The following is a 55,837-nucleotide window of genomic DNA, read 5'->3' as shown; positions in this document are numbered from 1 at the left end:
AGCCCGGTTTGTTCACTGTCCGCGGCAAAATAACCGATGCCGTTTACCGCGCCCAGCAGCGCTTGCAGCGTCGTCATGCCGATGACCAGCAAGACGCCGTGACGGCCAAAGCGTCCGGCGCTCCAGGCAACAAAGAAGAACATGATGAAGCCGTTGGCAAAATTGCCGAAAGTATCAATGAACCAGTCAAGAAAGATGATCTGGCCTGCCATAAAAGACAGGCCGAAACAGGCCAGGGTTTCAAACATGCGCCGGCGTTCAAACCAGTTGAGCGGCGGTTGTCGCCATATCAGTATCAAAGGCGTTACCAGAATAATACCCAACGTGTATCCCATCCACCAATGCAGCAAACTGTCCGGAAACATTTTTACGGTGATTAAACCAGCCTGCCAGAGTGCCGCGACACCGGCCAGCGCTGCTGCAACGGCAGCAATCGCTCCGGCCAGCACCAGTTGGCAATAGTCACGCAGATGTATCAGTGCCGGATTGAATCGATGCGGAGCCCATTTTTTCCAGGCTGATTCTTGCCCAAGTATCCAGGCGGCAAGCAGAGGTTCGATGGTATTGCTCAACGCAATCAGAAATGATGGCAGCACGGCATTTCCGAGCGCGAGTTGAGCGAGCAAGGAGCCCGTCAATAAGGCAGGCCAATATCGCCTGCCACTGATCAACAATGCGCCTAATCCTAGGCCGCCGGGGAGCCAGATAACGGAAATGGTTGCCGCGTCGATAGTCAAGCTGGTCAGGGCAATGGAGATCAACAATGCGTAGGCCAGCATCAGACTGGTTAATTGAGCAAAATCAGACCGGTGATAACCCCGTAATTGATTCAGGATGTTTTTACCTGGAAGTGTTTGGGCAAGGAAAGATTTCACGGATTGCTACTGAAGGTTGAAGAACTGCTATAAAAGTATTCTATACAGTTTGTTTTCCAGATAAATAAACAGGCACTACAGGCAATATATTGCTCTGCTTGCCTCACGCTTTTCTCAAAATCTTAATGTCGGGTCTGAATGCTCTCATGCGTGTTTTGGCTGTCAAAAGTGTGAAAGTATTCGATACTAAGAAATTTAATTACGAAGGACACGAAGAGCACGAAGCTTTAAAGTATTGATAATCTTGATTTTATTCTTCGTATTCTTCGTGGTGAATAAGCCTTTTCATGACGTTTTTGATTTGAATGCAGTGCATGAAGCGAAGCATGATATTCAGAGCGATTTCTTTTTTATCGACGGTAGACGGAACAGGCTCTTGTCCGTCACCATCTGTTTTTTATAGTTTTTCACTAACTACGACCCTATTGATAGCGATCAATGAAAACGCAACAACAAACAGATGTATTGCATTATGGCCAAAATGCAGTTTTTCTTGGTTTGTAAGTCTTTGCGGACAGGAAGTGTATCAAAAATTCTCGGTACTTCCTAAACATAAGTTCATGGTCTAAGTTCATGGTCAGAAATATCTATCGGTATATCATCTCTGGTTTTAGCCAATGTTTGAAAGGTTGGAAAGTTAGGCTCAGACGGGTAATATACGCGGGCCATGCTATTCAAAATAGAGCTGGCTTCTTGTATTAGCCTTTTGTTATTTTCTTTAAAATTGTAGTGTCCACTTTTTACTAAGAGTGTCTAAAAATAAAGGCCTGCCAACAACGACACTATATATAAGGTCATATTTTTAATTATAGGTTATATAAATGCGTAAATATCTTTTAAACCTCAGTTTCTTTGCGCTGGCTGCGTCTGCCTTTGCTGCCGGTCCTTCAGTGGCGATTGCGGCTGAGGAAGCGCTTCCCGAACAAATAATGGTTCAGATTCAAAAAAAACATCCGAATGCTGCGGATATCAAAGCTGAACAAAAAACACATTTTGGTCAGGCCGTGTACGAAGTCCATTTCAACGATGGCGAAAACGAGCAAATTGAACTGTATAGAAAAGACGGGCATTTTTATGTCAATGGCGAAAAAATCGATGCCTCAAATCTGATGCCTGATACTGTTAAGGACAATCTGAAATCGACTTTTTCAAAATATGAAATTAAAGAGGCTATATTAATCGTCAATCCTAATGGTCCGGGCGAGGAGTATGATTTATCCATAGTCTCGGACAATAGGACCTGGAACGTTACGGTTGATAACAAGGGCAATATTATCAAGAAAGAACGCGAAGAATAATAAAGGCACTGGCTGTCCTATCGGCCTTTTCATTACATGCGCTTGCTTATTATTGAAGACAATCAGGATCTATGCAGCGAATTGGCCGATTTTCTTGAGCTGCAGGGCGATACGATCGATACTGCCGCTGACGGAATTACCGGCTTGCATCTGGCGGTGGTCAATGAGTATGACGCCATTATTCTGGACTTGACGCTGCCCGGCATGGACGGGCTTGAACTGTGCCGGCGTCTGCGGCAGGATGCCGGCAACTGGGTGCCGATATTGATGCTGACGGCGCGCGATACCTTGGATGACAGGTTAAGAGGCTTTGAGCGGGGAGCGGATGATTATCTGGTTAAACCTTTTTCCTTGAAAGAATTAAGGTACAGGCTGAAAGCATTGACGCGCCGCACTGCCGGCCTGCATCAACAGACGACATTGACTGTGGGCGATTTGGTGCTGATACCCGAAACGCGCGAGGTGAGGCGGGGCGCTAAGCTGATCGAGCTGACCGCGATTGAATTCCAGATTCTGGAAGTACTGATGAGGCAATCGCCGCGGGTCGTGTCCAGGCAACATCTTGAATACAGCATATGGGGGGATGCGCCTCCCGATGGCGAGGCGCTGCGCGTACACATCCATCATTTGCGCCATGCCATCGATAAATCATTTAGTACACCGTTGCTGCATACCATTCGCGGCGTGGGTTACCAGTTAAAGCCAAGCGATGCCATACCATCATAAAATCAGATTCCGGATATTTCTGTCCTATCCCTTGTTGGGCTTTCTGTTGAGCCTGTTTATGATCACATTCCTGATACTGGCCTTTGACTCTCTGGAAAAACAGGTGATGGGGGCTTACCTGGCTGAGGAGCTCGATCATTTCATACAGGTGACGGACCGCAGCCCGGCTTTATCGATGCAGCAGTCCAAAAACTGGACCGTCTATAAAGTGGAAGATGGCAAAGTGCCGAATGAAATCAGCTTCCTGTCGACCTATTCCGAGGGTATTCATGATGTTGAGCATAATCAGCACAGTTATGACGTTGTCATTAAGAGGCATGGCAAAAACCACTATTATATAGTCTACGATGATACCGGTTTTGAAATCCTTGAATACAATCTCACAACCTATCTGATCGCTGCTGTCATTATTATTCTCTGGCTGGCTACCTGGTACGGGCTCTGGCTTTCCAAGAAAGTGATCGAACCGATAGCGACGCTGGCCAGGCGCATCAAAACGCTAAACCCGGAAAACTCCACCGAGTACCTGTCGAAGGACTATACCAATGATGAGGTCGGCATGCTGGCTCTGGAATTCGATGCCTATAAAGAGCGCCTGCAGGCATTGATCCAGCGCGAAAGAGAATTTACCGCCAATGCCAGTCATGAGTTAAGAACTCCTTTGGCCATCATTATGGCCGCCAGCGAGGGACTGCTGCTGCGGAACGACCTGCCTGACGAAATCAGGCCGCGTATAGAGCGTATTCAACGTTCGGCCATTGAAATGAAGGAACGCCTGGCCACTTTGTTAGGTTTGGCCCGCAGTCCGGTATCGACGAACGAGACAACCGATAAAATCGAACTGACAACGATAATTGATCAGCTGATAGAGGACCATAGGGGCTTGTTGAATAAACAGGTGAAGATCATCAAGCAAGTTAACGGGCCATCCGACATCAATGCCTCGCCGCCTATTATTTCAATGTTGATGGGCAATTTGATAAGGAATGCGTTTATTTATACCAGCCAAGGCTCAGTAACGATATTTCTTGATGAGCATGCGTTTGCAGTGACTGATACCGGGCAGGGTATCGATAAGGATGAGATTGACCGGATATTTGAACGGGGTTATCGGGGAACGTCCAGTCAGGGTAGTGGACTGGGTTTGGCCATTTCCAAACGGATCTGTGAGTATTACGGTTGGCAGTTGAAGGTTGACAGTGTTAAAGGCAAAGGCACGCAAGTGCAATGGCTGTTTGATTCGTCCTCAATTTCCTGAAAAAATTCGGTTCCCAGATAGGTCGTCTGGGAACCGGTGTGAAAAGCTCTGTCGTTTTATCGGTAATTGTTCACAGGCTTACCGAAAAAAGCGAACCTCCTCTAATTATTATTGTACGTCTTGGTTCATTTTTTTGCTTACGTCATGACCTATGGCGTAAGCTGAGTTATGGGCATCTTCAGCGATTAATTTTTTTGCTGTTTCGTATTTTCCGTGCTCACCACCTTTAATCATAAAGACCACAGCGCCAAAAGCAATCACGCCAGCACCTACATACAGCCAGAAATTATCTTTTTCTTGTTGCTCAATCATCTCATTTACCTTAAGAATATATGAATATTTAAAAATATATGAATATTTAAAAATGCTGTGAAGTACAACAGCGCGGTAACTATAACACAATAACCATAAAAAAAAAGTGGTTTATCAAAAAATCCCATAATTTTTTTAATGAAATGAACTTAATGAAAAATTAACGTTATATTAACCATGAGTTAACCAGGATTTTTTTACACTGTTCTCTTTATTAATGAAGGGAATAAGCTTTGAACGATTCGATCAGGCTGGATTTTGATAAGTTTTTCGTGGTCCACTTTATCATTCCGTTTCTATTGTTCGCAGTTGTGTTTGCAGCTCTGGAATTCTTCCGTGTGGACTTATGGATTACCGGACATTTTTATAACGCCAGCCTCCACCAGTGGCCGTACAAGGAAAACTGGCTCACTGAAGACGTTCTGCATATCGGCGGCCGCAATTTAACTTATCTATTGGCAACGGCCATAATGCTGTGCTGGCTCATTTCATTCAGGCCAGATTCAATCCTTTATCCTCATCGCCGGCATCTGCTTTTTTTATTGGCTTCGGGCATCAGCGGACCTTTGATTATCATACTGCTGAAAAGCTATACGCACGTCGATTGTCCCTGGAGTCTCGCGCTGTTTGGCGGCGATAAACCCTATATACGTTTATTCGATTACGCAGGCGGCCAACTGAAAGCAGGGCATTGTTTTCCTGCCGCACATGCCGGTTCAGGGTTCACTTTCCTCAGCCTTTATTTTTATCTGCTTATGGTGAAGCCGGACTATAAGTTTTACGGACTGTATTTCGGTTTGACTTTGGGCACTCTTTACGGCGCTGCTCAGCAAGTGCGCGGCGCGCATTTTTTAAGCCATGACGTATTTGCGCTGGCTGTGTGCTGGTTTTCTTCATTGGTATTATTCATGCTGTTTTTCAGGAGGCAGTTGCAATGGACGTAGCAACAAAATTGTTTGAGAAATCACGATTCACCACTATCCTGCTGTTTTTATTGATTAGCCTGGCCAGTTTTGCAGGGGTCAGAGCTGCATTGCTGATCAAGCAATTGGCTGACCTGGATGTTTCGTTTTATTCAATAGCCCTGGCTTTTCTATTGGGTTTTGTCAATGATCTGGCCTTTTTCAGTTATCTGCTAATTCCGTTTTCACTGTATCTGCTGGTTCTGCCGAACGCAGCCTATCAAAGCAAAATCAACAGGATCATTGTCTTTGCCGGTTTTTTTATCAGTTTATACGCACTGTTTTTTGTCGAGGCTTCCGAATGGACGTTCTGGGACGAATTCGGGGTCAGATTCAATTTTATTGCCGTCGACTATCTGATATACACTCATGAGGTGGTGCACAACATTATTGAATCATATCCGCTGGGCTGGATTCTGTCGGGGCTTTTACTCGCGACGATTGCCTGTTTTCTGGTAACGGGAAAATTGCTGTCGAAGAGCTTTAACGCCAGCGAGCCTTTTGCTTTGCGGCTAAAAATCACGGCTTCCTTACTGAGTCTGCCGCTTGTCAGCTATGTAGCCGTCGGACAGTCAGCGCATCAGTTTTCCTCCAATACTTACCTGAATGAACTGGCCGCCAATGGCCCTTACCAGTTTTTCGCAGCGTTTCGCAACAATGAACTCGACTATCGTCATTTCTATAAATTGGGTGATGACAAACGTTTATCCGGTACGATCAGGACAGCACTGGCCGCAGAGCCTTTGCCGGATGTTAGCGAGAGGCTGTATGACATCAAGCGAATGATCAGGCAATCCGGCGAAGAAAAACAGCTGAATGTGATCTTGATTACTGTCGAGAGCCTGAGCGCCGAGTTTTTAACCGCTTTCGGCAATACCGAGCACATTACACCGTTCATGGATGAATGGTTTAAACAAGGGCTCTTGTTTACCAACTTTTATGCAACCGGCACGCGCACGATCCGCGGGCTTGAAGCATTAACCCTGTCGATTCCGCCAACACCGGGGCAATCGATCGTCAAGCGGCCGGATAATGGCAACTTGTTCAATCTGGGACATGTTTTTCAGTTGCGCGGTTACGATACGGCATTCTTATATGGCGGCCGAGGATACTTCGACAACATGAACGCATTTTACGCCGGCAACGGTTACCGCGTCGTCGACCAGACCGATTTCACTGCCGAGGAAGTGACATTTTCCAATGCCTGGGGGGTATCGGATGACATTATTTTCAAGCGCACGATCAAGGAAGCCGATCTGGATCATCAAAACCGCAGGCCGTTTTTCTTCCAGATCATGACCACGAGCAACCACCGGCCTTATACCTATCCTCAAGGCAAGATCGATATCCCGTCGGGCACAGGACGCACCGGCGGAGTCAAGTATACCGATTATGCACTGCAGGAATTTATCGCTCTGGCCAGGACCAAACCCTGGTTTGACGATACCCTTTTCGTCGTGGTTGCGGATCACTGTGCCGGCAGCGCGCGCAAGGTGGATCTGCCCGTGGACAGGTACCATATTCCGTTGTTTATCTATGCGCCCAAGCATGTACCGGTCCAGCGCAATGATATTTTGTCCAGTCAGATCGATGTCGCCCCGACCATTTTGGGGCTTTTAAACTTCAGCTATGAAAGCCAGTTTTACGGACGCGATCTTATGCGTACACGTAAGGACGAGGGCAGGGCGCTGATCAGCAATTACCAGAAACTGGGCCTGTTTAAAGACAATAAGTTGGTATATCTGTCGCCACAGCAGAAGATTGATGTGATAGCCGATCCTTTGGGCGCGCATCAGCCCATCGACATCAATTCAGAGATTCCATTGGTTGAGGAAGAAATGGCGTATTATCAATCGGCTGACTATATCTGGTCTCACCGTTTAAATCGGTATCAGTAAAGCGAGACTGTGAAGACAGGGTACATATTAGGGCGTAGAAGTGGCCAGGGTTATTTATGGGGAGCTTTCACAGTCTCTTTATCTGGTCTAGTGAGCATATCTTAACGAGCGAAACTGGGCGTGAATCTGGCTGTGATCGGAAGGCAGCAAGCGATCAAACTCCTGTTTGACCACCTTGTAACATTCGCAGACCCGCTCTTCCAGTCCCGGTCTGTCCAGTATCGTGATATGGCCACGGCTATACTGGATCAGGCCGGCATGCTGTAGTTTGCCGGCCGCTTCCGTAACGCCTTCGCGCCGCACGCCGAGCATATTGGCGATCAATTCCTGGGTCATGGTCAGTTCATTCGAAGGCAATCGATCCAGGCTCAGCAACAACCAGCGGCATAATTGCTGGTCCACCGAGTGATGCCGATTGCAGACGGCCGTCTGCGATGTCTGCGTCATCAGCGCCTGCGTGTAATGCAGCAGCAGTTGATGCAACATGCCATAGCGGCGTCCGCCGGAACGATTGAATTCCTGTCTGAGGATGGTGCCTTTCAAGCGATAGGCGTGTCCCGCGCTTTGCACGACCGCCCGATTCGGCATGGTTCCGCCGCCCATGAACAAGGCGACCCCTACCATGCCTTCATTGCCGACTACGGCAATTTCAGCCGATGCGCCATTTTCCAGCACATAAAGCAAGGATACGATGCAAGTCGTAGGGAAATAGACATGACACAATGGATCGCCCGACTCATAAAGCGCTTCGCCGAGGGGCATCGGGACCAGTTCCAGATGCGGCGCCAAACGCTCGAAAATGAGTGGAGGCAGCGCACTTATAAGGTAATTTTGTCGAGGGTTATGTATAGACATAATTAAACTTTGGCTGGTTTAAATTGCGACGAATTGTCCTTTGGCTAAAAGCCGAGGACAATAAGCATGAATACTTAATGTTATGTTTATTAAGGATTTTTTAATGTAAATACAAGAGGTCAAAGAGTAATTCAATACGCTCGCTCTAAAGTAAAAACGCACTCAAGCGTGTAGAACATGACAAAAGGCCAAGGTTCAATAAGCAGTTATCTGTTCGATACCGAACAGATCTTCTATCGAATTTCAGTCATTTTTTAGAGTTGGAGACTAAATAACGATCCGTGAATGTCATGATAATAATCGCCCACGGCCGAGAAAGTTTTTATGGCAGTTTATATATCGTCCTGATCATTAGTTTGATGTGGTACGGCTGCGCCAAGGAAGAGGCGGAGGGACAAGACAAAAAAAGTCAGCCAGCGTCCCAATCGACTTACAAGGAGGTCGGCGAGGCTTCCTGGTACGGCCCCGGATTTCATGGTCGTAAGACTGCCAGCGGCAAGGTTTTTGATCAAAAAGACATGACGGCCGCCCATCCCCGTCTGCCGTTGGGGACAGAAGTTGAAGTAACGAATCTCGAAAACAAGAAAAAGGTCGAGGTCGAGATCACTGACCGGGGACCCTATGTCAAAGATCGCGTCATTGATTTGTCCAAAGAAGCCGCCAAGAAACTTGATATGAGAGAGGAAGGCGTAAGTAAGGTTAAGATTGAGGCTACAGAGCCAGTCAAAAAGAACTCATCCAATAAGGCCGAGACGAAACAGACGGGCGAAGCGCAGACAAAATCTACCAAGAAACAAAAAAAATCTACAAAGAAAAAGTCCGCCTCCAGCTCGTCTGCTAAAGCAAAATAAATCATGCAATGCGCTTTTATGTTAGACAGCGAACCGACAGCTGCAGATTTCAAATCTAAAATTATTTTGGGTCATGCATTAAGGCCAGCCTTTGACAGAGCCGGTTTTCTGCTGAATAACTGAATCTTTAACAGACTGGCTCAATTGACGCATCGCCTTTATCTGATGAAGCGTTGTTGCTTCACTCCAAGGGCTTGTGCCATCTAATATCCGGGTATAAATCATGATCGACCGTCATCATTTAATTATTCATCTGGAGAGTTAGTTATGAAACCAATCAAATATAGCCCAGCATTTGTTCTAGCTCTGATATTGGCATCGATAACCGGTTGCGCAACCACTGATACAACCTCGGATACAATGGCCGGGAAAAGCAAAACCACCGGTCAGTATGTTGATGACAGCACGATCACCACCAAGGTAAAAGCAGCCATATTTAATGAGCCCGGCCTGGAATCCGCTGATATCAACGTTGAAACCAATCAAGGCAATGTGCAGTTAAGCGGTTTTGTGGAATCTCGGGACGATATCACCCGAGCGGTTGAGGTTGCTCAACGAGTCAATGGCGTCAGATCGGTAAAAAATGATATGCGGCTTAAAGAGGCAGGCTATAGATAGGCTTGACGCGCTGCAAGCCTCTACCAGCGTAGAGGCTTGTGTATTTTTTGGGTAGACACACGGTCCAGCACCGGTTGGAGGAGTCGCCATGACTGAAAAACACTATTTGACTGATGTCCAGACCTTGCGCAAGCAGGCACGACAACATATCGATGACGGTGCCGTGACGGCAGGTTATACGGCTGATGCGCAGATGGTCATCAAGCTCCTTAATGATGCGTTGGCCACGGAATTGGTATGCGTGCTGCGTTACCGCCGCCACTATTTTATGGCTCAGGGCATTCAGTCCAAGAGCATCGCCGACGAGTTTCTCGTACATGCTAACGAGGAACAGGGCCATGCCGATCAGATTGCGCGGCGCATCGTACAGTTGGGCGGCGAGCCCGATTTCTCGCCGGACAGCCTATCCGGGCGCAGTCATGCGGAATATGTGGAAGGCGATTCGCTGGTCGATATGATCAAGGAAGATCTGGTGGCTGAACGCATCGCCATCGACAGTTATCGGGAGATGGTCCAGTACCTGGGCGATAGCGATCCGACCACGCGTACTATGCTGGAAGGCATCCTGGCTGTAGAAGAGGAACATGCCGACGAACTGGCCGATCTGCTGCAAGGAAGAATGGCGGAAGCGAGTTCATGAAACCATGTGCTTCAACCCTTAATTCAGGGGGGCTGGCCGATATCGTCGTGCCGGGGCGGGCGCACTGCCGGTTTTGACGATAAATTTGGATGCGATCTACCGAATCAGCTGCGGCAATTTTTAGACTTCTTTCTGCGACATAAGGTCGCAGCGTACAGCCAGCCCGGCAGCAAGGATGCAGCACGGATTTTTATGTGCGTTATCGAACCGACTATACGGCATCTTTACTACTACCATGTCAACTAAGATACATCACAGTGAGCTGCATGAAATAGCAGAAAATGTATTGATAACAGCATCTCGTAATTACCATTTCAGCCGACCATTTTGTCAGCGGGTACGATAACGGTGCAGTGTCGGCAAGCCTGAAACGGTTCAGAGGAGACATAATTATGGGTAAGTATGTGCTTGCATGGTTATTGGGTGTGCCAGTGTTTGTACTGGTCATCATTTATCTGATCTTTAACTAACTTTTACTCCAAGGGTTTTGGCCGCTGAGCTTCAGCGTTCAGAATCGGAGCAAACAGCATGTGTCATATAGGGGCACTTTTTTCGAGATCTTTATGATCTTAATCTTTCTTCGATAGAGGAGACCACTATGGAAACGACAAGACAAAGTACAGGCGAAGCTGTTGAGCGCGCTGGCGAAACGGTTGAACGTGTTAAAGCCGGGGCGCATGAAGCCGTAGATAGAGCCGCAGAAGTCAGTCATAGAGCTGCGGAAGTCATCGGTGAGAAAAGCGATCAAGTGATGGATGCGCAAGAACGGCTGATGGAACATGCGCGCGAGTATGTGCGCGAGAATCCGGTGACATCGTTAGGCATAGCATTGGGCAGCGGGTTTATATTAAGCCGCCTGATGGGCCATCGCTAAATCGAGTGTGGGTGTTTTAAACAGCCACTTTAAGAAAGGAAGGGGAGGCAAAGAAACCCTAGCGATTAAAAAATGTACATGATTCTTACGCGTTGCCGCAAGGCAGACTAATTTGTCCGGTTCCTTTTGAGAAAGACATGTATTTGAAGCCCCATCGACAACGCGTCAGGTTATGTCACAGCGATGGCGTTGCGCGGAAGCGCAGCGCCATCACACCCACGGATCAAGACAAGTTTGCAGGTATCGCCAACGTTTTTTTCTTCATGCTGTAGCCCGACCTTGCTTTCAGGAGTGGCGGAAACTGGGCATCTTAAGTTGATAGGCTCACGACAATTGTTGCTTGATCTTAAATTATTGATGGGAAATTGTTTTGTCGCTGAAAAGGCTGGCTGGGAGAGCGAATGGGCCTTGAAACTAATGAGGTTTTTATTTTAAGGAGAATAGTTATGTCAAAACGATTATCACTACTGACCGTGACATTGGCTGCCGGCTTAACGTTGGTGACAGGTCTGGCCGAAGCCGGAACTACCGGCAGTCCTGTTGAAAATACCGAACGCAATGTGCGTGATAAGGGCGATAAGACATTAACGCCTGAGGATCAGCTTGAGAATGAGGCTGATGTCAAGATCACGGCAGATATCCGCAAAGCCATTACCGACGATGAGTCGTTGTCGACCAATGCCCATAATGTGAAGATTATCACGCGCAACGGTATGGTAACTTTGCGCGGGCCCGTCAACAGCGCAGAGGAAAGAACCAAGCTGCAAGCCATCGCTCAGAAAACGCCTGGGGTTAGTATGGTTCATAATGAGCTTGAAATAAAAGCGCCATAATTTGGTTGAAGGAGAATCTCATGAACAAAGCAGTTTTTTGCATCGCTCAAACTAACGACCAGGTGGAACATATCATCAGCCAACTGAAAGCGGCCGGTTTTGACAACAACGATATTTCCGTGCTGTTGCCGGACAAATGCAGTGAGCATGAATTCGGCCATGAAAAACACACCAAATCACCTGAGGGCACAGCTATCGGCGGTACTCTAGGTCTTGGCACAGGCGCTATATTGGGCTGGCTGGCCGGCATCGGTTCGCTGGCTATTCCGGGCATAGGTCCATTTATTGCTGCGGGCCCTATTATGGGCGCCTTAAGCGGCGCGGCTATTGGCGCCACTACCGGCGGTCTGGCTGGTGCACTGATCGGGGCAGGCATTCCGGAATATGAAGCTAAACGATATGAAGGCCGGCTTCAGGGCGGCAATGCGCTGATTTCAGTCCATACCGAAACTTCGGAAGCACGCTCCAAAGTGAAAGAGATTTTCGAGGAAGCTAATGCCGAAGATATTTCAACAACGGGTGAAGTTGAGCCGCCGCATCATTAAATCATCTTTTTTCATCTAAACCAGATCAGGAGATTCATATGGCAAGCATTGATAAAGTTGAGAAATTGCTGAAGAACGAATTGGCTGCCGCAGAGACCTATCATAAGGCATTGGAAAAATTCGAAGAAGAGAATCAACGCAGGGAAATCGTCTATCTAGAGCCTATCTATGAAGAACATACCGAAGCCGTTTCCGAGCTGCAAGAAAAAATTCAGCAAATGGGAGGCACGCCTACTAGCGACTCCGGCCTATGGGGCTCCTGGTCCGAGGCTGTCATGAGCGGCGCAGAGCTGTTAGGCAAGGATGCCATGCTGAATGCCTTGCTGGCTGGAGAAAAAAGCGGTCTGGATGATTATGAACAAGCGGCGCAGGATCCCGAGATGCCTTCAGAGGTGAGTGCGCTGATTCAGGCGAAGTTTGTGGCTTCGCAGCAAGAAAATATCCGGGCGCTCAATCGACTGCTTAGCGGCTAGCCATTCGTCCTCGGGCAAGTGCCTGTTAGTGCATAAGCGTGGACGATTAGCCGGCACTCCCCATGGTTCTTGCGTTATCTGGGTCTTGCAGGCCTCTGTTGAGAAATAGGAGGCGATATTGTGAAACGCGCTAATCAGGTCAGCACATTCAACCTGGATGCTGTTTCACATTCGCTAAACAGAGATACCCTTTTTGCAAATTGAATCATCAGCTGAGGTCAGTATGAAAACATTGAATTCCTTCAAGAAAAGGTCTTGGTTGCCAATTGCTTTCGTTGTCGGCATGGCTTGCATAGTCCAGTCGGCCCATACCGCTGGTATGGGATCGGAAGGCGGTGCCGGTGGCGCCACGGATCAAGGGGAGGCCATGAGAAAATCGCCGACCTTCATGGAAGCAGACAAAAATGGCGACCATTACGTGACCAAGGATGAACTGAAAGACTACCCGTATTTACTCAAGTATTTTGATAAGGTGGATGCCGGTGAGACAGGCCGCCTGGAGGAGCATGAATACGGCAATCTGATCATGGAAAAAAGCCGGGAAAAAGGCCGTTGATCAGTTACCCCGAAGGCTTGTCGATATTCGGTCCGGCTCCTGTCAGAAGGCGACTTTTCAGGCTTCCGGCGAACTTTTTTAACAATCACAGCAAAGGTAATCATTATGGATACCATAGACAAATTATCAAGCACCGCGGAAGAGGCGGCTGAAAAAATTGCCAGCGTCACCAGTCAGGCTACCGAAGTGCTCGGCGAGAAAGGCGAGCAGTTAAAAGAACTGGAAGAGCAACTGATGGAAGACGCCCGCGATTACATTCGCGAGCACCCAATCACCTCAATGGGCATTGCGTTGGCGGCCGGCTTTATGTTGAGCCAGATCACGACGCATACGTTAGAACACAGGAGATGATAGATGGCTATCCGTCCTACAGAGGAAAGGCCGGTACACTCATCCGTTACTTCCGGCAAGCCGACCAGTCATGCCGACTTGCTGGAGGATGTCCGGTTATTATGGCAGGACCTGCGCGAGCTGGCCCATAATCATTTAAAACTGGCCACGCTGGAAGCGAAGCGAGCGGGCAGAAGCCTGGTGAGCATAGCGGCTGCCGGGGTGTTTATGGCGGTTTTACTGCTTATGGTATGGATCGGCCTCATGGCTGCCGCTGTGCTGGCACTGATCGAGAGCAATATGGTAGGCGAAATGGAGGCTGTCCTATTGATTACGGGTGTTAATTTACTGATTGCGCTAATGCTGTTCTGGTTCATACGGAGCAAGAGCCGTTATTTATTTTTTCCAGAGACAGTTAACAGTCTTAAGAACAGGGAGGATTCATGACGTCAGGTAAAAACAATAACCGCAAAGAGAGTCTGAGTGTTTTGAGCACTCAAATTAAAGAGGCTGAGCGGCAGATTATGGACCGGCAGCACCGCGTCCAGGTTCGTACTGATGCGTTAGTCAGAGATCTGCGATATGAAGCGACCTTGCCGACCACTTTACTGCTGGTCACTGAAGTGGGGTTTATTGTTGGCGAATTGACCAAGCCTTCACTCAAGAAAGAACAGCAAACCGCCAAGCAGGCTTATGCCAGATCAGGGGCTGATGTCGCGCCTTTAAAGAAGGCCATGAATTTTATATCCCAGGTACAAAAACTATATCAGGCGCTGCCGCTGGTCTGGATTTTGGATACTTTATTTCCAGAGGAGGCGTCAAAAACAAGATCCGCCGCCAAGGATGCAAAAATTCAGCACCCCTCTGGCTAAAGGCCATGGAATCATCCAGACAGCAAGGGCGACTTCAGCAGCAGGTTCTGCTTTGGGAAGTCGCCTAAGTATCCGCATTGATTTAGCGTTATGGCTAAGTAAGTCAAAATCCTCACATCTTTTTGAAGTAACCTTGTTTTATCGCTCCATTATAAATCTTTAAACTGATGTTACGCCGTTGCCGGGTCGGATTCACTTGTGCCCTTCGGTATTCGGCCGGGCCAAACGACAGTGTACCGGCTTAGGTAGTGCGAATACCCGCAAGGGGCACAAGTAAATTCGCACCTGCGGGCAGGCCCGAATGCTCCTGGAGCGCTTACCGTCGGGTTCGCCCCGAGATTCAAGCTTCGGGGCGTGTCGCAGTAAAACTAAAACAGAGATCGATTCGTGCGTAACATCAGATCATTAAAAAATCAGGCTAACGAATGTTGTTAGGGGCATTGACATTAAAAATAGCTAAACGCATAAATAATAATGGACAAAAAAAACCTCGGGACAAAAACCGAGGCCGTATTCACGCTAAGGATTAACTGCGTGATAGGTGGTAGGAGGCACCCCAAGAATTAATGGTTGACCACACTCCTGAAATTTCTTAAGAACAACAATAATCTAATTTTTGCCGCTGTTCTGTTCTAAGCAAAATGGTTTTATTGAGCGGCTTTAAGATGTGTAACCGCTTCTTCAGCGGCTTTTTTGGCCATATCGTCATGGCCCATCTTGCCGTGTTCTATGACGCTTTCCAGACTTTTTATGCCTGCATCGAGATGTTCATCGGCAGTCTTCGCATGAGTTTTAGATTGCTCGGCATGTTGGGCGGCAGTCTTTGCGTCGGAGGCTTTAGCCGCAGCCTCGGCATGCTTGAGCGCTTCCTTAATATGATTTTCCGCTGCGTAGACACCCAAAGAGCCTAAACACAGAATGGCACTTGCCAACAAAGTAGTCAATTTCATGTTCATAATAGATATCCTTCCTGTTGTTTTTATTTTAAAGAAAATATCCTCGGATGACCGAGATAAGAACCGCGCTGCCAAAGCAGCGCGGTATGGAACTGCTAGTGGCGTGTAGACCCGGATTCGCCTGGATGCGTAGATCCCGTTCCAGTTGAATACGGTTGCTGTATAGACTCAGTCGTATACGGTTTTGTTCCATAAAATGAGTGGACTTCTTTTGACCAGGTTTCATCGGCCATGTCGGGCCAGCGGTCCTTATCGAATCCTGGCGCCATTTCCAGGCGTTCCTTGTCGACATCCATTGTGAAACGTTTGTTTTTCGTATCCAGTTTTAATGCATCCCAAGGGACTGCGAACAGTTTATCGCCAATTCCCAAGACGCCGCCGAAAGACAGCACAGCGTATGCTACTCTGCCTGATGTCATATCCAGCATGATTTCCTTGATATCGCCCAAATCTTCACCCTTGCGGTTGTAGACGTCGTTGCCAAGCAGCGTATCTGCACCCATGAGCCGTGGGCCAGGGCCTTCATCCACATCTCTATACTTTGTATACATGCCATAAGGATCACGATCTAAATAGCTCATTTCAACCTCCTCAATAATAATCAGATTCAATATAACTGGAGCAGTTTCTCCAGTATCTTGATGTAAAAAGATACCTGCAAAACTAAAAATAATCGGTACGCTTTCGCACATAAAAATAAATAAGGCAAAACATGCCATCAGCCATAGTTATTAGTCATTTTATGTACGTCAGCGTACCGACAGAACCGCCATTTTTTGAGTAATATTTGAGCTTCTATTGATATGGATCTGATATAGACCGAACACGATATGAACCGAGCAGCTATTGAGCGTTGCGTAATTGGCTATAGCCAGAATAGATGCTCATCGGATTCAATTAATTGGTTTTGGAGGACATGGTTATGAGTAATGTACCTTATGAAGAAACACATGTAAGACCCGGCATATCGCCTCGCAGGCCAGGGCGGACCCGATGGATAAAACACGTGTCCTGGGCGTCAGTATTTGCCGGCGTCGCTGTCGCGCTGGGCGTTCAGGTGCTGTTGAGCATGTTGGGCACCGGCATCGGCATGAGCACGATCGATCCGTTACGGGTAGGAGGCACGCCGAGCGCGAGCGCATTCAGTATCGGCGCCGGTTTATGGTGGGTTGTCTCGAGCTTTATTTCGCTGGTTATCGGCGGTTGGGTTGCAGCCCAATTCTCCGGCTATCTGCGTCACCTTGATGGTCTGCTGCATGGCCTGTTGGTCTGGGCGCTGACTACGCTGATTACCATTTATTTGTTGGGTAGCGCCATCAGCTCGGTAGTAAGCGGCGCCGGCACAGTGCTCAGTTCAGGCTCTCGTGTGATGGCGGAGACCGCGTCCACTGTCGCACCATGGAACGATATCAAAGAAGACGCAAGATTGGTGCTTTCTTCTCGGGCAGGTAGCACTCGGGTAATGGATTCGGAGTTCAATCTGACGCTGGAACGCTTTTTGACAGCTGACAATACTGGCGCCAAGGAAACCAATCGCACGGCGTTAATCAATCTGTTAGTGGAACGCACGGGCATGACCATGGATGAAGCGGCAAATCGGGTAAACAGATGGGACAGGACCTATCAGCAATCCGCACAAGAAGCTCGGGAGGCGGCTGACAGCACTGCCAGAGCGGTATCATGGTCGGCCTTATGGGGCTTTATCGTGATCCTGTTGAGCGCCATAGCGGGCGCCTTGGGCGGTATTGTCGGAACACCGATCCCTGATGTAGAGGTTCGTGAAGAGCTTTAATCATCAAGTGGCCAACCTGAAAAACCTATGACGGAATGCGCGACTCGCTTTTCGTTCTTAATTAAGAGGCAAATATTATGAATCAGACAGAGAGGCAATCACCTGGCAGTGGACAGGACGCCATTGCGCTGCTCACTCAGGATCACAATAAAGTGAAAATGCTGTTCGAGGAATTCGAAAAGCTCAAAACCGCTGAGGATGCCGAGGATGAGAAGCTGGATATCGTACAGGAGATATGCGCGGAGCTGATAATTCATGCAAAGATCGAGGAGGAAATCTTCTATCCGGCCACCATTGAGGCGATTGGTCAATTGGACATCATGGATGAAGCCGTTGTCGAGCATAAAGGAACCAGGGAGCAGATCGAACAATTGGTGCTGATGGCTCCCGAGGAAGAGTACTACGATGCTAAAGTCACGGTTCTGAAAGAAATGGTCGAACACCACATCAGGGAAGAAGAAGGCAAGATGTTCCCATTGCTCCAGAAAGCCTCGATCGATCTGGCTGCGCTGGGGCAACGGCTCGACCAGCGCAAGCAGGAACTCCAGATGGATATGGGCATGATTGGCGCATCGATGTCCAAGGGCCAGGGCAGGGAGCGGACACAGCAGGGTCCAATGCCTTAGTTTCTGTTCCGGAAAATGGCAAGGCCCTGTTTCAATATCGGGCCTTGTCCAAAGCTGCATGGCGGGTTTTCAGTCTGTGTAAAGAACTAACGGGCTATTGTGGCGCGGCCGCGTAAGACGGGTCAAAAACTTATCGAAAAATTCGTTTTGCTTATCGCAAAAAGTGTTTTATGTACGGCAACGCACTGACTGTGATTGCTGATCTGATTAAATTATCTTTCAGGTTTTAGACTGAGTGCATATAACGAAGCCTGGTTTTCTGTAAGAAGTAGCGCGCCTTTTCAGGCTGCGTTTGTTTTTCTAACTAAGTTTTGGAGAATCCCTACTATGTCTTCTATTCAGCCTGGACAAAGAACAGTTTCAACCCCATCTCACCAATCCATGAAGTCATGTATAGATAGCTGTAACCGTTGCGCCGAGGTTTGTTGGGAAACCGCGATGAACGATTGTCTGGAAATGGGCGGTAAGCACGTCGCACCTGAGCATTTCCGCCTGATGATGAACTGTGCTCAAATCTGTGCGCTGTCGGCCAAATTCATGCTCAGCAGTTCCCGTTTCTCCAATCGCACCTGCGAAGTCTGTGCCGAAATCTGCGAGGCCTGCGCTATGGAGTGCGACAGCGTCGGAGATATGGAGGAATGCGCATCTACCTGCCGGGAATGCGCTGACAGCTGCAAACAAATGGTCGGCATGTCAATGCACTGATTCTAAATTGCATGGCATATGGTTCCGGCTTGCTGGAATCAATTCAGCTATGGATCTGTCGCGCACAAACGGAACATGAAAAACCCTGTGCATCGGATGAGCTAATTGACAGGAATTTCCTAGCGTTCACCGGCTTCAGCAGGTTCTTTACTCATCTTTATTTTTAAACGCATCCTGGTAAACACATCCTGCGTTTTTACCAGGATGCCCATTCATCCGAATCCCGATAAGAACAGCAGTCTTGATAGTTAAAGGCGAGAACCATCATAAACCTTCTTCAATCAAGGTATTTTTACAGAGGCTAAACGAAAGTCGCTCAGCAATGCTGCAATAAAACATTGTTTTTAGTTCACATTGAAAGCTTTCAATATTTTCCATAGAGGAGCCTGTCATGAAATCTGTAGAAAAAGTATCGAATACGATAACTACAAAATCAGTGCTCAGCATCAATAAGGTTGAATTTCCCGCAAAAAAACTCTGGCTGCTTTTGCTTTTCGGCGCCAGCCTGATCTATATGAGCAACCCTCCGCATGCAGCTGAAAAGCAAGGTACTGAAAGCCAAGGTCCGGGCAGAGGCACCAAGCCGGCGCCAGGCTATACGGATGATAGAGTACGCGGTCAAGGCAGCAATACGCTGGAACGGGGCAGCAAGAGGATGGAACAAGGTGTGAAACGTCCCGGAAGCGACCGGACAGGCAAAGGCACTAGCCCAAGCACCGAAGAAAAGAACAGAAATCCCGCCCCTGGCAGTGAAAATATCAACAGAGACACCACCGGTCCAGGCGGCGACAATATGATGAGAGATGCCATCCCAGGCGGCAGTGGCACCAAGAGAGAATGATATTGATGACAACAGACGGGCGTCCTGCCAGTCGCGTTGGCGGCAGATTCTTCATTTAATTTGCAGCGGACTTTGTCGCCTAAATAATGATGTGCGTCTGTAGGTGGGAATTCACTTGTGCTCCTTGCGGGTATTCGCACTTAACCCTCTCAGGATTTACATAAGCCTGTCGGGGCGACTTCAGCCGCCCCACAGGTTTTAAAACCACTTATTTCGGCGGTTGAACAGGCAAACTGCGTAATCAGCTTATATCTGGCAAACCTGAATAAATAACCGATCTGTAAAATTTCAATCCTTTAATAGCGACTATGTGCGGTATTGTACAGACGCCATTCGATCATGACGCTACACTGCTCTCAAGCATAGTTCCTGTGCGATAGCCAGACGTAAAAAATAATGTCATGCAATTTGCCCACAGGCGAGGCTGATTTTGATTTTTTTAGGATGGAAATGCATGCGCTGGATCTGAAACGCTTGATTCAACAAGGAGGCTCTCATGACTGCCATGAATATTGAACCTATCCTGGCACTGATAATAGGCATATTGATATTGATTGTGCCCAGGTTTTTAAATTATTTCGTAGCTATATATTTAATTGTCGTTGGCGTCCTGGGACTGATGCATCGGTAGCATTATGTAGATTTCCAAACCGAGGCCCAGCCTTCGGAGTAACGTTCACGTTTTAAAGGAGAACTGCTATGGCAACTAGTACTGTATTATTGATCATCTTGATCTTGATTCTTTTGGGCGTGGTTCCCATTTGGCCTTATAGTCGAGGCTGGGGTTATGGGCCCAGCAGCATACTCGGGCTGGTACTGGTCGTTTTCTTGATTCTGCTCCTGTTGGGGGCGATCTAGGTATCAGATAAAGATTGGCATAAGCAGTAATCCTGATCATAGGATTACTGCGGGAGGAATGGATGAGGCTTTATATGACCAGAAGAGGGCCAGGAGGACCATGCCATGAAAACGAAAAATACACATAAAGGAACCAGTCTGTCAGATAGGGTTCTTGTCATACTGTCAATAGCCACCGGATTGGCCGGCTGCGCCCAGGACGGGCCCGGGCGCGCAGAAAGGACGGACAGGCAGATCGGCCAGACGGCTTCAAGAGCGGGCGAAATCGTGCAAGAACCTCAAAGACCGCTAGATGAGCAAACCGAAAAAGCCGGGGCACACATCAATGACGCGGCCATCTCCAATCACATCAAAAATGACCTTCTTAACGATCCGTTGCTTGCCTTATCCAATATCAACGTCACGACAACCGCCGGCGCGGTTACGCTCAGCGGTATTGTAAACTCACAGCAGGCGATGGACAGGGCCGTGGAAATAGCGCGCCGGCATCCTGATGTGAAATCGGTCGAGAACAAACTGCTCATTAAGGCGCCGAGCAGAATTTAAATGTCGTTTATAGCTTAGGCGCCGCATAAAAATCTGCCGATGTGCAATTCAGCCGAAAGTTCTACTGGCTGGCGCCATTGGAGCGCGACGGGTGCTGGCCGAATACGATGAGTTATAGGATATCATTGCCATGCCGAATCTGGAGGCACCGGGCGAAGACGGCCTCGCTACGGTCAACCGAGGGCCGGCCGTGAGCGCATCCTGACCGATGAATTTGCCCAGACCAATGAGCAGGCGTTATATATGATATGCACGATTGACGAGGTTAAAACATGAGACTGAAACTGCTCGCGCCCAGCCCTATGCTTATCGGCGGGCCGGCCCGGAAAATCATTGCCGAAGCCGAGAACGGCCCATTCTGCCAGGATCTGCGCCATACCGATTTCATTGCTGAACAGGCGTGCGCCGCAATAGGCGCCACAACATCCGGTTTGATCTGGATATGTTCGGGTTAGGCTGTTCCGATCGCGGCCGGCATTGCTTTGGACCACATGAATGCTTGGCGCTGGATCGCCAGGGAGATCGACAATGAATGAAAGCATTTATCCGGGTATCGGCATCATACTCTGGGGCATCGTGCTGGGGCTTGTTTATTTTGGCGGGCTCTGGATCACGGTGTGCCGTTTGCCTAAGGTGAAGCGACAGGCGTTATGGATGCTGAGCAGTTTTATTCTGCGCAATATACTGGTCGCAGCCGGTTTTTATGCCGTTATCCAATTGGGTTGGCAGTCTGTGCTGTTGTGTCTGGCAGGGCTTCTCGGCGTGAGGTTGGCAATGACCCGGCGCATTAACAAGTCTCTTGAAAAGGGGCCGGTTGGGTGAGAGAAAATAATCTAGAGATTTTAGCACCTGTTCCAGAAAAAGACGACTAAAGCCCTTTACAGAACCGATGAAGCAAGATGAAGAACCAATTTGCTGCCGGAAAACCTCCTCTAGTCGATTCCCGAGGTTATGTGCTGATCATCGCCGGCGTTTCCGGTGCCGGCAAGACGACTGTGGGCAAAGCATTGGCCGAGCGTTTGAATTGGCTTTTCATTGAAGGCGATGATTTTCATCCTGCTGCGAATGTCGCAAAGATGCAGCGAGGCGAACCGTTAAATGATGCCGACAGGTTGCCCTGGCTGCTTCGTCTGCGAGATGAAATCAAAACTTGCTTGGCAAAAGGAGAGAAGGCCATTCTGACCTGTTCGGCATTGAAGGAAAGCTACCGTGCGCGGCTGCGCTTGGATCCGGAGCGGGTACATTTTGTATTTCTTACAGGACATTATGAAACCCTGCGCAAGCGCATAACGCAGCGGCATAATCATTTCATGGGACCGGATCTGCTGGCTAGCCAACTGGATACGCTGGAGCTGCCTAATGATGAATGGGTGGTTGACATCGATCAACCGGTAGCGGCCATCGTAGATTTAATAATGGATCGCTTGATCTCCCGTAAGATGTAGAGAAGTAGGTTTATATGCTCAGTTGTAATTAAAAAACTTAATTCTTGTCAAAAATGCGAAGAATTGGTCAATAAGACTAATAAGCCAGGAGTATTTATGACGGATGACACCGAAGTACTTGTAACAGGCCTTGTCTTTCCCGAATCGCCGCGCTGGAGAAAGGATCGGCTATGGTTTGCCGACCAGCACGCCAGACGCATCATGACCGTCACGCCGGACGGACGTTCAGAATGCCGGCTCGAAATGGATGACTTGCCGGGCGGCCTGGGCTGGCTGCCTGACGGAACGCCGCTGGTCGTGGCCATGACCGAGCGGGCGGTTTATCGCATAATCGACCATGGGTTGGTCCTGCACGCCGATTTGTCCGATCTGGCCCCGTTCCATTGCAATGACATGGTCGTCACGGCCGACGGCCGGGCTTATGTCGGCAATTTCGGTTACGACCTGCATGGCGGCGCGCCGCCGGTTGAAACCCACCTGATTGCGATTGACCCCGACGGCCAATGCCGGATAACGGCGGAAGGGCTGGTCTTTCCGAACGGCAGCGTCATCACCCCGGACGGCACCACGCTTATCGTGGCGGAAACCTTTGCCTCCCGCCTGACCGCCTTTTTGATCGGCGATGACGGCTTATTGCATTCGCCCCATCTTTGGGCAAGTCTGGGAGATGCGACGCCGGACGGCATCTGCCTCGACAGCGAAGGCGCGCTATGGGTCGCCAGTCCCGGAACGCGTTCGGTGATCCGGGTCAGCCAGGGCGGCGACGTTTTATCCCTTATCCGCCCGGTAGGAATCCCTTATGCCTGCATGCTTGGCGGGCCGGATCGGCGAACCCTGTTCGTGACCACCGCCGAAACGGATGATCCGTATCAGGCCGTGGTCATGAAATCAGGGCGCATAGAAGTTGCCGAGGTAGCCATACCGGGCGCGGGCTTGCCGTAGATTTTCCGCATCACTCCTTCATCAACCGAAACAGGAGCTGAACATGCCTTTAATCATCGAAAAGACACTGAAAGGGCAGCGCGCCTTGGTCACCGGCGGCAGCTCCGGCATCGGTGCGGCTGTCGCCCGCGCGCTGGCCGAAGCGGGCACGCGCGTAGCGATCAATTACCTGTCCGATGCCGAAGACGCGCAGAAACTGGTCGACGAGATTCAGGCCGGCGGCGGTGAGGCTTTTGCCGTGCAGGCCGACGTAAGCCGTGAAGAAGAGGTTAAGCTGATGTTTGAGCTCGCGATCAAACGCTGGGGCAGCCTCGATATTTTGATCGCCAATGCCGGCATTCAGCTCGACTCGGCTTTTACCGAAATGACGCTGGCTCAGTGGGACAAGGTACTGGCCGTCAATCTGACCGGCCAGTTTCTCTGCGCGCGCGAAGCGGTCAAGGAATTTTTGCGACGCGGCCTGATTCCCGAGCTATCCAGCGCTATGGGTAAAATCATCTGCATGTCTTCGGTGCACGATATTATTCCATGGGCCGGGCATGTCAATTATGCCGCCTCAAAAGGCGCGGTGCTCATGTTCATGAAAAGCCTGGCGCAGGAAGTCGCCCATCAGAGAATCCGGGTCAACGCCATTTCGCCGGGGGCGATCCGTACGCCGATCAACCGCTCGGCCTGGGAGACGCCCGAAGCGGAGCGGGAACTGCTTAAACTGATTCCGTATGAGCGCATAGGCGAGCCGATGGATATCGGCCATGCCGCGGTCTGGCTGGCCTCTGACGCTTCCGATTATGTGATCGGCACCACGCTGTACGTTGACGGCGGCATGACGCTGTATCCGGGATTCCGGGAGGGCGGCTGAACATGAAAGCCTTTCTGTCGCCCGATATCGATGCAGGTAGCCGAGAAAAACGTCCAGCAGTACCAGACCGGATCATTGATGAACTGCTTGATGTCGTGTCCAGGTTTGATGCTTTGGGCGGTGAGCTATAAGTTGGGGCAGCGCTTAAAAGCGGCAAATTTAAAGTGATGCGGAGCTGCCCCAAGCACTTTACTTCTGGCGGCAGCTCTCGAATTTAGCCAGGCTATCAACGCTCAGGCACTTAAAGCTATAAGAATGAATTGACGTATGCCGAAAAAATGTTTTCGGCATGGCCGTTATTTTTTGATGTTTTGGTAGCCTTCTTCGCTTTCGCGCATGATTTTCTCGCCTTCTTCAACCATCCGTCGCCCTTCATTAATTTTTGCCTGACCTTCGGCCTGCAGATTCTGGCCTTGTTCGACCAGCTGCTTGCCTTGCTGCCAGCGGCTGCCTAATTGCGCCATGCCCTGGCTTTCGCGCATCATCTGGTCGCCGGAAAGGATCGGCGAGGGTGGCGGCGCTTGATCGGAGGCGCAACCGATCAGGAGTAAAGGTAAACTGGCGATAGCTAAACTGCGGCGGATGCCGGTATTTTTCTGCATGAGTCTGTTCCCCATCCGGTAAAAAACCGGCAATTTTGCATCACCTTGGATAAATTGCAATAATTTTTTCATCAGCCTCTGCTTGGGCGGCTCGGCAATAATCTTGCGGCAGAGGCCTGTTTTTTATTGAGCGTCCGACTCAAGCCGATCATTGTCAGGCGGTTTTTCAAAAATAATTACCTGTTTAAATACTGAGACTATAGCCGTCTTTTTGACTAGAATGCAGGGTGGCTTGATTCGATTAACAATAAGAACAGGAGCTCGGCATGGACCGCTTTGAAAGAATCTACCAACTGCACACCCTTTTATCCGGCCGCCGTACGCCGGCTTCCAACCGATACCTGCAGGACAAGCTGGAATGCAGCGAATCCACCATCAAGCGGCTAGTGACTCTCATGCGAGACCATTTCGACGCGCCCATCATCTACGACCGGAAACGCAACGGCTATTACTACGACACAGAAGCCGGCTCGCATCCCTATGAACTGCCCGGCCTATGGTTCAATGCGGACGAGCTCTGGGGGCTGCTGACCTGCCACAGACTGCTGCGCGACATATCGCATGGTATTTTCGGCGAACAGATAGCACAACTGCAAACCCGCATAGAAAAACTGCTGGCGTTAGATAGCAGCAGCGCCGAACGCAAGCTGGAAAGCGTTAAAATCCTGACTATGGCTTCCCGCTACAAAGGCCATGACCAACTCTTTGCAAAAATCGCCACGGCCCTGTTCAGAAACCAGCAGTTAATACTGGTCTATCAGGCGCGTAGCGACGGGCAGATCTCGGAACGCACTGTCTCCTCGCAACACCTGATCTATTATCGCGACAACTGGTATATCGATGCCTAGTGCCACAGCAAAAACGGGCTGCGCACATTCGCTTTGGAGAAAATCGTATCCGCAACCCGGCTGGACAAAGCCGCCAGAATCATCGACCGTCGGCAACTCGATGAACATTTCACGTCCTCCTACGGCATTTTCGGCGGACCGGCCAGGCATCTCGCCAGACTGAAATTCAACCCTGAACGCGCCCGCTGGATCGCTGATGAACAGTGGCATCCAAACCAGACCGGCCGCTGGCTGGAAGACGGCAGCTACGAACTGTGCATCCCGTTCGGCGACCATCGCGAGCTGATGATGGACATCATGAAGCACGGCAGCAACGTCGAGATCATCGGGCCGGAATTCTTAAGAGAGGCTGCCATGCAGGAAATACGGGCCATGTTGGAAATTTATAAATAGCTGATGCTGAACAGTTGTAGGGTCGAATTCATTCGACCCGGGACAAACGCCCATGTACCGGCCTATGTAGTAGTGCGAATGAATTCGCACACTGCATCGGAGTAAAACTAAAACAGCAACATAGATCGATTCGTGCGTAACATCAGTAAAAATTATAAGAACAGTGTCATGGAATGACACGGTAGGCATGGATAATGGAATTCAGATAAATCACAAGAGGGGACAGGAAATGTCGAAAGCGTTTTACAGGTATTGGGGAAAAGCAAAATCGAACAAGGAACTCGGGCCGGCTTATCATTTGTTGCCGTATCATTGTCTGGATGTGGCGGCGGTGGCTGATCAATGGTGGCAATACAGTGTCGGTATCAGGAGAAGTTTTGCTGAAATTACCGGTTTAGCGGAAGAACAAGCCCGCGCCTGGGTGCTGTTTTTTATCGCATTGCATGATTACGGGAAATTCGACCTTCGTTTTCAGCGCAAGGCGCCGGAGGTCTGGAAAGCTGTCAATGCCGAATTAAGCGGCATACCTGTTCGACTGACGCCGCTGTCGATCAAAGAGTATTACCATGGCCCTGCCGGTCTTTATTGGTTTTATCAGGACTCGAAGGAGCGATTTTCGGCAGGAGACGATGATTTTTACTTTGACGACAATGAAGACTGGCTGGCCTGGTATGGTTGGCTGGCGGCTGTCACTGGACATCACGGCATCGTGCCGGAAGATTACCAAAAAGAAAATCGAGACTATAACCTGACGATTGTGGAAGCGGACTTGCTGTCTGCGTTTAAACAAGCCAGATTGCAATGGCTTGAAGCCCTGGAACATTTGTTTCTGAATCCGGCCGGACTATCGCTGGATGATTTGCCGCCTGTAGTGGAAAAAAACGGAAACGGTCAGACGGCGGCAACGATGCTGGCCGGTTTCTGCTCGGTGAGCGACTGGGTGGGGTCATCCGACTATTTTAACTATGACGATCAGCCATCCGATGATTTGCGGCGGTGGTATGACGCACGGCTGGCGGTAGCCGGGCAAGCGTTGCAGGAAGCCGGCGTCATAAGTCAAATCAAGCCTTATCAAAATATTGATGTTTTACTGAATGGGCATTCGCCACGGCAGGCGCAGTGTCTGGTTGAACAACTGCCAAAAACACAAGGCTTAACGCTGATAGAAGCCTCAACAGGATCGGGAAAAACCGAAACTGCATTAGCTTACGCATGGCAATTAATGGCGCTGGGATTGGCGGACAGCATTGTATTCGCATTGCCGACTCAGGCGACTGCCAATGCCATGTTAAGACGGTTAGAAAAAGCGGCGCCTTTGCTTTTCGCGAATAAAACCAACGTGATTCTGGCGCATGGCCGGGCGCAATACGAGCAGAATTTCATCAATTTAAAACAGGCCTGCAATCCGCAGACGGCTCAAGGCCATGAAGAAGCCTGGGTTCAGTGCGGCAACTGGCTGGCGCAAAGCCGCAAACGGGTTTTTCTCGGGCAAATCGGCGTCTGTACAGTCGATCAGGTGCTGGTTTCGGTATTGCCTGTCAAGCACAAGTTTGTGCGCGGCTTCGGGATAGGCCGCAGCGTTTTGATTATCGACGAAGTTCATGCCTACGACAGCTATATGTACGGTCTATTGGACGCCGTTCTGGAGCAACAGCGCCTTGTCGGAGGCAGCGCTGTTTTATTGTCGGCCACTTTGCCGTCCAGTCAAAAAGAAAAGTTGGCAAAAGCGTGGGGCTGCAATCTGTCCGCTGCCGATACAGCATATCCTCTGATCAGCCATTACAGTGATGGACAAAGCCTCGTATATGATTTGGCGGCTCAGCCCGATCAACAACCCCAAACGACATCGATTCACCTTGAACTGATCAAAACGCCGCATTTGTTACCCGATGACTGTTTTATCCAGCGTTTGCTCGATGCCGTGGAGAAAGGCGCGCAAGTCTGCCTGGTCTGCAACCTGGTTGCAGTCGCACAACAGCTTTATCACCAATTGCAGGCGAGAATTGCGCAAATAGAAACACTCACAGAAGACCAGTTGCTGCTTTTTCACTCCCGATTTATCTTTGCCGACCGTCAGCAAAAAGAGCAGACCGTTCTCGACCTGTTCGGTGCAGACCCTCATCCGGAAAACGCCAGAACCAAAGGCCATTTATTGATAGCGACCCAAGTGGTCGAACAATCGCTGGATCTGGACTTTGACTGGCTGATTACCCAGCTTTGTCCGGTCGATTTGCTGTTTCAGCGCATGGGCCGTCTGCACCGCCACCGCCGCGGCAGGCCGGAAGGGTTTGCAGACCCGGTTTGTACCGTCTTGCTGCCCACCGAAGACGATTATGAATTGCATGAACTGATTTACGGCAACAGCCGGGTACTATGGCGCACTCAGCAATGCCTTCTACAAGCGGAGCGGGAAACCGAAGCGAGGGTCAGCTTTCCTGCGGCTTATCGCAACTGGATTGAATCGGTTTATAGCGAAGAGTCATGGCCCGATGAGCCGGAATGGGTGCTGAAAAGCTACGAAGCGTATGAAAAAGACCGATATGCCAGCCAGATGACGGCCAGACAGCTCATTAACAGCAGCATGAACGAGCTCTCCGACAATGACAGCAATGTCGCCGCCTTGACGCGTGATGGTGAAATGAGCCTGAACCTGATCCCTTTCTGTAATAATGCTCAGGGCGAACGATGTTTGTTGAATGGCGAGCTTATAGACAATCAGGACGATAGTGACCGGTTGGAAGCCATAAACCTGAACAGTGTCGCCGTGCCGAAAAACTGGAGCCATCATGGCAGATTGCCGGAAGCCGATAAAGAAGGCTTGATCTGGCTGTCTATGCGGGCAGAAGAAAAAGGCCGGTTCATCGCGCAACAAGGCGATTGCATCTACCTTTACCACGCCAGCACAGGATTAAACCGTATGGAACAACCCGAGGAGAACCCATGAATTTACTGACGGACGCCTGGATACCGGTTCAGCATCAAGGCAGTTATCAAAAAATAAGCCTGCAGCAACTGCTTTGCGGCGAACAGAGCGGAGAACTCTGCCTTCCGCGCGACGACATGGAACTGGCTTGTTTACAGCTTTTGTGCGCCATGACGCAAGTGCTGTTTATCCCCAGGGATAAAAAAGCATTGGGGCAATATATCAGAGAGCCGATTACGCCTGAAGCTTACGCCGATGCCTGTCGGGGAAAAATGGACTGGTTCGATCTGGATCATCCGGAAACGCCGTTTATGCAAATACGAGGCGTAAAAGCGGCGCAACCGACGACGATGGACAAACTACTGGCAGGAGTGGCTGACGGTACGAATAAGGCTTTTGTCAATCCGCAGGGGCTGGCTGAAGTCTTGTGCGGCGGTTGTGTGGCTATTGCGTTATTCAACGCGGCCAATAATTGTCCCAGCATGGGCGGCGGTTTTAAGGGCGGTTTGCGAGGCAGCACGCCGATCACGGTCCTGATTAAAGGGCGAACTCTTAGAGAAACAGTCTGGCTGAATGTGCTTACCGAGGAAACGGCGGAATCTTCCATGCCCTGGTATCAGGCGACAAAAAACCAATTGCCCAATTATCTGGACAGAATAAAAGCCGACGCCAAAATACCGGTTTCCGCACTAGGCTTGAATCGGGGCCTATTGTGGCAGCCTGCTCATTTTGAAATAGAGCCTTCTCAAGGTTCGGCTAATTGCAGTTGTTGCGGATGTTATGAACCGGTTTATAACGGTTTTAATAAAGCCAAGTTCAATTACACGATAGATGGCGTCTGGCCGCATCCCTTATCAGCGCGGATTTTCGCCATAAAAAAAGGCGAGAGAGAAGAAAAATTTCCATCGTTTACGACTACTGCACCGACCTGGACGCATATGAGTCGGTTGGTGGTTGATAAGCAAGACGAAAAAGAAGGCCAGCAAACTGCCCCCGTCATTCAGCAAGCCAGAACCTTTATGGCGGCAGACAGGATTCAACTCATCATCGGCGGTTATCGCAACAATCAGGCGACGATATTGGAGCGTCGGCATGAGTTATTCAGTCTGGCGCAAGGTTGGGCGGAGCATGGCGACGTGATTCAACAGATTATTGATGACGGCCTGGCCTATAAAACAGCCTTAAGAAAAGCATTGTATCTTTTTGCCGCCGGCATCAAGGATAAAGTGAACGGCTCCGGCGTCAATCTTTGTGATCCTGTTGAGTCCGCCTATTACCAATGCACGGAAAACCTGGTTCATAACAGCTTGGCCGCCGTTAAATTCGAAGCGCCACAAGAAGAGTTGCAAGAATTAAACGCTCAGCTCAAAGCTATTGTTACAAATCTATTCAATCAAGCCACCGAACCATACCGTCAAGAACCCAAAATGCTGAAAGCCTTGGCTCTGGCAAGGCGGTCGTTACACAAATCCCTGAAAGAACTGGAACCCCAAGGAGAAGCCCATGAGTGAGGGAGGAAACAAAGCGCCCGATTTTCTGGCGTTATATGAACGCTATCAGGCGTTAAAGCCTGGCCCGAAAGCGGAATTGAAAAGGGTCATGAATCCCGAAGACCTGATTGAAATACCGGCCTTTTACCAGGTATTGCAGGACAACAGGCCTCATAAAGGCATGCAGCGTCTCGTGTATTGCCTGCCGCTGATTCACCATCAGGAAAACGGCCATTCGCTGGGCGAGGCGTTGGCCAAAGCCAGCATCAGTGAAAAACGTCTGTTCATGGTGATCCGTTCCCAGGAACCCAACGACTTGATTCAATTGCGCCGCCTGCTGAAGTTGGCCGACCAACCTGCCGTCGACTGGCTGCAAATGGCCAATGCGCTCTGGTGGTGGGATCATCCGAACCAGTTTTCAAAACGCAAAATACTGGAAGATTTCTTCTATTACAAAAATAACTAAAGCTGAAACATCAGCTAATTAAAGGAATGCAAAAAAATGAACAAGAATTTTATCAACTTTCACATTTTGATTTCACACAGCCCATCCTGCCTGAACCGGGATGACATGAATATGCAGAAATCCGCCATTTTTGGGGGCAAAAGGCGGGTGCGGATTTCTAGTCAGAGTTTAAAAAGAACTATGCGGACCAGTGACTATTACCAGGAGCATTTAGGTCAACCCAGCGTGCGCACCAAGCATTTGGCGGATTTCCAGAAAACAGCCATTGAAGCGTTATCCGGTCGCTATGACGAGACTCTGATTAAACAGGCGGTCGAGTATATTTCGGGCAAAGACAGCAGTGCCGATGATGCCAGAAGTGACGCGGTTGCGCCCTGGGTATTGGAAGAGATCTCTTATTTTTGTGATCAGATTAAAGCGCTGGAAGCGGAGGGCGTCGATCAAAAAAAACTACAGAAGCTGATTGAGAAAGACAGTCGGGCTTACCGTCTGGCCCTGGCAAAGGGATTGGACATAGCCTTATCCGGGCGAATGGCGACTTCCGGACTCATGAGCAATATTACCGGCGCCCTGGCCGTTGCCCATGCCATCACTACCCACGCCGTCGATGCGGACATCGACTGGTTTACGGCTGTGGATGATTTGCAGGAACTGGGTTCCGGCCATCTGGACACTCAGGAATTTTCTTCCGGCGTGTTCTACCGCTACGCCAGCCTTAACCTTAAGCAGTTGCAAGTGAACATGGGCCTGTTGCCTGAAATGAAAGCCGTCGAAACGATAGAAAGCAGATGGAAAGCTCTGGATGTTGCGGCGCACGTATTGCACATGCTGGCAACCGAAGTGCCCGGTGCCAAACAGCAAACCTTTGCCGCGCACAATCCGGCGGATGCGGCATTGGTCAGCTTTTCCGATCAGCCGGTTTCTTTAGCCAATGCCTTTGAAAAACCTGTGCAGGCTGATTTCAAAGGCGGCTTTAGAGTACCGTCAATTGCTGAATTGAACAGCTATTGGGATAAAGTTCACCGGGGCTATGGCTTGGAGGAACGATGCGCTGAATTCACGCTGGATAACGTAGAACTGCCGGCCGGCGTCAATTCCAAACGCTCACTGCCCGAGCTTGAAAGCTGGGTAAGAAACAATGCAGAAGGTTAACCGGACTATGTCATGCGTAAACATTTAATCTTGAAACTGCAAGGCCCGATGCAGGCCTGGGGCAGGGAAAGCTTTGAGGGTCTGCGTCCTTCCGAGCTCTTTCCCGGCCGCAGCGCTTTGCTTGGCTTATTGGGAGCTTGCCTGGGTATAGAGCGGACCGATCGTGAGCAACAGCAAGACTTGGCTGGCAGTGTGGCGTTTGCGGTGCGCGTCGATCGGCAAGGCCAAAAAATGACCGATTATCACACTATCAAGGATGCGCGGGAGGATTATCGCGGCCTGAAAAGCCACGACACCATTCAGACCTGGCGCGAGTACTGGCAGGATGCCAGTTATACCGTTGCCGTATGGAATAATGAAGAGCCGGTCATTTCTCTGGACACGATTGAGCAGGCTGTCAAGCGGCCTGTTTACACGCCGGTATTGGGCCGGCGGAGTTGCCCGCTTGGCAGGCCTTTGTTTGAAACGGTTTTATCGGCTGAATCGGCGCTGTCGGCTTTGGCCCAGATTGGCATTAACCAAGGAGTTATTTACAACGAAGAGGAATCCGCCGGCGCCATTCCGCTGAGGAAGCGCGACGTGCCCATCATTCACCAGCCTCGGCAATTCTCCACCCGAACTGTATTTATGGCGGCAACCAAAGGAGCGCCCCATGTATCTGAGTAAAATTCACATTCCCTGGGCACAGGCGCAAAATCCTTACCAGTTCCATCAGACATTATGGCGCTTGTTTCCAGGGCATGAAGATGCCGATCGCGAGTTCCTGTTTCGTGTGGAACAGTTGCAAAGAGGCGTCGGCGCTCATGTTTTGATGCAGTCGGCCACACGGCCTCAAAGCGTAGAGCAGAGCCCGTCATTGCTCAATTGGCGCGAGTACGCTGTAAATATTCAAAACAGCCAGAGGCTGCGTTTCCGGCTGCGGGCCAATCCGATCAAAACCATCAAGGACAGCAGTAAGGGCACGGTCGAAAGGAAAGGCAAAACCTTCACCAGAACCGTGCGCGTGCCGTTAATTCATGAAGAGCAGCAACAAGCTTGGCTGGAGCGCAAGCTGCAATCTTTGGCACAACTGGAATCGCTTATTATACAGCCTGAACCGGTACTGTATTTCCGCAAAGCCAAGGAAGGCCGCAGCGGCAAAATTCAAACCGTGATGTTCGACGGCATACTGACGGTTATCGATGCTGAAGCCCTAAGTCAGGAAATTAGGCAAGGCATAGGGCCGGCTAAAGCCTTCGGATGCGGCTTGTTGTCCATAGCCAGAGCCTGAGGGGATTTCAACATGCTCCCACCCCTCAAACCCATCGCCATGAAAGAACGCGTCTCCATGGTCTTCATCGAAAAAGGTCAGATCGACGTCAAGGACGGCGCGTTCGTCGTGATCGACGAGACCGGCATTCGCACGCACATCCCGGTCGGCAGCATCGCCTGCATCATGCTGGAGCCGGGCACGCGGGTTTCCCATCATGCCGCCGCTCTGGCCGCCAGGGCAGGGACGCTGCTGGTGTGGGTGGGCGAAGCCGGTGTGCGGCTTTACGCGGCGGGACAGCCGGGCGGGGCGCGCTCCGACCGCCTGCTTTACCAGGCTAAACTGGCGCTGGACGATGCGGCGCGTCTGAAAGTCGTGCGCAAAATGTACGAGATCCGTTTCGGCGAAAAGCCGCCGGAACGGCGCAGCGTCGAACAGTTGCGCGGCATAGAAGGCGCCCGCGTCAAGAAGATTTATCAAATGCTGGCCAAGCAGGCCGGCGTGGAATGGAAAGGGCGCAATTACGATCCGTCTCAATGGGATTGTAGCGATATGCCCAATCGCTGCGTCAGTTCAGCGACGGCCTGCCTGTACGGCATCTGCGAAGCGGCGGTGCTGGCTGCCGGCTATGCGCCCGCCATCGGCTTCATCCATACCGGCAAGCCGTTGTCGTTCGTTTATGATATAGCCGATTTGTTCAAGTTCGACGATATCATTCCGCATGCCTTCAAAATCGCCGCCAAGAATTATCGCGACCCCGAGCGCGAGGTTCGTTTGATGTGTCGCGATATTTTCCGGCAAACCAAAATCCTGCGGAAAATCATTCCTACCATCGAAGAGGTGCTTGCGGCCGGCGAGCTGGAACTGCCGAAACCGGCCGAGGAATCGATCGCGCCTGCCATTCCTAATCCTGAGAGTATCGGTGATGTTGGTCATCGTAGTTGAAAACGTGCCGCCGCGGCTGCGGGGGAGGCTGGCCGTCTGGCTGATCGAAATCCGCGCCGGCGTTTATGTCGGCGATTTATCGGTCAAGGTCAGGGAGATGATCTGGTCGCAGATTGATGAAGGCATTGAAGAAGGCAATGCCGTCATGGTCTGGAGCACCAATACCGAATCCGGCTTCGATTTCATGACCCTGGGCAAAAACCGCCGTCTGCCGGTTGAGCTCGACGGCCTCAAACTGGTCTCTTTTTATCCTGTTGAAGGTCAAGAGGATGAAAATGCTCTTTAACAATTTAACGATAAAATATCATCTTTTCATTGGTGGAAAATTGGAAGGGATTATTTCTCTTTATTAACAATATGTTAAGATAAGTCTGTTCCCCACGAGCGTGGGGATGAACCGATTAGACCCGGAAAGAACACTGGTTAAAACGGCTGTTCCCCACGAGCGTGGGGATGAACCGCGCCAGTTTAGACGGGGCAGGGGAAAGCCCAGCTGTTCCCCACGAGCGTGGGGATGAACCGAATATGGAGTATGGTCTGGCATGATAAGGCGACTGTTCCCCACGAGCGTGGGGATGAACCGGCGAGCGCACGTCTATTCTGAAAAATAAAGAGCTGTTCCCCACGAGCGTGGGGATGAACCGTTCCGCTATCAGGCCGTGCATAGGCGGGAAATCTGTTCCCCACGAGCGTGGGGATGAACCGTATTGGTGAATAAATGGCGAGAGAAAAAGTTACTGTTCCCCACGAGCGTGGGGATGAACCGCCCCCAACAATAATAACTTCAATAGATTTGCACTGTTCCCCACGAGCGTGGGGATGAACCGAACACGCATTATGCGGTCTAGCGTTTGATGCTCTGTTCCCCACGAGCGTGGGGATGAACCTACATGGGGGGGATGGTGCCCTTGGCCGCATGCCTGTTCCCCACGAGCGTGGGGATGAACCGGATTTAGTATTGACAGGATTAACAATGAAAACCTGTTCCCCACGAGCGTGGGGATGAACCGGCAGATCAGCACAACTCATGGGAATCTCTGGACTGTTCCCCACGAGCGTGGGGATGAACCGACCGCACAGTCTCATTCAGATCAATGCCGAATCTGTTCCCCACGAGCGTGGGGATGAACCGCACTGATGACCAGCCGAACAGTGATAATAGATCTGTTCCCCACGAGCGTGGGGATGAACCGGCGCTTTCTGTTGGTCGAAGCGACGGATGAAGCTGTTCCCCACGAGCGTGGGGATGAACCGGTCACTTCAGAACCCGGTTAGACATTGATCCCCTGTTCCCCACGAGCGTGGGGATGAACCGAACTATTCCGTGCGCGACCTGGCTGAGTTTTTCTGTTCCCCACGAGCGTGGGGATGATCCGCAATCGATAACTATGCTGTTGGCGATGCCGAGCTGTTCCCCACGAGATGGGGATGTGTTGGTGAGGTAAATAAACTGGCCATTATCCTGCGCCTTCTTGCATCAATAAAGATAGACCGCCGGTTTAATTGTTCTTTAATCACACTTGATTAAAATGCTCAGCTAGTCCATGAGATAGAATCGGTGCATTTTGATGGTTTGATTTCCCGTGGACATTGCTCCCCACCACTTGGGGATGAACCGTAGAAACACCTGAAACGCCAGGTGAGCGGAATCTGTTCCCCACACCCGTGGGGATAAATCGAATAAAAAGGCTTGGCTGCAGACTTGGAAATGCATTTTCTTCACTTGTAGCAATAAGCTGTTCTCTGAAGCTTAGTCTGGATAGTCATGAAATCCCGAAATTCATGAAGAAGTGTGTTCAAGCAATTGAATTTACAACCTTTCATATATTCGGTGTATTTCGTGGCGAAATATTCAGGCTAAGATATTCGAACTTTTCAAGAGTTGCTGAATCATTACATTACCTCCTGTACAATACTTAAAATTTTATTAAGCATAAAGCGACAATGTGTGTAAGTTCGCAGAATTGTAACCGATGATTTATCCCAAAGATTTTATTGAAACGGCCGAAGGGCTGATTTTTGCCGTAGTGGCGCAAGAACTGGAGCAAGGTAAGGTGCTGTGCTTTTTGCGTTATGTAAAGGAAGCTACGGGCTGGAAAAAATATGATACTGCCGAAGCGAATGCCTTGTTGAAGGGGCAGCATCCCGATTATCTGCACTATTCCAGTGTCCTGGATGCGCACTTGCATGCGGTGGCGGTAACGCGCATAACCAGGCACCATCAGCCCCGGCAGAGATTGCAGTATGTCATGCTGTCAAAAGAATTGGATACAGTTGAGCAGGATTTGCTTCAGTTGTGCCATTTGTTTCAGCAACAGGGTCTGGATTTAATAAAGGTCGGCGTGACCGGCTCGCTGCTGATCGGCGTGCAAAATCAAAATTCCGATATTGACCTGGTCTTTTACGGAAGGGATGCTTTTCATGAAGCCAGGGCAATTACCTGCGAGCTGATCCGTCAAGGGCATCTGCAGGAACTCGATGACAGCGATTGGGATCAGTCCTACCAGCGCCGTTCATGTGCGCTGAGTTATGGCGAATATGTCTGGCATGAGCGGCGAAAATACAATAAAGCCATTATTAACGGGCGGAAATTTGATTTGAATTTTATCGACAATGAAACGAGGCTGGAATCTATCAATTATCAGAAATGCGGAACGGCCACGCTGCAATGCAAGGTAACCGACGCGACGCGCGCTTTTGATTATCCGGCCGAGTTCAAGGTTGACCATGAGCATGTCGATACGATCGTCAGTTTTACCGCTACGTATACAGGCCAAGCTTTAGGCGGGGAAACGGTGGAGGTGTCCGGTTTGCTGGAGCAGGTTGAGCAGGGCTCAAAACGAATAGTCGTCGGTTCCAGCCGCGAAGCGCATGGCGAATATATTAAGGTCATTCAGAACCAGAATGCATAGGTTACCCGATTTCAGCGCGATCATTTTCGATATGGACGGCCTGGTGCTGGATACCGAGACTACGTATGTGGCTGCCTGGCAGCAGGCGGCCCGCGACATGGGGTATGAGTTTCCGGAAGCGTTTTGCCTGTCCATGTCGGGACTGCATTCCAACGTTGTCGAGCAAAGGTTGATGGATTTTTGCGGAGCCGATTTCAATCTGGACAAATTTGTTCGTTTAAGCGCCGATTTTTGGCGCCAATATGTCAATGTTCATGGCATCAATACCAAAAAAGGCTTTGATCAGCTGCTTGCCTTGATTGCCGAGCTTGAAATACCTTACTGTCTGGCTACCAACAGTCCGCAGATTAATGCTTACCAGTGCCTTGAGTTTGCCGGCGTCAGGGATGTCTTTTCGACGGTCGTCACGCGTGACCATGTTCGGCAGGGCAAGCCGGAGCCCGAGATTTTCCTGAAAGCGGCGGAATTGCTGGATGTGGATATCCGCCGCTGCCTGGTTATCGAGGATTCTCATGCCGGCATTGAGGCGGCGTCCAGGGCCGGTTCGTTTTCAGTATTGATTCCGTCGGTCTTGCCTGTCGATCCGCTGACGGCCGAGTTGTGTGACGTCATGATGGAGGACCTGGCGCAATTGGCCGATCTGATCGGCGCCGGAAAATGGGCCTTGGAGACGGCTTTGGCCGGCCCGAATTAAAACCGCTTTTGAATTCACATGGGGATGGGTTGATCATGTATAATTTTCGTCACTTATCAAGCCACAAGCGATTTTAACTTTTGAAAGTACAACATTCTAAAGTATCAGTGATTGCCCCTGCGAGATTGCATATGGGGTTTATCGATTTAAGCGGATCATTGGGCCGCCATTTCGGCAGCATCGGCATTGCGCTTAATGAAATCAGCACGCGCTTGTCAATGACTTTCGCCGAGCAATTCACCGTCACGGGCCCGGCCGCACAGCGCGCTGCCAAATGCGCGGCCATGCTGTGCCGTATGCTGCAGGTATCCGACAGGCTCAATATCACGATTGAAGCGGCTATCCCCGAGCATGTCGGGCTGGGCTCGGGCACGCAGATGTCTTTGGCGATAGGGGCTGCGCTGAATGAATTTTACGGCTTGGGGCTGACTGTCAGGGAAATTGCGCAACTGACCGACAGAGGCATGCGCTCCGGCATCGGCATCGGCGTCTTCGAGCAGGGCGGGCTGGTCGTCGACGGCGGCAGAGGTGAAAAAACGATCACGCCGCCGGTTCTGGCGCATATGGATGTGCCGGACGACTGGCGTTTTATTTTGGTTTTCGATCAGCGCGGGCAGGGACTGCACGGCCAGCAGGAAATCCAGGCTTTTGAGTCGTTGCCTTCGTTTCCTGTGCAGGAAGCCGCGCGCTTGTGTTATCTGCTGCTGATGCAGGGCTTGCCGGCTGTGGCCGAGAAGGACATAGTCAAGTTCGGCGATGTCATCACGCAGCTGCAAAGATCGGTTGGCGAGTATTTTGCTCCGGCGCAGGGCGGCATTTTCACCAGCTCGGAAGTGGCCGAAGCGATGGAATGGCTTGACCGGCAAGGCGCTGTCGCTATCGGTCAGACCTCCTGGGGGCCTACCGGATTTTGCGCCGTGGATGGCGGGCACTTTGCAGAGTCTCTGGTCAGACATGCCAGACAGGAATTTGCGCATTTTGAAAATTTGAGCTTCATTGTCGCCAGCGCCCGCAATAGCGGTGGCGATATTTTCGTCATGTAGAAGCCGTCTTCGCTCCGGTGGCGGCCGATCCTGTTATCCCTGAATATATCCTCATTATCGCCAGTTCGGCGCGCATGTTGACGCAAGCCGCTAAAGCGGCGGGTCTGAAGCCCCTGGTCATTGACCGTTTTGCCGATCAGGATACGCAAGCCTGCGCCGAAGCTTATCGGCGGGTCGATTCATTGTCCAGAGCCGATATAACGGCCGCTGTGGAGTATTTTATCGAGCGCTATGGTGTTGCTCACGTTGTTTATGGCAGCGGCTTTGAATACTGCCCGGACAGTCTGGGCTATCTGGAGGATCGGTTGGAAATTCTCGGTAATGGAGCCGATGCCTTTACAAGAATCCAGCATAAACAAACGTTTTTTTCATGCCTGAATGAGCTGAATATTTCCTGTCCGGGCGTTTCCTTTACCGCCCCGGCATCGGAAAAAGGTTGGCTGATAAAGCCGCTGCAGGGGGCGGGCGGCTTAGGCATTCACCGCTGGCATGCTGAAGGTGAACTTTCAGCGGCGGTTTACTGGCAGCGCTATATTGAAGGCGAGTCAAGCTCCGTGTTGTTTTTGGCGGATGGCCGCAATATGCAAATTATCGGTTTTAACAGGCAATGGACCGTGGCCTTGGATGACGGGCAGGCTTTCGTTTTCTCGGGCATCATCAGCGATAGCCGATTGCCGGATGAGCATAAAGTTCTTGTGGCGGACTGGCTGGAAAAGCTCGTGCCGGCTTTTGCGCTGAAGGGTTTGAATTCTCTCGATTTCATACAGGCCGAAGGGCGATGCCATGTACTGGAAATCAATGCGCGGCCGCCGGCCAGCATGCAATTGTACGATCAGGACTTATTGGCAAGGCATGTCAGAGCCAGCCAGGGTGAATTGATCGATTATCCCGCTGTACAAACCGGCTGTGCGGGTTATCAGATTGTTTACGCGTTGTCGGATCTGCGCATTCCTAAAGTATTCGAATGGCCGTCCTGGTGCATGGATCTACCGGAATCAGGCGCATTAATTGGCGCAAAACAGCCGATTTGCAGTATTATTGCGCACGCAGAAAAATCGCAGCAGGTTTTGGAAGCGCTGTCGATTAGACATCAGATTATAGTTAATAAATTACATTAAGGTATCGACCGATATGGAATATACAGCAAGCGTTAATAAATTGACCCAGCCATTAGTCAAGCAACTGATTGATAACGCCGACAAATTAAGAGTGCATGTGGAAAAACTGGCAAATGGCTGCACTATCGTTGATGCCGGAATCAAAGTGCCGGGCGGCATCGAAGCCGGCCGCCTGATTGCTGAAATCTGCCTCGGCGGCATGGGTACCGTCACCATCAGCCACAGCCCTTACACAACTAACTGGCCATTGACCGTCAACGTGCATACCGGCAATCCGGTGCTGGGCTGTCTGGGCAGCCAGTACGCGGGCTGGAGCCTGTCGCATGAAAAATATTATGCGCTGGGTTCAGGTCCTGCCCGCGCCATGGCGACCAAAGTCAAAGACGGCAAAGAGGAATCGGTTGAAGAGCTTTACAAGGAGCTGGATTATCGTGATGAAGCCGATTCAACGGTTCTGGTCATCGAGAACGATGCGATTCCACCCGTCGAACTGATTGAAAAAGTCGCGGCCGCCTGTAAGGTCGATCCGTCCAAGCTGACGATTATCGTGACGCCCACCAGCAGTCTGGCCGGCGGCGTTCAGGTCGTGGCGCGTGTGCTGGAAGTGGCCATGCACAAAGCCCACGCTTTGCACTTTCCATTGGAAAACATCGTTGACGGCAGCGGCAGCGCGCCGATTTGCCCTCCTCATCCGAACTTCGTCAAGGCCATGGGTCGCACGAACGACGCCATCCTGTTCGCAGGCCAGGTGCATATTTTCGTCAAAGGCAGCGACGAGGCCGCCGAAAAACTGGCGAAAGAATTGCCCAGCTCGACATCCAAGGATTACGGCAAGCCTTTCGCCGATATCTTCAAACAGTATGAATACGATTTCTTTAAAATCGACGCCATGCTGTTCAGTCCGGCCAGCGTGATCGTGACAGCGGTCGAGTCCGGCAAAAGCTTTCGTGCCGGCAAGCTCGACAATGCCTTGCTGGATCAGTCATTCGGCGCCTAACGCCAGATCATCTTGCCGCGAAGCGTCAAGGCGCTTCGCGGCCTCTATCGGGTTGTTTAATCCGACTTTCCTTTTTTGAGAGTATGTGTGTGGGTCGCATAGCAATTTTTACCGATGATCCGGGTTGGCACGGCAAGCAGTTGCGTCTTGCTTTCACCAGTCGGGGTTACAGTTGCGAATATGCTTCGTTAACCGAATGCAAGTTCGCCATCGAGCCCGGTCGAATTCCGGTTTTGATTCCCGGTTTCGAGCAGGCGCTGCCCGATGCGGTTTTTGTCCGCGGGGTGCCGGGCGGCTCGCTGGAAGAGGTCGTGATGTATCTGGACGTTCTGCATGCCTTGAAGGAAATGAATATCCCTGTCTACAACGACGGAAAGGCTGTTGAGCGCAGCGTCGACAAGGGCATGACCAGTTTCTTGCTGCACAATGCGGGGCTGCCTACGCCGATGACCTGGATATTGCGGGACAGGGAATTGGCTTTAAGTATTGCCGAAGACGAATTGAAAAAAGGCAATTTGCTGATCAGCAAGCCGCTGTTCGGCTCGCAAGGCGAAGGCATCCGGCGCATCGAAAAAACGACCGACCTGTTCTGGTTGACAAGCAGTCACGGCGTTTATTATTTGCAGCGTTTTGTGCATTGCGATGGTGTAGGCTATTCGGATCATCGCGTTTTTGTCATTAACGGCCGTGCGGTTGCAGCCATGCGCAGGCGCGGCAAGTCCTGGCTGAATAACGTTGCGCGCGGTGCTGAATGCGAAGTGATCGATCTGGACCCCAAAATGGCCGATCTGGCCGTCAAGGCGACACAGGCGCTGGCTATGGATTATGCCGGCGTGGATATTATCCGCGACAGGGAAGGCAATTACACCGTGATCGAAATGAATAGCATCCCGGCCTGGAAAGGGCTGCAAAGCGTTTGCGAGGTCAATATCGCCGAATTGCTGGCAGACGATTTGATAACCCGGCGCATCAATAAAAACAAGCCTGAAGTTATTGCGGCTGTTTCATGATTTCTGCAAAGCAACTCAGTGATCTGTACCGATTGGCCTGCGAAGTGGAACTGGAGGCCTTCAAGCCCGGCAATGTCAGTATTTATGCCGATGGTCATGACATGACCGTGGCAGACTTCATTGCCAGCGCCGAGGTCAGTGCTGGCCCTCTCTGCGATCCCGATTATTCGTTGGGCGAGAAAATCTATTATGCCGTCAAGGCGACGCGGACGGCGGTGGGCTGCAATACCAATCTGGGTATTCTTCTGCTTTGCGCGCCGCTGGTTCAGGCAGTCAATTATTGCGGTCCGGGCGTGACGCTCAGGCAGGCCGTGCACCGTGTCGTTGCCAATACAACGGTGGAGGATGCCGATTGGGTGTTCAAGGCCATCGCGTTGGCATCGCCGGGCGGATTGGGCGAGTCCGAGGAGCAGGATGTTCATGAGAAACCCTCCGTGACTTTGACGGAGGCCATGAAAATAGCCAGCGCCAAAGATCGCATCGCGCTGCAATACGTGACGGATTATAAAGATATTTTCGATTTTTCAGTTTTGAGGTATAATGTCGTTTTTGATCGGTGGGGAGACCGAAATTGGGCTGCGGTAGCAGTATATGCCGATTTGCTCAGTCGATTCCCTGACAGCCACATCGAAAGAAAATATGGAAATCGATACTCTGAAATGGTTGCGACCAGGATGGCTCTGGTTAGTGAGGAGTTATCCAAAACTGATGATCCGGAGCAGCTTAAACCGTTGCTTTATCGTATCGATCAGGAGTTCAAACTCAATGGGATTAACCCGGGTACAACGGCCGATTTAACTGTGGCGACAGTACTGACAGTATTTTTAGAGGATTTGATTGGAAAGCTTTAATCGCTTTTGATCAATCTTCAACAACGAATTTGTTTAAAAGCAAATAATCTGACATTTGATGTCCTTAGATTTAATCTAATCTTTATCATTTTTTTCTACACAGGGGAAAATCAAGCATGGCTAAAATTAATAACTTACGCGTTGGTGAATCATTAGTTGGCGAAGGCAACGAAGTTGCTCACATCGACCTGATCATCGGCCCAAGAGGTTCAGCTGCTGAAACTGCGTTTGCTAACACTTTAACAAACAACAAAGACGGCTTCTCTAGCCTGCTGGCAGTTGTTGCTCCTAACCTGATGGTTAAACCTTCTACTGTTATGTTCAACAAAGTAACAATCAAAGGTTCTAAGCAAGCAGTTCAAATGTTTGGTCCAGCACAACGTGGTGTTGCTATGGCTGTTGCTGACAGTGTAGAAAACGGCACAATCCCAGCTAACGAAGCTGACGATCTGTTTATCTCTGTTGGCGTATTCATCCACTGGGCTGCTGAAGACGACGCTAAAATCCAACAGTACAACTACGAAGCTACTAAAGAAGCTATCGCTCGCGCTGTTGCTGGCCTGCCTACAGCTAAAGAAGTTGTTGAAGGCAAAGCTACTGCTGTTCATCCATTCGCTGCCAACTAAGATTTATTTAGTTACTGAGAATGTTAAAAATACCCCGACTCGTCGGGGTATTTTTTTGCCTGAAGGTTTTTGATGTCGTCGGCGCTCAGGTGCCCTGAATGCAGCGCGCTTGCGACCAGCGCCTGTTTCACGCCTATTTCATTTAAATCCATTAAATCCTGCTTATTCCTGACGCCGCCTGCGGCAATAAAGTTTTTGTCCGGGTATTGCCTGCAAAACTGAGCCAATTTGTCCAGATCAGGGCCGCTATGACTGCCCACGCGCGCCAGCGTCATGATGATAATGTGATCGGGCCACAGGCTCGGGCTGCTGAACAAGGATCTTGCCCCCAGCGCACTGGATGACGAATAATCCAGAGACAGAATAAAGTTGTTGCCGAAAGCCTTGATTTCGCCGATTGTTTCATCTTGAAAAGATTCGCTGCCCAGCACCGGCATATAATTGTCGGGTAGGCCTCTGCGTTGGCTATGATTCTGATAGCCGCTATCCACCCAGAATGTCAGTTTCGGGAAACGAGCCAGCACTTCATCAATTAATTGTTCATGATTGCCTTGATGCGTAATCGCATTAAGGTCGGCAATGTAAAAAGTAGAGAAATCATGAAGATTTAAAAATGCTTCGATAACACTATCAATATCCGGTGAGCTGCATAAGCGGGTATTAATGGGCTGATATTGGTCGCGTCTGCCTTGTCTGGCGTGCACGACAACGCCGTCTTTCAAATCGATGACCGGGATAATTTTCATGGATAACTGTTATGCCGTAAAACAGGAGGGTGCGGTAAATGGTACAATAGGCAAATTAATTCATGGCCTTGAACGGCTAATCTCTTGTTGATCGTTTAAATTGTGAAAATTCTGGTATTTGAGTATATCACGGGCGGCGGCTTTAATAAGCAGACCTTGCCTGGTTCGCTGGCGCGCGAAGGCGGCCTAATGCTGCAGGCTTTGCTCGATAATCTGGCGGCAATAGACGGCATCGAGCTGGTTGTGATGCTCGATGAACGGTTGCTTGGATCAGTCAATACCGGCGGCGCTACGGTTGTCATCAAGCCGGAGAACGACGTTACGGAAGAATTTTCGCACCTGGTCGGACAGTGCGATGCGGTATGGCCGGTTGCGCCGGAATTCGACGGGATTTTACAGGCATTGTGCCAAAGGGTTGAGCAGGCGGGCAGGATTTTATTGACATCGCCAGCCAATGCCGTGGCCTTGACCGGCAATAAACTCAGGACTTATGAACGGCTCCTGCAGCACGATATCGCGACCGTTGCGACGCGCTTGTTCGATACCGCCGAATACCATCCCGGAGAATGGATCGTCAAATCCATTGACGGCGTAGGCTGTGCGGAAAGTTATCTGATTGAAGACCGGCAGGATTTCGCGGTGATTTCGTCACAGTTGCCGGATAAAGCCCGGTTTATTTTCCAGCCTCATATTCAAGGTGAAAAAACCAGCTTGTCCTGTCTGTTCAGTCAGGGCCAAGGCTGGCTGTTATGCGTTAATCTGCAGCGCTTCGAGATCATCAATAAGCAATATCAGTTAACCGAATGCGTAGTTAATTACAGGACTGACTTTACTCCGTACCGGGAGTTAGTGCAGGCTATAGCCCAAGCTTTTCCTGAATTGTGGGGGTATGCGGGCATCGATCTGATAGAAACCGCAGAGCAGATCTATGTGCTGGAAATAAACCCGCGCCTGACCACGTCATTCACGGGCATTTACAATGGTCTGGGCGTTAATGTCGCCGAGCAGGTCTTGCAGATGCTGAACGGCGAGCCGCGGATACATCCGGTGCGCAGTCAATCAATTGCAGTAAAGGTAAGGGAGACAGATGCAGCTTAATATAATCGGCTGGGATATCGGCGGAGCTCATGTCAAGGCGGCTGTGGTCGATGAAGCCGGCGACATTATCGATGTGTTTCAGCAAGCCTGTCCGTTATGGAAGGGGATGGAACAATTGCATCAGGCTGTCGGCGCGATCTTGTCGCAGTTACCTGTGGCTCAGTATCTGCACGCCGTTACCATGACCGGCGAATTGGTCGATTTATTCGCGAGCAGGGATGATGGCGTCAGGCAAATCATCAAGGCCATGAAAGAACTGCTCCCCGAAGGCAAAATCCGGATTTTCGCCGGTAAAGAGGGCATGCTCGATCTTCAAGCTGTTGATGACAGGTATTATGAAGCGATCGCATCCGCCAACTGGCTGGCCAGTGCTGCATTTGCCGCTCGGAAGCTTGAAAGCGGCCTGTTTGTCGACATAGGCAGCACCACGACCGATATTTTGCCGCTCCAGGACAGACAGGTGCAAGCGGCAGGGTACACCGACTACCAGCGCCTGATCTCCGGGGAGCTTGTTTATACCGGCATCGTCAGAACGGCTGTGATGGCGGTCGCGCAAACGGCGTTCGATAAGGGGCACAAAGTCGGCTTGATGGCCGAATATTTCGCCACAATGGCCGATGTCTATCGCGTCACAGGCGAACTTGATGAATTGCATGACCAAACCGAAACGGCCGACGGCGGAGAAAAGACCGTCATGGCCAGCGCCAGGCGGCTGTCGCGCATGATAGGCTGTGATTTTAATGCTGACGAACTGCCGCGCTGGCAGCAATTCGCCCGCCATGTCCGTTCGCAGCAGCTGCAAAAAATCCAGCGGAGCTGCGAAAGACAATTATCCCGCCATGATCTTGCTCAAAGCAGCCCGTTTATAGGCGCCGGGGTAGGGCGTTTTCTGGTCAGGCAGATCGCATTGAATCTGGGCTACTCTTACGTTGATTTCAGCGATTTGTTTCAGATATCGGCTGCCCGGACAGGGTTGTCCCCAGCCGACTGCGCGCCGGCTGTTGCCGTTGCCCGTCTGGCCGGAGAGCTTTGTTAAATAGAACGACTGTTATAAAATTTCATCCAATCAGAATATCCATTTGTCGATGCCCTTCAAAAATCCATTCAACCGGTTGCGCTGCGAGTGCGCCGCTTGCTGATCCGTTTAGCCAATAAGACACAACCTAAATGTCGTCATCGAAACAACTTCATTTCCCGCTTCCTTATTTCAAAAACAGTGCAGAGCTTTTTGCGCCGCTTGCCGGCCGTCCCTGGTCGGTTTTTCTCGATAGCGGTTATCCTTACAGCCAGCAGGGCCGTTACGATATTATTGCGGCCGATCCCGTATGCACGCTGGTCACGCATGGCGATACGACCGAGATTACGCGCAATGGCGTATCTGTGCAGTCTTCTGAGGATCCGTTTGTATTGGTCAAGCAGCAGTTAAGCGCGGATTTTCCGGTCATTGAAGGCTTGCCTTTCAACGGCGGCGCTATCGGTTATTTCTCGTATGATCTGGCTCGACGCCTGGAGAAATTGCCTGTGATCGCTGAAGATGCCGAGCATATCGCCGAAATGGCGGTCGGCATTTATGAATGGGCGGTCATTGTCGATCATGAACAGCAAAAAAGCGCACTGGTGGGGCATGTCGATGGCGCTCGAAAATGGCAGGCTTTAATCGAGCAGTTCAGCGCGTTGCCGACAGAGCGTCATGATCAGTTGTTCAATGTGCTCAGCGATATTAAAGCCAATATGGACAAGGAGGCCTATGCCAAGGCTTTTTACCGCATCAAGCATTACCTGAAAGAGGGCGATTGCTATCAGGTCAACCTGACCCAGCGTTTCGCTGCCGACTGTAAAGGCGATCCCTGGACAGCCTATCTGGCATTGCGCGAATTGAATGCCGCACCGTTCAGCGGCTATCTGAACCTGCCCGAAGCGCAGATTCTCAGTTCATCGCCGGAGCGTTTTTTGAAGGTGATGAACGGTGTCGTGGAGACTAAGCCGATCAAGGGCACGCGTCCGCGCAAACAGGATGCCGTGGAAAATCAGCAGCAGATACAGGAGCTTAAAAACAGCAAGAAAGACCGGGCCGAAAATGTCATGATTGTCGATCTGCTGCGCAATGATCTCAGCAAGACCTGTAAAAAGGGTTCGGTCAAGGTGCCGGTTCTGTTCGATGTGGAAAGTTACGCCACCGTGCATCATTTGGTCAGTACCGTTACGGGCGAGCTGGCTGACGATCAGCATGCGTTGGATTTGCTGAGAAGCTGTTTCCCGGGCGGTTCGATTACCGGCGCGCCCAAGATTCGCGCCATGGAAGTCATTGAAGAGCTCGAGCCCAACCGGCGCGGCGTTTATTGCGGATCCATCGGCTACCTGGGCTTTGACGGCAATATGGATACCAATATCGCGATCAGAACGCTGGTGCATTCGGAAAACACGATCCGCTTTTGGGCGGGCGGCGGCATCGTCAATGATTCGGTCATGGAAGATGAATATCAGGAATGCTTTGACAAGGCGGCGGCCATGATCAAACTGCTGCGGCGGTTCAGACAGAAATGATCGTTATCAAGCTGGGCGGCAGTCTGGCCGAATCGGGCGTGCTGGTTGCGTGCCTGAACGCGATCGAGCGGAAATATGCCGATGGTGTGGTGATTGTGCCCGGCGGCGGCGCTTTTGCCGACCAGGTCAGACTGGCCCAGCAGCACTGGCGGTTTGATGATGGCGTGGCGCATGCGATGGCGCTGCTGGCCATGCAGCAGATGGCTTTGCTGTTTAAAGGGCTCAAGCCTGCTTTTTCAATCGCAGGTTCAATTGCCGGCATCCAGGCGCAGTCGGCGCGGCAGAAGACGGTGATCTGGTCGCCCGATATTGCCGAGCTTGATAAGGCGGGAATCCAAGCCAGTTGGGACATTACATCGGATAGTCTGGCCGCCTGGCTAGCCGCGATGCTTTCGGCGGACGAGCTGATTCTGGTAAAGTCAGCGGTAATTGACGCCGATCTCGACATTGATAAACTTGCCGAGCAAGGCATTGTCGATAAGGCGTTTTGCGGTTTTATAGCGCAGGCGCCGTTTACAGTAAAAATCATTAATCATCGAAGTTTCCAATGTCTGAATACAACAAATCGTTCACGAGCTTTCTGGTAAAAAAATCATTCGATTCGCTCAGCCGTTTTTTTTCAAAAAAATTCCGCAACGTTTATTACAGCGCCAGGGAATCGATAGGCGATCACAAGCGCACCATCGTCGTTTCCCAGGTCGAGCAGGCCTGCGTCAGTTTGCAGGATACCCGGGATGAGTTTCAGGATGCGCTGGAGCGTTTTAAGTCGCTGGTCACCGTCAGCGAGACCACGCTGGACCATAAATACAATCTGCTGAACAGGCAATATCAGTTCTGCCGCACCAAATCCGAGGCCGTCAGCGACAGAATCAGAGCAATAGAAGATGTCAGTGAAGCGCTGTTTATCGAGTGGGAAAGGGAGCTGGATGAATATACGAACCGCTCCTTGCGCAATCTGAGCAGGCAACAGCTGAAGGCGGCCAGACAAAATTATGCCCGGTTGATCAAATCCATGCGCAGAGCTGAAGCCAAAATCCAGCCGGTGCTACTGGCATTCAAGGATCAGGTGCTGTACTTGAAACATAACCTCAATGCCCAGGCAATTGCGGCATTGAGGCATGAGTTTATTGAAATCGGCATAGACATATCGCAGTTGATTCATGCCATGGAGCAAACCATTGCCGAGGCGAATCAGTTTGTTTCAACGCTGGTTGAACAAAAAGCGCTGCCTAGCCGATGAGATTATGGTTTATAAAGGATATTGATAGTCTTATTTCAACTTATAGAGGACATTGTTTGCTTTGTCACGAGGATCTTCCTTTCGGCTCTTTTCCTGGTCTATTCGTTCCTGGCCGAATTTGGCAATCATTTCGTCCCAGCTTGAATATTGCTTATAGGCTTCAGCGCCGGCATTTTTACGTTCCTGATAAAGTTCCTTGCCTAAATTGATGACTTCTTGGGGTTCTTTGCCGTCAACCTTTGCAAGGAATTCATCGTCATCTTTGAAAGAATCGCGGATAGTCCAGAAAGAGACTTCAAATTCAATGCGTTGCTCGGCAGGCAAGCGATTTTTGATTACTTTGACGGATTTATAAGCCGTACGGGCATTGTGGCCGTTTATTTTCATGCCGTTGCTGCAGGCAATTAAGGTTGTGCAGGAAAGAATAATCAGCAGAGCATATAGTTTCTTCATAAGATAACCTCGAAGTTAAGTTCAGGTCCAAGTTGCGTTAGTTATAATTATTGCATTACACCCTGTCACCAAACAAAGTAAAATGGTGGGTTATTATAAACCCAAGCTAACTTTCTATGCTGGAATTTATCCAATTATTAAAACAGCGTTACCAGGCCGTTTTGAGTCAACCCGGCAATGAATCTGCCAAAACAAGTTATCAACAGCGGATAGATCAGCTTCTTCTGGCGGAAGCCTTTATGCGTAAAGGCCAGCTTATCGCATCTACCCCTGAATACCCTTTGCAGATTACTGTTATTGGTCCGACCCAAGCAGGAAAGAGTTCACTGGTTAACCTGTTATTAAACAGCAATGTGGCCGGCGTAAGCCCCTTGGCAGGCTATACTGTGCATCCCGAAGGCTTTTGCAACGACATCAGTCCGAAGGATTGCAGCGACTTGCAGCGTTATTTCGGCCGATTCCAGCAGCTGCAGCAGGCGCATGCCCGGACAGACCGTTATGATTGTTATTTATTGACCGAAAACACCACGGTTTCAAAATATTTGCCGCCCAGCGTCCTTTGGGATACGCCTGATTTTGATTCGATAGATGCCGCGAATTACCGCGAGGGCCTGATCAGGACGATCGCACTGGCCGACATGATTATTCTGGCCGTCAGCAAGGAAAAATATGCCGATCAGTCGGTCTGGGATATCATGGCTGTACTCGAAGACCTGCATCAGCCGACGGTTATCTGTCTTAATAAGCTCGTTGAAGGCTCGGAATCATTGCTGATCCATTCACTGAAAGAAAAATGGCGCCACGCCAGAAATGATGAATTTCCCGAAGTCGTGCCCTTGTATTATCAAAAACAGACGGGCATGCCGGTCTGGCCGGAATCCCGGCAGAACTTGCTTATTCAAATGGCCCACAAGGTCAATCATAAGAAGCAGGCACGCTATGAGCAGGAATTGCTTCAGAAGAACTGGCAATATTGGGTCGAGCCGGTCGTCGCCGAGCACCAAGCTTTAAAAGACTGGCAGGAACTGATCGATCAACTGATCAAGCAGGCGTTGGAGAGTTATCAGCGCGATTACCTGAATCACCCGCATCATTACGAGACTTTTAAATATGCCCTGGCGCAGTTGCTGAATTTACTGGAGATACCGGGCCTGGCCGGTGTTTTGTCCGGCACGCGCAGAGTTTTGACCTGGCCGATCAGGCAAATCATGAAGCTGGGACGCAAACGGCAACATATCGCCGACAGCAGCCACGAAGTCGCGCTGTTAAAGCAAATCGCCGAGCATATGTTGATTCAGATGGCGGATAGGCTCCTGGATAGAGCGGAACAGAACAGACAGAACCCATGGTGGAAAGAAGCCAGCAGCCTGCTGCGCAGTCAGCGTTCGGATATTTTGCAGGATTTCAGCGAGGCTGCGAGACGCTACCATATCGCTTTTCAACAGGAAGTGGAAAACACAGCGCAACAGCTGTATCACAAATTGCAGGAAAAACCGGTGCTTCTGAACAGTCTGCGGGCCACGCGCGTCACCACCGATGCGGCCGCTATTGCGCTGGCATTAAATACCGGCGGCATAGGCATGCATGATCTGATTATTGCGCCGGCGATGCTGACCGTCACGTCCTTGCTGGCCGAAAGCGCTATCGGCAACTATGTGCACAGGGTCGAGGCGGAATTGAAACAGCATCAGCTCAATACCGTCAAACAGTCCTTATTCATCGATGGCATGGGTAGTAAACTTTCCGCGCTGCCCAAACAGTTAACCCATCTTACACAGTTTAATATTGCACCTGAGCAGTTGCAGGCGGCCGAACACCAACTGAAAGAAAAGCGACATGGCTTACGATTACTCTGACTTAGTAGAACAAACAAAACGCTGGGCCGGGCAGGCCGCCGCTTCGGGCTGGATCAACCAGGAGTCTGCCAAGCAGTTATGCGAGTTCGACGCAAGAACGCCCGACGCTCTGTTCGCGCATAGCGGCTCCCGGCCTCTGATCGTAGCCTTCATGGGGGGCACCGGGGTAGGCAAGAGCTCGCTGCTGAATCGCCTGGCCGGCCAGGCGATTGCCAGGACCGGCGTAGAGCGTCCGACATCGCGCGAAGTTACGCTGTACCATCACCGCAGCGTCGCCATACAGCATCTGCCCGAAAAACTGCCGATTGACCGTATTAAAATAGCCCAGCATGATGAGGAATCGAAAAAAAATATCATCTGGATCGATATGCCGGATTTTGACAGCACTGAGCAGAGCAACAAACAGCTGGTTCTGGAATGGTTGCCGCATATCGACGTGCTCGTCTATGTGGTCAGCCCCGAACGCTACAGGGATGAAAAGGCTTGGCGTCTGCTGCTCGCCGAAGGCGGCCGCCATGCCTGGCTGTTTGTTTTGAATCAGTGGGACAGGGGACAGACCGCCCAATTCGAAGATTTCAAGCAGCAATTGCACAAGGCCGGGTTTGACGAACCGATCATATTCAAGACGGTTTGCGCGGAAGAACTGCAAGCCGATGAATTTGAATCGTTAAAAGCCACGATTGAATCGTTGGCGACCGAACATGTCATCGAGCAACTTGAACAAAGAGGCTTGCAGGTCCGCAAGGACGACTTAAGGCAAAGACTGCAAAGCCAGATGCCATTGCTTGGCTCCAGTCAAGCTGTGCAGCAGACGCCGAAACTGTGGCAGGAACAGTGGCAACGCACCGCCGATATCCTGCAGCAAGGCATGGTTTGGCCGATACAGCAACTGGCCAATTATTATGCCGAACACGCAGCCGATTTAATTACCAATCCGGCCGCAGGCAAATACTCGCCAACCCGCTCGGACATACGGTTGTGGGATGAATGGGCAAGTGCGCGATTTGATGACAGCCTGGACGAATTCGTGCTGAATGTTGATCAGCAAGGCATTCCGGTTACACCGCTTAAAAAGCAGTTAGCTCCGGTCCGCGAGAAGGCATCGAAAATCATTCAGGGCGAGAGCGAGTTGGCTGTGCGGCAAGCGCTGGCCAATCCCGGCAATGTCATGCACCGCGCTTTTTTAAAATTCATGCGCTTATGCGAGATTGTGCTGCCGCTCGCGGCTATCATCTGGGTCGGTTACAAGCTGTTCACCGTGTATTACACCAGCAACGCGGGCAATGAGGAATATCTGGGCGTCAATTTCGCCATTCACAGTACCTTGCTGATCGCCATTACCTGGCTGACGCCGTTTTTTATTTTGAAGAAAATGAAACCTTCGCTGGAAAAAACTGCTTTAAAGGGCCTTCACAAAGGACTTATTAACGGGCTCAGCATGATTGAATACGAAGTATCGGAAATTATAGAGACTTTCAATCATCAACATGCCGAGCAGGTAAATCAGGTCACCGACATTATTGAACATTGTAAGATTGATAATAAGCATCGGGAACTATCCAGGGATGACAAGGGCCTTTTGACACGAATGCTAATTGAATAAGAGTTAGATAAAGGATTTTCAGAGAGCTGAAAATTTTTTTAAAATGAATGGAATCTTTTTAGCAAAATTGACTCTTATCAATTACAATACGCAAGTTAAGGGGGCGACCTGGCTTCGACGTGGGTAGCGAAACCTTAAGTGCATGCCGAGGACTGTACACCTCGTAAATCCTACAGAAAAAAAGTATTCGCAAACGACGAAAACTACTCAGTGGCTTTAGCAGCTTAAAACCTGCACCACTTCTCTGACTGTTTGTGCTTATGCGAGCAGAGTTCTTCGGAACATTCAGGGATCATATTACATAAGATCGCGTTAGGGCTTAGTTCGGAGTCCGAAGCGCTAAATCCAATCGAAATCGCTGTTGATCCTCTTGGCCCGACGGGTAGTCAACAGTTAAATTAAAAGCGCGGGATAAGCATGTAGACCTTACGGCGGAGTGCTTGCGGACGCGGGTTCAATTCCCGCCGCCTCCACCAATTTCAAGAAAACCGGCTGAGCCTGAAAGGGTGGTCGGTTTTTTTATGCCTTTAAAACAGTAATTTTCTTGCCGGATTCATTTATCCACCAAAGGCTACAAACGGGGCCACATAGTCCGGCAAGCTAAACGTGAATCACCCCGCCTATTTATGGAAAAAACAATCGCGGTATCGATGCGTCAACACTTTTCCGGACATACGGTTAAGCCGCTTTATGCAGCGATTAGCAGCCTGCGAACGGCCTATAGCCATTGCCGAGTGTAACCGCTCGCGGTTGTAAAAGACCTCAATATATTCAAATATCGCCTGTCTAGCCCCAGCTCGGTCTTCAAGGTATGGAAGAAGTTTCCTAAAACACTGTTATCCCAGCGGTTGCCTTTACGGCTCATGCCATGCCGGGCTAATAACGGTATGTCAGCATATAACATAGTGGCTATATGATTTTTCCTTCTTTAACAAACTCTCGCTGAATGGCGAATTCTAATTGCTTTAAATCTAGCGTGCTTGACTGGGATGCCAATAGCTCGACAGAACAATAATGAGCAATATTCAATATTCCTGCGCCCGTCAGTTCATAGCGGGCCGCAACATGTTGCCAGTCGATATCATCCGCAATCTTGATTTGGGATGGAAAAGTCTGGGCCCAAATTTTATGACGCTCTTCGAGGCGGGGCATCGGGAAATGAATAATGGATTGAAAGCGTCGAATAAATGCATCGTCGATATTGGCGCGTTTGTTCGACGCTAAAATGACCAAACCGTTGTGGTTTTCGATTCGTTGCAACAGGTAGGCGACTTCCTGATTGGCATATTTGTCGTGCGCATCGCGGATGTCGGTTCTTTTGCCGAATAGCGCATCCGCTTCGTCGAAGAACAGAATCCAGTTTTTGTTTTCGGCTTTATCGAACAGCCGCGACAGGTTTTTTTCCGTCTCGCCGATATATTTGGACACCACGCGCGACAGGTCGATACGGAATACGTCTCTGCCGGTATGCTTCCCCAGCAGCGTGGCGGTCAGGGTTTTGCCCGTACCCGGGGGGCCGTAAAATAACGCACGGTAGCCGGGTTTGATTTTTTTCTTCATGCCCCAGTCATGCAGTAGCGTATCGTTATGATTGATCCAATTTTCGACTTCATGGATTTGCCGCAAAGTATTGGGGTGCAGCACCAGATCATCCCAGTCCATTTCGGTATCGATGTATTCTGCCGGAAAATCCAGGCTGAAACGAGGCTTGCTGATGGCGCCGATGGTAAGCTGTTCAATAATTTCAGGCTCGAGGATCAAGCGGCCGCTCATCATCGGTTCTCCTTCGCGCACCGGTTCAAGCCAGAGAATGCGTTTTTGCGCAAACCAATGTTCGCTGCTCAGGATTCTCTGAACCTCCAGGCGTTGTATAAGATTGTCGCCTGCGAGAATAAACTGCGCAGTTTCACCGGTAGGGAGAATGCCCCGGTGGTTGGCAGCCTTGACACCACCGAATTCGGGGAAATCACCGCCTTCAGGGAAGTGTTCAGCGATAATTTTACTGAAAAATCCGGGCTGCAGTTGTGGCACGATAGCCAGCATCAGCACCGCAAACTCTTCAAAACCGGGATTGTGGCTGGCTATGAATTGGGGCAGCCACGAGTTTTCGGCATAGAAATTCAACGGTTGCAGCTCTAAGTTTTCTGCTTGTCCGAAATGTACACGCAAGCGTCCTTCCAGGATATTTTTGAGCCACTCAAAGGCAAGTTGCAGGTTGGAAGCGTTTAAGTCCATTGTGTTGTCTTTTTACATAGTGATGATTAGGTGAATTATGTGGCGTAATATGCTGACGCTATTGCTTGGCTATAGTTACAAGTCGATTTTCCATTTTCGGAGGATGATAAAAAATAACCGTTTAAAAATACCAAATTGTCGTCCAATCAACAGGATACGTTTGCGTTTCAGCAAATTGACTGTAAAAAATAACAATCGCCCGGCATAAAAATACGCCGATAATCCGGCGTAAAAACTCCCTGTCATCAAATCAATCCGAAGATAATTAGTAGGGCGGTTTCGCGTTAGAGACTGTGAAAGTATTCAGAATTTTTCTCTTTGCTGTCTATATGCTGTTATATGCAAATATAAAATGCACAATATATTGTGGTTAAAATTTCAAGAAACGAATACTTTC

General features: G+C 50.2%; 62 protein-coding genes, 1 other RNA gene, 2 pseudogenes and 1 CRISPR repeat array (1 of these 66 cut by a window edge). Of the genes and pseudogenes, 55 read left to right on the top strand and 10 right to left on the bottom strand.

Annotated features, from left to right (window positions below):
• The coding region annotated (locus IT781_RS11895; protein ID WP_370526992.1) for a diguanylate cyclase domain-containing protein crosses the window boundary (this coding region is incomplete at its 3' end): on the bottom strand, positions 1 to 875 show 875 of its 2,744 nt. 1,869 nt of the annotated region lie to the left of the window's left edge.
• A gap of 821 nt (positions 876 to 1,696) precedes the next feature.
• On the opposite strand from IT781_RS11895, the gene IT781_RS11890 reads away from it, so the two are divergent.
• From IT781_RS11890 to IT781_RS11880, 3 genes are read left to right on the top strand one after another with little or no spacing between them, the layout of a single operon-like run.
• On the top strand, positions 1,697 to 2,173 hold the full coding sequence (locus IT781_RS11890; RefSeq protein WP_194970373.1) for a hypothetical protein: 477 nt from the start codon (positions 1,697 to 1,699) through the stop codon (positions 2,171 to 2,173).
• Positions 2,174 to 2,209: 36 nt separating this feature from the next.
• Positions 2,210 to 2,899, top strand: a complete 690-nt coding sequence (locus IT781_RS11885) for a response regulator transcription factor (RefSeq protein ID WP_194970372.1) — start codon at positions 2,210 to 2,212, stop codon at positions 2,897 to 2,899.
• Positions 2,900 to 2,957: 58 nt separating this feature from the next.
• Positions 2,958 to 4,157, top strand: a complete 1,200-nt coding sequence (locus IT781_RS11880; RefSeq protein WP_228779099.1) for a HAMP domain-containing sensor histidine kinase — start codon at positions 2,958 to 2,960, stop codon at positions 4,155 to 4,157.
• A 108-nt stretch (positions 4,158 to 4,265) separates the two neighbouring features.
• Here the strand turns inward: IT781_RS11880 and IT781_RS11875 are convergent, their stop codons facing one another.
• A complete protein-coding gene (locus IT781_RS11875; RefSeq protein ID WP_194970371.1) occupies positions 4,266 to 4,469 on the bottom strand; it encodes a hypothetical protein in 204 nt (67 codons plus the stop codon).
• A 233-nt stretch (positions 4,470 to 4,702) separates the two neighbouring features.
• On the opposite strand from IT781_RS11875, the gene IT781_RS11870 reads away from it, so the two are divergent.
• Positions 4,703 to 5,413, top strand: a complete 711-nt coding sequence (locus IT781_RS11870; protein WP_194970370.1) for a phosphatase PAP2 family protein — start codon at positions 4,703 to 4,705, stop codon at positions 5,411 to 5,413.
• Positions 5,404 to 7,329 carry an LTA synthase family protein gene (locus IT781_RS11865; protein WP_194970369.1) on the top strand — a complete coding sequence of 642 codons (1,926 nt, stop codon included), beginning with the start codon at positions 5,404 to 5,406 and terminating at the stop codon, positions 7,327 to 7,329. Before IT781_RS11870 ends, IT781_RS11865 begins: the two co-directional genes overlap by 10 nt.
• Before the next feature lie 87 nt (positions 7,330 to 7,416).
• Here the strand turns inward: IT781_RS11865 and IT781_RS11860 are convergent, their stop codons facing one another.
• Positions 7,417 to 8,184: a Crp/Fnr family transcriptional regulator gene (locus IT781_RS11860; RefSeq protein ID WP_194970368.1), complete on the bottom strand. Its 768-nt coding sequence runs from the start codon at positions 8,182 to 8,184 to the stop codon at positions 7,417 to 7,419.
• Positions 8,185 to 8,474: 290 nt separating this feature from the next.
• On the opposite strand from IT781_RS11860, the gene IT781_RS11855 reads away from it, so the two are divergent.
• The 11 genes from IT781_RS11855 (at position 8,475) to IT781_RS11805 (ending at position 14,776) form a co-directional block, all read left to right on the top strand.
• Complete coding sequence (locus IT781_RS11855) at positions 8,475 to 9,035, top strand: septal ring lytic transglycosylase RlpA family protein (RefSeq protein WP_194970367.1); 561 nt, start codon at positions 8,475 to 8,477, stop codon at positions 9,033 to 9,035.
• A 267-nt stretch (positions 9,036 to 9,302) separates the two neighbouring features.
• Entirely contained in the window at positions 9,303 to 9,653 is a 351-nt protein-coding gene (locus IT781_RS11850) for a BON domain-containing protein (RefSeq protein WP_194970366.1), read from the top strand.
• A gap of 88 nt (positions 9,654 to 9,741) precedes the next feature.
• Positions 9,742 to 10,293: a bacterioferritin gene (locus IT781_RS11845; RefSeq protein ID WP_194970365.1), complete on the top strand. Its 552-nt coding sequence runs from the start codon at positions 9,742 to 9,744 to the stop codon at positions 10,291 to 10,293.
• A gap of 598 nt (positions 10,294 to 10,891) precedes the next feature.
• Positions 10,892 to 11,167 (top strand): YqjD family protein, encoded by a 276-nt coding sequence (locus IT781_RS11840; protein ID WP_194970364.1) that lies wholly within the window; start codon positions 10,892 to 10,894, stop codon positions 11,165 to 11,167.
• A 446-nt stretch (positions 11,168 to 11,613) separates the two neighbouring features.
• Positions 11,614 to 12,000 carry a BON domain-containing protein gene (locus IT781_RS11835; protein WP_194970363.1) on the top strand — a complete coding sequence of 129 codons (387 nt, stop codon included), beginning with the start codon at positions 11,614 to 11,616 and terminating at the stop codon, positions 11,998 to 12,000.
• Between the two features lie 20 nt (positions 12,001 to 12,020).
• Complete coding sequence (locus IT781_RS11830) at positions 12,021 to 12,545, top strand: DUF1269 domain-containing protein (protein ID WP_194970362.1); 525 nt, start codon at positions 12,021 to 12,023, stop codon at positions 12,543 to 12,545.
• Between the two features lie 38 nt (positions 12,546 to 12,583).
• Positions 12,584 to 13,018, top strand: coding sequence for a DUF2383 domain-containing protein (locus tag IT781_RS11825; RefSeq protein WP_194970361.1), 435 nt, complete (start codon positions 12,584 to 12,586; stop codon positions 13,016 to 13,018).
• A 223-nt stretch (positions 13,019 to 13,241) separates the two neighbouring features.
• Positions 13,242 to 13,574, top strand: a complete 333-nt coding sequence (locus IT781_RS11820) for a hypothetical protein (RefSeq protein WP_194970360.1) — start codon at positions 13,242 to 13,244, stop codon at positions 13,572 to 13,574.
• A 105-nt stretch (positions 13,575 to 13,679) separates the two neighbouring features.
• Complete coding sequence (locus IT781_RS11815; RefSeq protein WP_194970359.1) at positions 13,680 to 13,925, top strand: YqjD family protein; 246 nt, start codon at positions 13,680 to 13,682, stop codon at positions 13,923 to 13,925.
• A gap of 3 nt (positions 13,926 to 13,928) precedes the next feature.
• Positions 13,929 to 14,351, top strand: a complete 423-nt coding sequence (locus IT781_RS11810) for a phage holin family protein (protein ID WP_194970358.1) — start codon at positions 13,929 to 13,931, stop codon at positions 14,349 to 14,351.
• Entirely contained in the window at positions 14,348 to 14,776 is a 429-nt protein-coding gene (locus tag IT781_RS11805) for a hypothetical protein (protein ID WP_194970357.1), read from the top strand. The genes IT781_RS11810 and IT781_RS11805 overlap by 4 nt, the downstream gene beginning before the upstream one ends.
• A gap of 647 nt (positions 14,777 to 15,423) precedes the next feature.
• On the opposite strand, the gene smbP is transcribed toward IT781_RS11805, so the two are convergent.
• Positions 15,424 to 15,732, bottom strand: a complete 309-nt coding sequence (gene smbP / locus IT781_RS11800) for a small metal-binding protein SmbP (protein ID WP_194970356.1) — start codon at positions 15,730 to 15,732, stop codon at positions 15,424 to 15,426.
• A gap of 95 nt (positions 15,733 to 15,827) precedes the next feature.
• Complete coding sequence (locus IT781_RS11795) at positions 15,828 to 16,313, bottom strand: PRC-barrel domain-containing protein (RefSeq protein WP_194970355.1); 486 nt, start codon at positions 16,311 to 16,313, stop codon at positions 15,828 to 15,830.
• A 425-nt stretch (positions 16,314 to 16,738) separates the two neighbouring features.
• On the opposite strand from IT781_RS11795, the gene IT781_RS11790 reads away from it, so the two are divergent.
• The 13 genes from IT781_RS11790 (at position 16,739) to IT781_RS22600 (ending at position 24,477) form a co-directional block, all read left to right on the top strand.
• Positions 16,739 to 17,524: a hypothetical protein gene (locus IT781_RS11790; RefSeq protein WP_370526991.1), complete on the top strand. Its 786-nt coding sequence runs from the start codon at positions 16,739 to 16,741 to the stop codon at positions 17,522 to 17,524.
• Between the two features lie 77 nt (positions 17,525 to 17,601).
• On the top strand, positions 17,602 to 18,150 hold the full coding sequence (locus IT781_RS11785; RefSeq protein WP_194970353.1) for a hemerythrin domain-containing protein: 549 nt from the start codon (positions 17,602 to 17,604) through the stop codon (positions 18,148 to 18,150).
• Positions 18,151 to 18,588: 438 nt separating this feature from the next.
• A complete protein-coding gene (locus IT781_RS11780) occupies positions 18,589 to 18,855 on the top strand; it encodes a four-helix bundle copper-binding protein (RefSeq protein WP_228779098.1) in 267 nt (88 codons plus the stop codon).
• Positions 18,856 to 19,246: 391 nt separating this feature from the next.
• The gene (locus tag IT781_RS11775; RefSeq protein ID WP_194970351.1) at positions 19,247 to 19,696 is read left to right on the top strand and encodes a hypothetical protein; all 450 of its coding nucleotides are present in this window, start codon (positions 19,247 to 19,249) and stop codon (positions 19,694 to 19,696) included.
• Positions 19,697 to 20,192: 496 nt separating this feature from the next.
• Positions 20,193 to 20,327, top strand: a complete 135-nt coding sequence (locus IT781_RS11770) for a DUF3096 domain-containing protein (protein WP_370526990.1) — start codon at positions 20,193 to 20,195, stop codon at positions 20,325 to 20,327.
• Between the two features lie 68 nt (positions 20,328 to 20,395).
• Complete coding sequence (locus IT781_RS11765; protein ID WP_194970350.1) at positions 20,396 to 20,554, top strand: DUF3309 family protein; 159 nt, start codon at positions 20,396 to 20,398, stop codon at positions 20,552 to 20,554.
• Between the two features lie 105 nt (positions 20,555 to 20,659).
• Positions 20,660 to 21,100 carry a BON domain-containing protein gene (locus IT781_RS11760; RefSeq protein ID WP_194970349.1) on the top strand — a complete coding sequence of 147 codons (441 nt, stop codon included), beginning with the start codon at positions 20,660 to 20,662 and terminating at the stop codon, positions 21,098 to 21,100.
• Positions 21,101 to 21,372: 272 nt separating this feature from the next.
• Positions 21,373 to 21,555: a hypothetical protein gene (locus IT781_RS11755; RefSeq protein WP_194970348.1), complete on the top strand. Its 183-nt coding sequence runs from the start codon at positions 21,373 to 21,375 to the stop codon at positions 21,553 to 21,555.
• Between the two features lie 73 nt (positions 21,556 to 21,628).
• On the top strand, positions 21,629 to 21,922 hold the full coding sequence (locus IT781_RS11750; protein ID WP_194970347.1) for an ATP synthase subunit I: 294 nt from the start codon (positions 21,629 to 21,631) through the stop codon (positions 21,920 to 21,922).
• Positions 21,923 to 21,999: 77 nt separating this feature from the next.
• Positions 22,000 to 22,545 (top strand): gluconokinase, encoded by a 546-nt coding sequence (locus tag IT781_RS11745; protein ID WP_194970346.1) that lies wholly within the window; start codon positions 22,000 to 22,002, stop codon positions 22,543 to 22,545.
• Positions 22,546 to 22,641: 96 nt separating this feature from the next.
• Entirely contained in the window at positions 22,642 to 23,487 is an 846-nt protein-coding gene (locus IT781_RS11740) for an SMP-30/gluconolactonase/LRE family protein (protein WP_194970345.1), read from the top strand.
• Positions 23,488 to 23,530: 43 nt separating this feature from the next.
• Positions 23,531 to 24,346, top strand: coding sequence for an SDR family oxidoreductase (locus tag IT781_RS11735; protein ID WP_194970344.1), 816 nt, complete (start codon positions 23,531 to 23,533; stop codon positions 24,344 to 24,346).
• A 2-nt stretch (positions 24,347 to 24,348) separates the two neighbouring features.
• Entirely contained in the window at positions 24,349 to 24,477 is a 129-nt protein-coding gene (locus tag IT781_RS22600) for a hypothetical protein (RefSeq protein ID WP_255528695.1), read from the top strand.
• A gap of 165 nt (positions 24,478 to 24,642) precedes the next feature.
• Here IT781_RS22600 and IT781_RS11730 read toward each other — a convergent pair whose 3' ends face one another.
• Positions 24,643 to 25,020 carry a hypothetical protein gene (locus IT781_RS11730; RefSeq protein WP_228779097.1) on the bottom strand — a complete coding sequence of 126 codons (378 nt, stop codon included), beginning with the start codon at positions 25,018 to 25,020 and terminating at the stop codon, positions 24,643 to 24,645.
• A 194-nt stretch (positions 25,021 to 25,214) separates the two neighbouring features.
• On the opposite strand from IT781_RS11730, the gene IT781_RS22335 reads away from it, so the two are divergent.
• From IT781_RS22335 to fae, 18 genes and pseudogenes are all read left to right on the top strand, one after another.
• On the top strand, positions 25,215 to 25,796 hold the full coding sequence (locus tag IT781_RS22335; RefSeq protein ID WP_228779096.1) for a YafY family protein: 582 nt from the start codon (positions 25,215 to 25,217) through the stop codon (positions 25,794 to 25,796).
• Between the two features lie 12 nt (positions 25,797 to 25,808).
• Positions 25,809 to 26,189 (top strand): annotated as a pseudogene (locus IT781_RS22330) (helix-turn-helix transcriptional regulator); the annotation flags it as partial.
• A 229-nt stretch (positions 26,190 to 26,418) separates the two neighbouring features.
• Entirely contained in the window at positions 26,419 to 29,133 is a 2,715-nt protein-coding gene (cas3, locus tag IT781_RS11720; protein ID WP_194970343.1) for a CRISPR-associated helicase/endonuclease Cas3, read from the top strand.
• Complete coding sequence (gene casA / locus IT781_RS11715; RefSeq protein WP_194970342.1) at positions 29,130 to 30,623, top strand: type I-E CRISPR-associated protein Cse1/CasA; 1,494 nt, start codon at positions 29,130 to 29,132, stop codon at positions 30,621 to 30,623. The genes cas3 and casA overlap by 4 nt, the downstream gene beginning before the upstream one ends.
• Positions 30,616 to 31,068, top strand: a complete 453-nt coding sequence (casB, locus tag IT781_RS11710) for a type I-E CRISPR-associated protein Cse2/CasB (protein WP_194970341.1) — start codon at positions 30,616 to 30,618, stop codon at positions 31,066 to 31,068. The genes casA and casB overlap by 8 nt, the downstream gene beginning before the upstream one ends.
• 36 nt (positions 31,069 to 31,104) lie before the next feature.
• Positions 31,105 to 32,220: a type I-E CRISPR-associated protein Cas7/Cse4/CasC gene (cas7e, locus tag IT781_RS11705; RefSeq protein WP_194970340.1), complete on the top strand. Its 1,116-nt coding sequence runs from the start codon at positions 31,105 to 31,107 to the stop codon at positions 32,218 to 32,220.
• A 12-nt stretch (positions 32,221 to 32,232) separates the two neighbouring features.
• Positions 32,233 to 32,886, top strand: a complete 654-nt coding sequence (gene cas5e, locus IT781_RS11700; protein WP_194970339.1) for a type I-E CRISPR-associated protein Cas5/CasD — start codon at positions 32,233 to 32,235, stop codon at positions 32,884 to 32,886.
• Positions 32,873 to 33,490, top strand: a complete 618-nt coding sequence (gene cas6e, locus IT781_RS11695) for a type I-E CRISPR-associated protein Cas6/Cse3/CasE (protein WP_194970338.1) — start codon at positions 32,873 to 32,875, stop codon at positions 33,488 to 33,490. Before cas5e ends, cas6e begins: the two co-directional genes overlap by 14 nt.
• 12 nt (positions 33,491 to 33,502) lie before the next feature.
• The gene (gene cas1e / locus IT781_RS11690; RefSeq protein ID WP_194970337.1) at positions 33,503 to 34,414 is read left to right on the top strand and encodes a type I-E CRISPR-associated endonuclease Cas1e; all 912 of its coding nucleotides are present in this window, start codon (positions 33,503 to 33,505) and stop codon (positions 34,412 to 34,414) included.
• Complete coding sequence (gene cas2e, locus IT781_RS11685) at positions 34,395 to 34,700, top strand: type I-E CRISPR-associated endoribonuclease Cas2e (protein ID WP_194970336.1); 306 nt, start codon at positions 34,395 to 34,397, stop codon at positions 34,698 to 34,700. The genes cas1e and cas2e overlap by 20 nt, the downstream gene beginning before the upstream one ends.
• A gap of 85 nt (positions 34,701 to 34,785) precedes the next feature.
• A CRISPR array of direct repeats spans positions 34,786 to 35,850; the repeat unit is 29 nt; unit sequence CTGTTCCCCACGAGCGTGGGGATGAACCG.
• A gap of 537 nt (positions 35,851 to 36,387) precedes the next feature.
• Positions 36,388 to 37,326: a nucleotidyltransferase domain-containing protein gene (locus tag IT781_RS11680; RefSeq protein ID WP_194970335.1), complete on the top strand. Its 939-nt coding sequence runs from the start codon at positions 36,388 to 36,390 to the stop codon at positions 37,324 to 37,326.
• A complete protein-coding gene (locus IT781_RS11675; RefSeq protein ID WP_194970334.1) occupies positions 37,319 to 38,020 on the top strand; it encodes an HAD family phosphatase in 702 nt (233 codons plus the stop codon). Before IT781_RS11680 ends, IT781_RS11675 begins: the two co-directional genes overlap by 8 nt.
• A 131-nt stretch (positions 38,021 to 38,151) precedes the next feature.
• Complete coding sequence (locus IT781_RS11670; RefSeq protein ID WP_228779094.1) at positions 38,152 to 39,063, top strand: beta-ribofuranosylaminobenzene 5'-phosphate synthase family protein; 912 nt, start codon at positions 38,152 to 38,154, stop codon at positions 39,061 to 39,063.
• Positions 39,064 to 39,080: 17 nt separating this feature from the next.
• A complete protein-coding gene (locus IT781_RS11665) occupies positions 39,081 to 40,181 on the top strand; it encodes an ATP-grasp domain-containing protein (RefSeq protein WP_370526989.1) in 1,101 nt (366 codons plus the stop codon).
• 13 nt (positions 40,182 to 40,194) lie between these two features.
• A complete protein-coding gene (gene mch / locus IT781_RS11660; RefSeq protein ID WP_194970332.1) occupies positions 40,195 to 41,178 on the top strand; it encodes a methenyltetrahydromethanopterin cyclohydrolase in 984 nt (327 codons plus the stop codon).
• Positions 41,179 to 41,267: 89 nt separating this feature from the next.
• The gene (locus IT781_RS11655; protein ID WP_194970331.1) at positions 41,268 to 42,188 is read left to right on the top strand and encodes a RimK family alpha-L-glutamate ligase; all 921 of its coding nucleotides are present in this window, start codon (positions 41,268 to 41,270) and stop codon (positions 42,186 to 42,188) included.
• Entirely contained in the window at positions 42,185 to 43,039 is an 855-nt protein-coding gene (locus IT781_RS11650; protein WP_194970330.1) for a triphosphoribosyl-dephospho-CoA synthase, read from the top strand. Before IT781_RS11655 ends, IT781_RS11650 begins: the two co-directional genes overlap by 4 nt.
• Before the next feature lie 116 nt (positions 43,040 to 43,155).
• On the top strand, positions 43,156 to 43,665 hold the full coding sequence (gene fae, locus IT781_RS11645) for a formaldehyde-activating enzyme (protein WP_027157908.1): 510 nt from the start codon (positions 43,156 to 43,158) through the stop codon (positions 43,663 to 43,665).
• Between the two features lie 23 nt (positions 43,666 to 43,688).
• Here fae and IT781_RS11640 read toward each other — a convergent pair whose 3' ends face one another.
• Entirely contained in the window at positions 43,689 to 44,411 is a 723-nt protein-coding gene (locus IT781_RS11640; RefSeq protein WP_194970329.1) for a HisA/HisF-related TIM barrel protein, read from the bottom strand.
• A gap of 102 nt (positions 44,412 to 44,513) precedes the next feature.
• On the opposite strand from IT781_RS11640, the gene IT781_RS11635 reads away from it, so the two are divergent.
• The 5 genes from IT781_RS11635 to IT781_RS11615 all read left to right on the top strand — a co-directional run bounded on the left by IT781_RS11635 (position 44,514) and on the right by IT781_RS11615 (position 49,293).
• Positions 44,514 to 45,509, top strand: coding sequence for an ATP-grasp domain-containing protein (locus tag IT781_RS11635; RefSeq protein WP_194970328.1), 996 nt, complete (start codon positions 44,514 to 44,516; stop codon positions 45,507 to 45,509).
• On the top strand, positions 45,499 to 46,545 hold the full coding sequence (locus IT781_RS11630) for a hydantoinase/oxoprolinase family protein (RefSeq protein WP_194970327.1): 1,047 nt from the start codon (positions 45,499 to 45,501) through the stop codon (positions 46,543 to 46,545). Before IT781_RS11635 ends, IT781_RS11630 begins: the two co-directional genes overlap by 11 nt.
• A 131-nt stretch (positions 46,546 to 46,676) precedes the next feature.
• Complete coding sequence (pabB, locus tag IT781_RS11625) at positions 46,677 to 48,053, top strand: aminodeoxychorismate synthase component I (RefSeq protein WP_194970326.1); 1,377 nt, start codon at positions 46,677 to 46,679, stop codon at positions 48,051 to 48,053.
• Positions 48,050 to 48,640, top strand: coding sequence for a uridylate kinase (locus tag IT781_RS11620; protein ID WP_194970325.1), 591 nt, complete (start codon positions 48,050 to 48,052; stop codon positions 48,638 to 48,640). The genes pabB and IT781_RS11620 overlap by 4 nt, the downstream gene beginning before the upstream one ends.
• Positions 48,601 to 49,293: a DUF2959 domain-containing protein gene (locus IT781_RS11615; protein WP_194970324.1), complete on the top strand. Its 693-nt coding sequence runs from the start codon at positions 48,601 to 48,603 to the stop codon at positions 49,291 to 49,293. The genes IT781_RS11620 and IT781_RS11615 overlap by 40 nt, the downstream gene beginning before the upstream one ends.
• Before the next feature lie 30 nt (positions 49,294 to 49,323).
• Here the strand turns inward: IT781_RS11615 and IT781_RS11610 are convergent, their stop codons facing one another.
• The gene (locus tag IT781_RS11610; protein WP_194970323.1) at positions 49,324 to 49,746 is read right to left on the bottom strand and encodes a hypothetical protein; all 423 of its coding nucleotides are present in this window, start codon (positions 49,744 to 49,746) and stop codon (positions 49,324 to 49,326) included.
• 116 nt (positions 49,747 to 49,862) lie between these two features.
• On the opposite strand from IT781_RS11610, the gene IT781_RS11605 reads away from it, so the two are divergent.
• The 3 genes from IT781_RS11605 (at position 49,863) to ssrA (ending at position 53,681) form a co-directional block, all read left to right on the top strand.
• Entirely contained in the window at positions 49,863 to 51,602 is a 1,740-nt protein-coding gene (locus IT781_RS11605; RefSeq protein ID WP_194970322.1) for a GTPase domain-containing protein, read from the top strand.
• On the top strand, positions 51,583 to 53,205 hold the full coding sequence (locus tag IT781_RS11600) for a GTPase (RefSeq protein ID WP_194970321.1): 1,623 nt from the start codon (positions 51,583 to 51,585) through the stop codon (positions 53,203 to 53,205). Before IT781_RS11605 ends, IT781_RS11600 begins: the two co-directional genes overlap by 20 nt.
• 99 nt (positions 53,206 to 53,304) lie before the next feature.
• Positions 53,305 to 53,681: a transfer-messenger RNA gene (ssrA, locus tag IT781_RS11595) on the top strand.
• A gap of 144 nt (positions 53,682 to 53,825) precedes the next feature.
• On the opposite strand, the pseudogene IT781_RS22325 reads toward ssrA, so the two are convergent.
• Positions 53,826 to 54,070: pseudogene (locus tag IT781_RS22325) on the bottom strand (hypothetical protein); the annotation flags it as partial.
• Between the two features lie 44 nt (positions 54,071 to 54,114).
• Positions 54,115 to 55,440 (bottom strand): ATP-binding protein, encoded by a 1,326-nt coding sequence (locus tag IT781_RS11585; protein WP_194970320.1) that lies wholly within the window; start codon positions 55,438 to 55,440, stop codon positions 54,115 to 54,117.
• Between the last annotated feature and the right edge of the window lie 397 nt (positions 55,441 to 55,837).

It is taken from the genome of Methylobacter sp. BlB1, assembly GCF_015476545.1.
Lineage (GTDB): Bacteria > Pseudomonadota > Gammaproteobacteria > Methylococcales > Methylomonadaceae > Methylobacter.
Note: the sequence above shows the minus strand (reverse complement) of the source record. Positions and strands in the feature narration are given on the sequence as shown.

Bases quoted from the DNA above. Each gene is read 5' to 3' on its own strand.
- IT781_RS11890 (WP_194970373.1), top strand. From the start codon at position 1,697: ATGCGTAAATATCTTTTAAACCTCAGTTTCTTTGCGCTGGCTGCGTCT.
- IT781_RS11775 (WP_194970351.1), top strand. From the start codon at position 19,247: ATGAAATCTGTAGAAAAAGTATCGAATACGATAACTACAAAATCAGTG.
- IT781_RS11880 (WP_228779099.1), top strand. From the start codon at position 2,958: ATGATCACATTCCTGATACTGGCCTTTGACTCTCTGGAAAAACAGGTG.
- IT781_RS11640 (WP_194970329.1), bottom strand. From the start codon at position 44,411: ATGAAAATTATCCCGGTCATCGATTTGAAAGACGGCGTTGTCGTGCAC.
- IT781_RS11600 (WP_194970321.1), top strand. From the start codon at position 51,583: ATGGCTTACGATTACTCTGACTTAGTAGAACAAACAAAACGCTGGGCC.
- IT781_RS11750 (WP_194970347.1), top strand. From the start codon at position 21,629: ATGAATGAAAGCATTTATCCGGGTATCGGCATCATACTCTGGGGCATC.
- IT781_RS11820 (WP_194970360.1), top strand. From the start codon at position 13,242: ATGAAAACATTGAATTCCTTCAAGAAAAGGTCTTGGTTGCCAATTGCT.
- IT781_RS11840 (WP_194970364.1), top strand. From the start codon at position 10,892: ATGGAAACGACAAGACAAAGTACAGGCGAAGCTGTTGAGCGCGCTGGC.
- IT781_RS11675 (WP_194970334.1), top strand. From the start codon at position 37,319: ATGCATAGGTTACCCGATTTCAGCGCGATCATTTTCGATATGGACGGC.
- cas2e (WP_194970336.1), top strand. From the start codon at position 34,395: ATGTTGGTCATCGTAGTTGAAAACGTGCCGCCGCGGCTGCGGGGGAGG.
- IT781_RS11680 (WP_194970335.1), top strand. From the start codon at position 36,388: ATGATTTATCCCAAAGATTTTATTGAAACGGCCGAAGGGCTGATTTTT.
- IT781_RS11845 (WP_194970365.1), top strand. From the start codon at position 9,742: ATGACTGAAAAACACTATTTGACTGATGTCCAGACCTTGCGCAAGCAG.
- IT781_RS11875 (WP_194970371.1), bottom strand. From the start codon at position 4,469: ATGATTGAGCAACAAGAAAAAGATAATTTCTGGCTGTATGTAGGTGCT.
- IT781_RS11785 (WP_194970353.1), top strand. From the start codon at position 17,602: ATGAATCAGACAGAGAGGCAATCACCTGGCAGTGGACAGGACGCCATT.
- cas7e (WP_194970340.1), top strand. From the start codon at position 31,105: ATGAACAAGAATTTTATCAACTTTCACATTTTGATTTCACACAGCCCA.
- IT781_RS22600 (WP_255528695.1), top strand. From the start codon at position 24,349: ATGAAAGCCTTTCTGTCGCCCGATATCGATGCAGGTAGCCGAGAAAAA.
- casB (WP_194970341.1), top strand. From the start codon at position 30,616: ATGAGTGAGGGAGGAAACAAAGCGCCCGATTTTCTGGCGTTATATGAA.
- pabB (WP_194970326.1), top strand. From the start codon at position 46,677: ATGTCGTCATCGAAACAACTTCATTTCCCGCTTCCTTATTTCAAAAAC.
- IT781_RS11865 (WP_194970369.1), top strand. From the start codon at position 5,404: ATGGACGTAGCAACAAAATTGTTTGAGAAATCACGATTCACCACTATC.
- IT781_RS11830 (WP_194970362.1), top strand. From the start codon at position 12,021: ATGAACAAAGCAGTTTTTTGCATCGCTCAAACTAACGACCAGGTGGAA.
- IT781_RS11745 (WP_194970346.1), top strand. From the start codon at position 22,000: ATGAAGAACCAATTTGCTGCCGGAAAACCTCCTCTAGTCGATTCCCGA.
- IT781_RS11770 (WP_370526990.1), top strand. From the start codon at position 20,193: ATGACTGCCATGAATATTGAACCTATCCTGGCACTGATAATAGGCATA.
- IT781_RS22335 (WP_228779096.1), top strand. From the start codon at position 25,215: ATGGACCGCTTTGAAAGAATCTACCAACTGCACACCCTTTTATCCGGC.
- IT781_RS11755 (WP_194970348.1), top strand. From the start codon at position 21,373: ATGAGACTGAAACTGCTCGCGCCCAGCCCTATGCTTATCGGCGGGCCG.
- IT781_RS11610 (WP_194970323.1), bottom strand. From the start codon at position 49,746: ATGAAGAAACTATATGCTCTGCTGATTATTCTTTCCTGCACAACCTTA.
- IT781_RS11855 (WP_194970367.1), top strand. From the start codon at position 8,475: ATGATAATAATCGCCCACGGCCGAGAAAGTTTTTATGGCAGTTTATAT.
- smbP (WP_194970356.1), bottom strand. From the start codon at position 15,732: ATGAACATGAAATTGACTACTTTGTTGGCAAGTGCCATTCTGTGTTTA.
- cas5e (WP_194970339.1), top strand. From the start codon at position 32,233: ATGCGTAAACATTTAATCTTGAAACTGCAAGGCCCGATGCAGGCCTGG.
- IT781_RS11670 (WP_228779094.1), top strand. From the start codon at position 38,152: ATGGGGTTTATCGATTTAAGCGGATCATTGGGCCGCCATTTCGGCAGC.
- cas1e (WP_194970337.1), top strand. From the start codon at position 33,503: ATGCTCCCACCCCTCAAACCCATCGCCATGAAAGAACGCGTCTCCATG.
- IT781_RS11860 (WP_194970368.1), bottom strand. From the start codon at position 8,184: ATGTCTATACATAACCCTCGACAAAATTACCTTATAAGTGCGCTGCCT.
- IT781_RS11780 (WP_228779098.1), top strand. From the start codon at position 18,589: ATGAACGATTGTCTGGAAATGGGCGGTAAGCACGTCGCACCTGAGCAT.
- IT781_RS11585 (WP_194970320.1), bottom strand. From the start codon at position 55,440: ATGGACTTAAACGCTTCCAACCTGCAACTTGCCTTTGAGTGGCTCAAA.
- IT781_RS11620 (WP_194970325.1), top strand. From the start codon at position 48,050: ATGATCGTTATCAAGCTGGGCGGCAGTCTGGCCGAATCGGGCGTGCTG.
- IT781_RS11795 (WP_194970355.1), bottom strand. From the start codon at position 16,313: ATGAGCTATTTAGATCGTGATCCTTATGGCATGTATACAAAGTATAGA.
- IT781_RS11630 (WP_194970327.1), top strand. From the start codon at position 45,499: ATGCAGCTTAATATAATCGGCTGGGATATCGGCGGAGCTCATGTCAAG.
- IT781_RS11835 (WP_194970363.1), top strand. From the start codon at position 11,614: ATGTCAAAACGATTATCACTACTGACCGTGACATTGGCTGCCGGCTTA.
- IT781_RS11805 (WP_194970357.1), top strand. From the start codon at position 14,348: ATGACGTCAGGTAAAAACAATAACCGCAAAGAGAGTCTGAGTGTTTTG.
- IT781_RS11760 (WP_194970349.1), top strand. From the start codon at position 20,660: ATGAAAACGAAAAATACACATAAAGGAACCAGTCTGTCAGATAGGGTT.
- fae (WP_027157908.1), top strand. From the start codon at position 43,156: ATGGCTAAAATTAATAACTTACGCGTTGGTGAATCATTAGTTGGCGAA.
- IT781_RS11815 (WP_194970359.1), top strand. From the start codon at position 13,680: ATGGATACCATAGACAAATTATCAAGCACCGCGGAAGAGGCGGCTGAA.
- IT781_RS11615 (WP_194970324.1), top strand. From the start codon at position 48,601: ATGTCTGAATACAACAAATCGTTCACGAGCTTTCTGGTAAAAAAATCA.
- casA (WP_194970342.1), top strand. From the start codon at position 29,130: ATGAATTTACTGACGGACGCCTGGATACCGGTTCAGCATCAAGGCAGT.
- cas3 (WP_194970343.1), top strand. From the start codon at position 26,419: ATGTCGAAAGCGTTTTACAGGTATTGGGGAAAAGCAAAATCGAACAAG.
- mch (WP_194970332.1), top strand. From the start codon at position 40,195: ATGGAATATACAGCAAGCGTTAATAAATTGACCCAGCCATTAGTCAAG.
- IT781_RS11810 (WP_194970358.1), top strand. From the start codon at position 13,929: ATGGCTATCCGTCCTACAGAGGAAAGGCCGGTACACTCATCCGTTACT.
- IT781_RS11765 (WP_194970350.1), top strand. From the start codon at position 20,396: ATGGCAACTAGTACTGTATTATTGATCATCTTGATCTTGATTCTTTTG.
- cas6e (WP_194970338.1), top strand. From the start codon at position 32,873: ATGTATCTGAGTAAAATTCACATTCCCTGGGCACAGGCGCAAAATCCT.
- IT781_RS11885 (WP_194970372.1), top strand. From the start codon at position 2,210: ATGCGCTTGCTTATTATTGAAGACAATCAGGATCTATGCAGCGAATTG.
- IT781_RS11730 (WP_228779097.1), bottom strand. From the start codon at position 25,020: ATGAAAAAATTATTGCAATTTATCCAAGGTGATGCAAAATTGCCGGTT.
- IT781_RS11850 (WP_194970366.1), top strand. From the start codon at position 9,303: ATGAAACCAATCAAATATAGCCCAGCATTTGTTCTAGCTCTGATATTG.
- IT781_RS11650 (WP_194970330.1), top strand. From the start codon at position 42,185: ATGATTTCTGCAAAGCAACTCAGTGATCTGTACCGATTGGCCTGCGAA.
- IT781_RS11825 (WP_194970361.1), top strand. From the start codon at position 12,584: ATGGCAAGCATTGATAAAGTTGAGAAATTGCTGAAGAACGAATTGGCT.
- IT781_RS11740 (WP_194970345.1), top strand. From the start codon at position 22,642: ATGACGGATGACACCGAAGTACTTGTAACAGGCCTTGTCTTTCCCGAA.
- IT781_RS11735 (WP_194970344.1), top strand. From the start codon at position 23,531: ATGCCTTTAATCATCGAAAAGACACTGAAAGGGCAGCGCGCCTTGGTC.
- IT781_RS11605 (WP_194970322.1), top strand. From the start codon at position 49,863: ATGCTGGAATTTATCCAATTATTAAAACAGCGTTACCAGGCCGTTTTG.